Source organism: Sorangium sp. So ce295 (assembly GCF_051527405.1).
GTDB classification, from domain to species: domain Bacteria; phylum Myxococcota_A; class Polyangia; order Polyangiales; family Polyangiaceae; genus Sorangium; species Sorangium cellulosum_B.
Genome location: NZ_CP150324.1, coordinates 6,013,014 through 6,070,684, shown reverse-complemented (window position 1 = coordinate 6,070,684; position 57,671 = coordinate 6,013,014). Strand labels below are relative to the sequence as shown.

Annotated in this window: 46 protein-coding genes (1 of these 46 only partly in view); 24 read left to right on the top strand and 22 right to left on the bottom strand. The window is 69.6% G+C overall.

All coding sequences use genetic code 11. The features are described 5' to 3' along the window. Positions 1-1,044: the 3' portion of a hypothetical protein gene (locus tag WMF11_RS22895; protein ID WP_437978912.1), read on the top strand. The gene continues 957 nt to the left of window position 1, outside the view; the window shows 1,044 of its 2,001 coding nt (coding positions 958-2,001); its start codon lies beyond the left edge, outside the window; the stop codon is at positions 1,042-1,044. A 235-nt stretch (positions 1,045-1,279) separates the two neighbouring features. On the opposite strand, the gene WMF11_RS22890 is transcribed toward WMF11_RS22895, so the two are convergent. Beyond that, the gene (locus tag WMF11_RS22890) at positions 1,280-4,945 is read right to left on the bottom strand and encodes a hydantoinase B/oxoprolinase family protein (RefSeq protein ID WP_437978911.1); all 3,666 of its coding nucleotides are present in this window, start codon (positions 4,943-4,945) and stop codon (positions 1,280-1,282) included. 312 nt (positions 4,946-5,257) lie between these two features. Here WMF11_RS22890 and WMF11_RS22885 point away from each other — a divergent pair, with 312 nt between their 5' ends. Beyond that, the gene (locus WMF11_RS22885; RefSeq protein ID WP_437910576.1) at positions 5,258-6,067 is read left to right on the top strand and encodes a hypothetical protein; all 810 of its coding nucleotides are present in this window, start codon (positions 5,258-5,260) and stop codon (positions 6,065-6,067) included. Positions 6,068-6,243: 176 nt separating this feature from the next. Beyond that, on the top strand, positions 6,244-7,791 hold the full coding sequence (locus tag WMF11_RS22880; RefSeq protein ID WP_437978910.1) for a protein kinase domain-containing protein: 1,548 nt from the start codon (positions 6,244-6,246) through the stop codon (positions 7,789-7,791). Between the two features lie 5 nt (positions 7,792-7,796). Here the strand turns inward: WMF11_RS22880 and WMF11_RS22875 are convergent, their stop codons facing one another. Then, positions 7,797-8,741, bottom strand: a complete 945-nt coding sequence (locus WMF11_RS22875) for a LysR family transcriptional regulator (RefSeq protein WP_437978909.1) — start codon at positions 8,739-8,741, stop codon at positions 7,797-7,799. Between the two features lie 167 nt (positions 8,742-8,908). Here WMF11_RS22875 and WMF11_RS22870 point away from each other — a divergent pair, with 167 nt between their 5' ends. Continuing rightward, positions 8,909-9,763: an SDR family oxidoreductase gene (locus WMF11_RS22870; RefSeq protein ID WP_437910573.1), complete on the top strand. Its 855-nt coding sequence runs from the start codon at positions 8,909-8,911 to the stop codon at positions 9,761-9,763. 65 nt (positions 9,764-9,828) lie between these two features. Here WMF11_RS22870 and WMF11_RS22865 read toward each other — a convergent pair whose 3' ends face one another. Continuing rightward, on the bottom strand, positions 9,829-10,773 hold the full coding sequence (locus tag WMF11_RS22865) for a bifunctional methylenetetrahydrofolate dehydrogenase/methenyltetrahydrofolate cyclohydrolase (RefSeq protein WP_437978908.1): 945 nt from the start codon (positions 10,771-10,773) through the stop codon (positions 9,829-9,831). A gap of 122 nt (positions 10,774-10,895) precedes the next feature. Further along, positions 10,896-11,693 (bottom strand): hypothetical protein, encoded by a 798-nt coding sequence (locus WMF11_RS22860; protein WP_437978907.1) that lies wholly within the window; start codon positions 11,691-11,693, stop codon positions 10,896-10,898. A gap of 423 nt (positions 11,694-12,116) precedes the next feature. Between WMF11_RS22860 and WMF11_RS22855 the strand changes: the two genes are divergently transcribed. Then, on the top strand, positions 12,117-17,057 hold the full coding sequence (locus WMF11_RS22855) for an MG2 domain-containing protein (protein WP_437978906.1): 4,941 nt from the start codon (positions 12,117-12,119) through the stop codon (positions 17,055-17,057). Between the two features lie 65 nt (positions 17,058-17,122). On the opposite strand, the gene WMF11_RS22850 is transcribed toward WMF11_RS22855, so the two are convergent. Further along, on the bottom strand, positions 17,123-18,739 hold the full coding sequence (locus WMF11_RS22850) for an endo alpha-1,4 polygalactosaminidase (protein ID WP_437978905.1): 1,617 nt from the start codon (positions 18,737-18,739) through the stop codon (positions 17,123-17,125). Positions 18,740-19,014: 275 nt separating this feature from the next. On the opposite strand from WMF11_RS22850, the gene WMF11_RS22845 reads away from it, so the two are divergent. Continuing rightward, entirely contained in the window at positions 19,015-20,499 is a 1,485-nt protein-coding gene (locus WMF11_RS22845) for a sigma 54-interacting transcriptional regulator (RefSeq protein WP_437910569.1), read from the top strand. Here the strand turns inward: WMF11_RS22845 and WMF11_RS22840 are convergent. From WMF11_RS22840 to WMF11_RS22790, 11 genes are all read right to left on the bottom strand, one after another. Further along, entirely contained in the window at positions 20,489-20,677 is a 189-nt protein-coding gene (locus tag WMF11_RS22840) for a hypothetical protein (protein WP_437978904.1), read from the bottom strand. The genes WMF11_RS22845 and WMF11_RS22840 overlap by 11 nt on opposite strands. A gap of 777 nt (positions 20,678-21,454) precedes the next feature. Then, on the bottom strand, positions 21,455-22,729 hold the full coding sequence (locus WMF11_RS22835) for an IS91 family transposase (RefSeq protein WP_437974295.1): 1,275 nt from the start codon (positions 22,727-22,729) through the stop codon (positions 21,455-21,457). Positions 22,730-22,735: 6 nt separating this feature from the next. Then, positions 22,736-23,599, bottom strand: a complete 864-nt coding sequence (locus WMF11_RS22830) for a tyrosine-type recombinase/integrase (protein WP_437974294.1) — start codon at positions 23,597-23,599, stop codon at positions 22,736-22,738. A 340-nt stretch (positions 23,600-23,939) separates the two neighbouring features. Continuing rightward, positions 23,940-24,296 carry a hypothetical protein gene (locus WMF11_RS22825; RefSeq protein ID WP_437978903.1) on the bottom strand — a complete coding sequence of 119 codons (357 nt, stop codon included), beginning with the start codon at positions 24,294-24,296 and terminating at the stop codon, positions 23,940-23,942. 23 nt (positions 24,297-24,319) lie between these two features. Continuing rightward, positions 24,320-25,390: a hypothetical protein gene (locus WMF11_RS22820; RefSeq protein ID WP_437978902.1), complete on the bottom strand. Its 1,071-nt coding sequence runs from the start codon at positions 25,388-25,390 to the stop codon at positions 24,320-24,322. Between the two features lie 30 nt (positions 25,391-25,420). Further along, positions 25,421-26,122: a hypothetical protein gene (locus WMF11_RS22815; protein ID WP_437978901.1), complete on the bottom strand. Its 702-nt coding sequence runs from the start codon at positions 26,120-26,122 to the stop codon at positions 25,421-25,423. A 353-nt stretch (positions 26,123-26,475) separates the two neighbouring features. Then, positions 26,476-28,683, bottom strand: a complete 2,208-nt coding sequence (locus WMF11_RS22810) for a hypothetical protein (protein WP_437978900.1) — start codon at positions 28,681-28,683, stop codon at positions 26,476-26,478. Then, complete coding sequence (locus WMF11_RS22805) at positions 28,680-30,140, bottom strand: hypothetical protein (RefSeq protein WP_437978899.1); 1,461 nt, start codon at positions 30,138-30,140, stop codon at positions 28,680-28,682. The genes WMF11_RS22810 and WMF11_RS22805 overlap by 4 nt, the downstream gene beginning before the upstream one ends. A 406-nt stretch (positions 30,141-30,546) precedes the next feature. After that, positions 30,547-32,091: a hypothetical protein gene (locus tag WMF11_RS22800; RefSeq protein ID WP_437978898.1), complete on the bottom strand. Its 1,545-nt coding sequence runs from the start codon at positions 32,089-32,091 to the stop codon at positions 30,547-30,549. 38 nt (positions 32,092-32,129) lie between these two features. Further along, positions 32,130-33,758: a hypothetical protein gene (locus WMF11_RS22795; protein ID WP_437979332.1), complete on the bottom strand. Its 1,629-nt coding sequence runs from the start codon at positions 33,756-33,758 to the stop codon at positions 32,130-32,132. Positions 33,759-33,778: 20 nt separating this feature from the next. Next, positions 33,779-34,699, bottom strand: a complete 921-nt coding sequence (locus WMF11_RS22790; protein ID WP_437978897.1) for a hypothetical protein — start codon at positions 34,697-34,699, stop codon at positions 33,779-33,781. Positions 34,700-35,126: 427 nt separating this feature from the next. On the opposite strand from WMF11_RS22790, the gene WMF11_RS22785 reads away from it, so the two are divergent. The 4 genes from WMF11_RS22785 (at position 35,127) to WMF11_RS22770 (ending at position 38,228) form a co-directional block, all read left to right on the top strand. After that, entirely contained in the window at positions 35,127-36,257 is a 1,131-nt protein-coding gene (locus WMF11_RS22785) for an RNA polymerase sigma factor (RefSeq protein WP_437978896.1), read from the top strand. 120 nt (positions 36,258-36,377) lie between these two features. Then, complete coding sequence (locus WMF11_RS22780; protein ID WP_437978895.1) at positions 36,378-37,274, top strand: helix-turn-helix transcriptional regulator; 897 nt, start codon at positions 36,378-36,380, stop codon at positions 37,272-37,274. A gap of 193 nt (positions 37,275-37,467) precedes the next feature. After that, entirely contained in the window at positions 37,468-38,031 is a 564-nt protein-coding gene (locus WMF11_RS22775; RefSeq protein WP_437978894.1) for a sigma-70 family RNA polymerase sigma factor, read from the top strand. Then, positions 38,028-38,228, top strand: a complete 201-nt coding sequence (locus WMF11_RS22770) for a hypothetical protein (protein ID WP_437978893.1) — start codon at positions 38,028-38,030, stop codon at positions 38,226-38,228. Before WMF11_RS22775 ends, WMF11_RS22770 begins: the two co-directional genes overlap by 4 nt. 185 nt (positions 38,229-38,413) lie before the next feature. Here the strand turns inward: WMF11_RS22770 and WMF11_RS22765 are convergent, their stop codons facing one another. Beyond that, entirely contained in the window at positions 38,414-39,973 is a 1,560-nt protein-coding gene (locus tag WMF11_RS22765; protein ID WP_437978892.1) for a phosphorylase family protein, read from the bottom strand. Positions 39,974-40,197: 224 nt separating this feature from the next. Between WMF11_RS22765 and WMF11_RS22760 the strand changes: the two genes are divergently transcribed. The 11 genes from WMF11_RS22760 (at position 40,198) to WMF11_RS22710 (ending at position 50,478) form a co-directional block, all read left to right on the top strand. Further along, positions 40,198-40,776 carry a 7-cyano-7-deazaguanine synthase gene (locus tag WMF11_RS22760; protein WP_437978891.1) on the top strand — a complete coding sequence of 193 codons (579 nt, stop codon included), beginning with the start codon at positions 40,198-40,200 and terminating at the stop codon, positions 40,774-40,776. Beyond that, positions 40,763-41,875 carry a hypothetical protein gene (locus tag WMF11_RS22755; protein ID WP_437978890.1) on the top strand — a complete coding sequence of 371 codons (1,113 nt, stop codon included), beginning with the start codon at positions 40,763-40,765 and terminating at the stop codon, positions 41,873-41,875. The genes WMF11_RS22760 and WMF11_RS22755 overlap by 14 nt, the downstream gene beginning before the upstream one ends. After that, positions 41,875-42,798: a CBASS oligonucleotide cyclase gene (locus WMF11_RS22750; protein WP_437978889.1), complete on the top strand. Its 924-nt coding sequence runs from the start codon at positions 41,875-41,877 to the stop codon at positions 42,796-42,798. Before WMF11_RS22755 ends, WMF11_RS22750 begins: the two co-directional genes overlap by 1 nt. After that, entirely contained in the window at positions 42,795-43,583 is a 789-nt protein-coding gene (locus WMF11_RS22745) for a hypothetical protein (RefSeq protein WP_437978888.1), read from the top strand. Before WMF11_RS22750 ends, WMF11_RS22745 begins: the two co-directional genes overlap by 4 nt. Before the next feature lie 187 nt (positions 43,584-43,770). Then, positions 43,771-44,082: an IS66 family insertion sequence element accessory protein TnpA gene (gene tnpA, locus WMF11_RS22740; protein ID WP_437976191.1), complete on the top strand. Its 312-nt coding sequence runs from the start codon at positions 43,771-43,773 to the stop codon at positions 44,080-44,082. Beyond that, entirely contained in the window at positions 44,079-44,435 is a 357-nt protein-coding gene (gene tnpB / locus WMF11_RS22735) for an IS66 family insertion sequence element accessory protein TnpB (protein WP_437976190.1), read from the top strand. The genes tnpA (WMF11_RS22740) and tnpB (WMF11_RS22735) overlap by 4 nt, the downstream gene beginning before the upstream one ends. 50 nt (positions 44,436-44,485) lie before the next feature. Then, the gene (tnpC, locus tag WMF11_RS22730) at positions 44,486-46,393 is read left to right on the top strand and encodes an IS66 family transposase (RefSeq protein ID WP_437976189.1); all 1,908 of its coding nucleotides are present in this window, start codon (positions 44,486-44,488) and stop codon (positions 46,391-46,393) included. Positions 46,394-47,189: 796 nt separating this feature from the next. Then, on the top strand, positions 47,190-48,152 hold the full coding sequence (locus WMF11_RS22725; RefSeq protein ID WP_437978887.1) for a CBASS oligonucleotide cyclase: 963 nt from the start codon (positions 47,190-47,192) through the stop codon (positions 48,150-48,152). A 1-nt stretch (position 48,153) separates the two neighbouring features. Further along, positions 48,154-48,660, top strand: a complete 507-nt coding sequence (locus WMF11_RS22720; protein WP_437978886.1) for a hypothetical protein — start codon at positions 48,154-48,156, stop codon at positions 48,658-48,660. After that, positions 48,661-49,554 (top strand): AAA family ATPase, encoded by an 894-nt coding sequence (locus WMF11_RS22715; RefSeq protein ID WP_437978885.1) that lies wholly within the window; start codon positions 48,661-48,663, stop codon positions 49,552-49,554. 15 nt (positions 49,555-49,569) lie between these two features. Continuing rightward, positions 49,570-50,478: a hypothetical protein gene (locus tag WMF11_RS22710; RefSeq protein ID WP_437978884.1), complete on the top strand. Its 909-nt coding sequence runs from the start codon at positions 49,570-49,572 to the stop codon at positions 50,476-50,478. A 61-nt stretch (positions 50,479-50,539) separates the two neighbouring features. Here the strand turns inward: WMF11_RS22710 and tnpC (WMF11_RS22705) are convergent, their stop codons facing one another. Genes tnpC (WMF11_RS22705) through tnpA (WMF11_RS22695) form a run of 3 tightly spaced genes read right to left on the bottom strand, consistent with a single transcriptional unit; the run spans position 50,540 to position 53,162 of the window. Next, positions 50,540-52,447 (bottom strand): IS66 family transposase, encoded by a 1,908-nt coding sequence (tnpC, locus tag WMF11_RS22705; RefSeq protein WP_437976189.1) that lies wholly within the window; start codon positions 52,445-52,447, stop codon positions 50,540-50,542. Positions 52,448-52,497: 50 nt separating this feature from the next. Next, positions 52,498-52,854, bottom strand: a complete 357-nt coding sequence (gene tnpB / locus WMF11_RS22700; protein WP_437976190.1) for an IS66 family insertion sequence element accessory protein TnpB — start codon at positions 52,852-52,854, stop codon at positions 52,498-52,500. Further along, a complete protein-coding gene (gene tnpA / locus WMF11_RS22695) occupies positions 52,851-53,162 on the bottom strand; it encodes an IS66 family insertion sequence element accessory protein TnpA (RefSeq protein WP_437976191.1) in 312 nt (103 codons plus the stop codon). The genes tnpB (WMF11_RS22700) and tnpA (WMF11_RS22695) overlap by 4 nt, the downstream gene beginning before the upstream one ends. Before the next feature lie 321 nt (positions 53,163-53,483). Here tnpA (WMF11_RS22695) and istA point away from each other — a divergent pair, with 321 nt between their 5' ends. From istA to WMF11_RS22680, 3 genes are all read left to right on the top strand, one after another. Continuing rightward, positions 53,484-55,070: an IS21 family transposase gene (istA, locus tag WMF11_RS22690; protein WP_437974280.1), complete on the top strand. Its 1,587-nt coding sequence runs from the start codon at positions 53,484-53,486 to the stop codon at positions 55,068-55,070. Continuing rightward, positions 55,070-55,891, top strand: coding sequence for an ATP-binding protein (locus tag WMF11_RS22685; RefSeq protein WP_437743789.1), 822 nt, complete (start codon positions 55,070-55,072; stop codon positions 55,889-55,891). Before istA ends, WMF11_RS22685 begins: the two co-directional genes overlap by 1 nt. A 321-nt stretch (positions 55,892-56,212) precedes the next feature. Then, positions 56,213-56,494: a hypothetical protein gene (locus WMF11_RS22680; RefSeq protein WP_437978883.1), complete on the top strand. Its 282-nt coding sequence runs from the start codon at positions 56,213-56,215 to the stop codon at positions 56,492-56,494. A 69-nt stretch (positions 56,495-56,563) separates the two neighbouring features. Here WMF11_RS22680 and WMF11_RS22675 read toward each other — a convergent pair whose 3' ends face one another. After that, the gene (locus tag WMF11_RS22675) at positions 56,564-57,160 is read right to left on the bottom strand and encodes a 3'-5' exoribonuclease domain-containing protein (protein WP_437978882.1); all 597 of its coding nucleotides are present in this window, start codon (positions 57,158-57,160) and stop codon (positions 56,564-56,566) included. A 237-nt stretch (positions 57,161-57,397) separates the two neighbouring features. After that, positions 57,398-57,589, bottom strand: coding sequence for a hypothetical protein (locus tag WMF11_RS22670; protein WP_437978881.1), 192 nt, complete (start codon positions 57,587-57,589; stop codon positions 57,398-57,400). Between the last annotated feature and the right edge of the window lie 82 nt (positions 57,590-57,671).

The window sequence follows — 57,671 nt, the reverse complement described above, 5'->3', positions numbered from 1 at the left end:
TTTATGCACAGGCTGGAAGCGTTTCTCCTGAGCTATGAAGGGCGCTGGAAGGAGGCGACGCACAAGCTCCAGGATAGCCTCCGTCAGATCGCGCAAGCGGGGCCCCGCGCCTGGATCCACTCTTTCGCTGCGACACTCTCCGAGCTCCTCATCAGCCAAGGGGAGCTCGGGGCCGCCGTCGACGTCATGGCCTCCATCAAGTCCGAGCAAGCCGACCAGTTTCGCCTGAATGTCCGCCGTTCGCAGGGGGAGCTCGCCGCCTTTCGCGGCATCGAGGATCTCGCCGACGTGACCGCGGCCGACGGCGATCTCTCTGGTGCGCTCACCCGCGCCAGCGCCAGCGCCGGGTGGGTCCGGCTCGCCGTGCGCGCCGGGCTCCTCGAAGAAGAGAGCCTCGAACGCATGGACGCCGCCATCAAGGCGCTCGTTTCGCGGGTCGTCGCGGTTGCGCCTGCGACCCCTCCGTGGTCGCGGATCGAGGCGGAGCTGCTCGCAGCGGACAACCTCCTCGCGCGCGCCGGATCGGAACACGCGGCCACGGAGCCGGCCGAGCGTGCGCTAGCGCTCGCGCGTGTGGGTGCGCCCGAGCTCATCGCGGCGTGCGTGCGCCGCGTCGCCGTCGCGGCGCTCCGGTCCGGCTCGGTGGAGCGGCTCGATGTGCTGCTGGACGACGCCGCCCGTGCGGCGGAAGCTCACCACCTCCCCGGCGAGGCAGCGCGGATCGCCGGCCTCCGGCTCTGGTACGCGGTCCAGCGCGGCGCCGCCGTCGGCGACGCGGAGGAGGCCCTCGAGGCGGCCTTCGCTCGCTCGGGGCACGTCCTCGTGCAGGCCGCGGTGCTCCTGCGCGTCGGGCGCGGCGCCGGGAGGCGCGACCTCGTCAGTCGCGCCCGCCGCATCTACCACGCGCTGCCCTGGCCCGAGCGCGAAGGCGCGTGCCTCGAGGCGCTGGGCATGCCGCAGGCGGCGCGCGACCGGTACGAGGCGTTCGGACTGCGGCTCGCGGCGCTGGCCGTCGATCGGAGCCCCGTGCCCGTCGACGCGTGAGCGGCGGCTAGTCGGAAGAGCGATCGCCCGCCGCCGACGCCGGGCGCGTCGCCCCAGGCCTAGAACACTGATCACGTTGAAACCCGGAGAATTTTCACAGGGAGGCGGGGAGGCGGGGAGGAAGAAACAATGAATTTCTTTCTCTTGCCGTCTCTCGCTCCCCGCCTCCCCGTCTCCCTGTGAAATTCCTGCTTTTTCTCGTGGTTTCAACCCGTTTGTCGCCCTAGGCGCTCCCTTAGCCGCCCTCCGGCGCTCCGTACCCGCCGCCCCCCGGCGTCTCGATCACGAACACATCGCCGCTCCCCATCTCGACCGATCCGATGTGCCCCAGCACCTCGACCGAGCCGTCCGCGCGCACCACCAGGTTGCGCCCGGGCGCGCCCGCCTGCCCGCCCGCCAGGCCGAACGCGGCCGTCGAGCGCCCGTTCGACAGGATCGACGCCGTCATCGGCTCCAGGAAGCGCACGGCGCGCGTGCCGCCGTTCCCGCCAGGAAAGCGCCCGGCCCCGCCCGAGCCCTCGCGGATCTCGTAGCGATCCAGCCGCACCGGGAAGCGGTGCTCCAGCACCTCCGGATCCGTCAGGCGCGAGTTCGTCATGTGCGTCTGCACGACGCTCGTCCCCGCGAAGCCGCGGTCGGCGCGCGCGCTGCCGCCGCCGCTTCCGCCGATCTCGATGCCTGCCCCCGAGCCGCCCGAGATCGTCTCGTAGTACTGGAGCCGCTCGTTGCCGAACGTGAAGTTGTTCATCGTCGGCTGGCTGCTCGCGAGCACGCCGAGGGCCCCGTACAGCGCGTTCGTGACGCAGGTCGACACCTCGACGTTGCCCGCCACCACCGCGGCCGGCGGGCGCGGGCTCAGCATCGAGCCCTCGGGGATGACGACCTCGATCGGCTTCAGGCAGCCCGCGTTGAGCGGGATGTCGTCGTCCACGAGCGTGCGGAAGACGTAGAGCACCGCGGCCATCGTCACAGCGCGGGGCGCGTTGAAGTTGTTCTCCATCTGCCCGGACGTGCCGGTGAAGTCCACGACCGCCGCGCGGCGCTCCCGGTCGATCCGGAGGGCCACCTCGATCGTCGCGCCGTTGTCGAGCGGCAGCGAGAAGCGCCCGTCGTGGAGGAGCGCCGGGTCGAGCCGCGCGATCGCGAGGCGCACGCTCTCCTCGGCGTTGTCCTGCACGTGCTTCATGTAGGCCTGCACCGTCGGGAGGCCGAACTGCGCCACCATCGCGGCGAGCTCCTGCGCGCCCTTCTCGTTCGCCGCGATCTGCGCGCGCAGGTCGGCCAGGTTCTGCTGCGGGTTGCGCGCCGGGTACGGCCCTGCGCCGAGCAGCGCCAGGATCTCCGCCTCGCGGAGCCGGCCGGCCTCGACCAGCTTCACGTTGTCGAGGAGCACGCCCTCCTCCTCGATCGTCCTGGAGAACGGCGGCATCGAGCCCGGCGTGATGCCGCCGATGTCCGCGTGATGGCCGCGCGACGCCACGTAGAACAGCACGTGAGCGCCCGCCTCGTCCCACACCGGCGTGACCACGGTCACGTCCGGCAGGTGGGTGCCGCCGCGGTACGGATCGTTGAGCGCGTAGACGTCCCCCGGCTTCATCCCCGGGTTCCGCGCGATCACGGTCTTGATCGACTCGCCCATCGAGCCGAGGTGCACCGGCATGTGCGGCGCGTTCGCGATCAGGCTGCCCTCCGCGTCGAACAGCGCGCACGAGAAGTCGAGCCGCTCCTTGATGTTGACCGAGTGGGCGGTGTTCTGGAGCCGCAGGCCCATCTGCTCGGCGATGTTCATGAACAGGTTGTTGAACACCTCCAGCATCACCGGGTCGACCTCGGTGCCCACCGCGCGCCGCTCCGGGCGCGGCGCCACCCGGGTGAGCACCATGTGGCCGAGCGCGGTGATCTCGGCCCGCCAGCCCGGCTCGACGACGGTCGTCGCGTTGGCCTCGGCCACGATGGCCGGCCCGTCGATCACCGCGCCGCGCCCGAGCCGCTCGCGCCGGTACAGCGCCGCGTCGTGGAGCGCCCCCTCGGCGTACATCCTCACCCGGGCGTCGGCCTCGGGGCGGTGCGGGCGCGCCTCCGCGGGCCGCTCCTCGGCGGCCTCGCCCGGGCCGATCGCCTCCACGGAGACGCTCTCCAGGACGAGCGCCTTGTCCGGCATCAGGAAGGCGAACCGCCTGCGGTAGGCCGCGTCGAAGGCGGCGCGGATCGCCTCTGCGCTGCCGTCGGGCACGACGAGGGCGGTGTCGGTGCCCTCGTAGTGCACGTGGACGCGCCGGACGAGCCGCACCCGCTCCGGCGAGGACCCTTGCCCCACGAGCTCGGCCTCCGCGTCGCGGCCGATGCGCGCGAGCGCCTCGCGCGCCGCGCAGAGCCCCGCCTCGTCGAGGCGCCGCTCCACGGCCGCCTCGCGGATCGCGCTCTGGTCCGAGAGGCCCATGCCGTAGGCGGACAGGACCCCCGCGAGCGGGTGGACGAAGACGCGGCGCATGCCGAGCGCGTCGGCCACGGCGCACGCGTGCTGGCCGCCGGCGCCGCCGAAGCATTGCAGGGTGTACTGGGTGACGTCGTGCCCGCGCGCCACCGAGATCTTCTTCACCGCGTTGGCCATGTTCGCGACGGCGATCTGCAGGAAGCCCTCGGCCAGCTGCTCGGGCGTGATCGGGCGCGACGTGTCGCGCTGCACGTCGGCCGCCATGGCCCGGAAGCGCTGCTCGACGACCTCGCGGTCGAGCGGCGCGTCGGCGTCCGGGCCGAACACGTGCGGGAAGAACTCCGGCTGGATCTTGCCGAGCATCACGTTCGCGTCGGTGACGGCCAGCCGCCCGCCGCGGCGGTAGCACGCCGGCCCCGGGTTCGCGCCGGCCGACTCCGGCCCCACGCGCAGCCGCGCGCCGTCGAAGCCGAGGAGCGAGCCGCCCCCCGCGGCCACGGTGTGGATGCTCATCATCGGCGCGCGCATCCGGACGCCGGCCACCTGCGTCTCGAAGGCGCGCTCGAGCTCGCCGGCGTAGTGCGACACGTCGGTCGAGGTGCCGCCCATGTCGAAGCCGATCACCTTCTCGTGCCCGCCCGCGAGCGCGGTGCGCACCATGCCGACGATGCCGCCCGCCGGGCCGCTCAGGATCGCGTCCTTGCCCTGGAAGCGGCCGGCCAGCGTCAGCCCGCCGCTCGACTGCATGAAGTAGAGCGGCACGCCGGGCATCTGGCTGGCCACCTGCTCGACGTAGCGGCGCAGGATGGGCGACAGGTACGCGTCGACCACCGTGGTGTCGCCGCGCGAGACGAGCTTCATCAGCGGGCTCACCTCGTGCGACGCGGAGACCTGGGTGAAGCCGACCTCGCGCGCGATCTCGGCCGCCCGCCGCTCGTGCGCGGCGAACCGGTAGCCGTGCATGAAGACGATCGCGCAGGCGCGGATGCCGGCCTCGAACGCCTCCGAGAGCGGGCCGCGCAGCGCCTCGCCGTCGAGCGGCTCGGCCACCTCGCCGCGCGCGCCGACGCGCTCGCGGGCCTCGATCACGCGCTCGTAGAGCAGGTCGTGCAGCGCGATGTGGCGATCGAACAGGCGAGGGCGGTTCTGGTAGCCGATGCGCAGCGCGTCGCGGAAGCCGCGCGTGGTGACCAGCATGGTGCGGTCCCCCTTGCGCTCGAGCAGCGCGTTCGTGGCCACCGTGGTGCCCATCTTCACGCACTCGACCTCGGCGGCAGAGATGACCTGACCGGGCGCGAGGCCGAGCAGGCGGCGGATCCCCTCGACCGCCGCGTCGGCGTACTGCTCCGGGTTCTCCGACAGGAGCTTGGCGGTGGTGAGCGAGCCGTCGGGCCGCCGGGCCACGACGTCCGTGAACGTGCCTCCGCGATCGATCCAGAACTGCCACTTGTGCGAGGTCGAGGTCATGGAACCCGCTCCTTGCCGGCCGCCTCCTCCGCCGCGCTCCGCCCCGTCCTGCCAGCCGAAGGGCGGCAAGACTAAGTTTTCATTGAACAATCTTCAACCGTCGGGAGGGTGGCCCCGCCCATGCCGATGGAAGCTCGCAGCACCCCGCCGCGCGCAAGGGGGGCGCCGCGCCGTCGCCCCGCGCGGCCTGCCGCCTCGCCACGACCTCATGGCCGCGTACGCCCGCCCGGGAACCGGCGTTCAGCGCTGTACAACCGTTCGTGCGGCGTGATAAGCGCTCCATCAGCCCTCGAAACGAGAGGATCTGCTCGAATGTCCAGCAAGCAACCTCCTCCGCACGTCACCGCCGCCCACGCGGCGGGGCTGGCCGCGCTGCTCGGCGCGACGGACGCTGCCGCGGAGAACGAGCGCGCGGGGAGCGCGGAGCGGCACTTCGAGCGGTCACGAGGGGTGCGGTCAGCGCGATCTGGGCCGCGCGCGAAGCCCGCCGCTGGCCCCCACCCGCCGGGTGGCCCCTCGAACGCGGGCGGCGCGCGGGAGTACGTGTGCGCCGCGCCGACGCGCTCGCCGGTGCTGAACGCGTTCCTGAGCGAGCTCGGCACGGAGGGCGAAGCGCTCGTGCCGGCGCACGTCCACGTCTTCGACGAGCACACCCTCGCGCCGAGGCTCGTCGAGCTCGCGCGCCAGCGGGTGGTCTCCATGCTGCTCGCCGTGGGCAGGACCGAGGTCGCCCTGACCCTGGCGCAGATGCCGTCGATCACCAACGAGCGCGCCGCGCGGCTCTTCATGCGGCAGGCGGTCCACGTCGGCGGCGATCTCGGGGCGATCACGGGCGACTACGCGCGGCACTACCGGCGCTCGGGGGCGCCGGAGCGCGACGACCAGCGCGCGGGCTGCATCATGGCCGCGTTCGCGGGACGCCTGAGCGCCATGGCGGAGAAGCTCCTCGGCCCGCACGTGCGCGCCGAGCTGCGCGCCGCCTTGGAGGCGCTGACGGCGCAGGGCAGCCCTCCCGCGCGGCGGGCGCGCGCGAGCGATCTCCGCGCGCCGCAGGGCGCCGGGCGAGGCGCCCCCGCGGCGCGCGACGCCGCGAGCTCGGCGACACGGCCGAGGCGCAAGTAGGCGGCGCGCGGCGCCGCGAGCGCGGCGATCCGGTCGAGCCGCAAGCAAGCGGCGCGCGGTCCGGGTCGGATCCCTGTTGCCGTGGGGTCGTTCGTTTGCTTCGTTGGGCGCGAGGCGCCCCGGCTGCTCGACTCTGAGCCCCTGGGGCGCGCGTTCCCAGCGAGAGGCCGAGGCTCATGAATTCGCTCGCAGAAGGCAGCGTCGTCGCCGGAAGATACCGCCTCGAGCGGATGCTCGCGCGGGGCGGGATGGGGGCGATCTGGGTGGCCCGGCACCTCCAGCTCGACGCCACGGTCGCGGTCAAGCTCATGGCGCCCGAGTACGCCGCCTCGTCCGCCGCGCGGGCGCGCTTCGAGCGGGAGGCGAGGGCCGCGGCGCAGCTCAAGATACCGAACGTCGTGCACGTGCACGATTACGGTCTCGAGGGCGACACGCCTTTCCTCGTGATGGAGCTCCTCGACGGCGAGGATCTCGAGACGCGGCTCTCGCGGGAGGGGCGCCTCTCCACCGCGGCCACGCTCGGCATCGTCACGCAGGTGTGCAAGGCCCTGCGTCGCGCGCACGAGGCGGGGATCGTCCACCGCGACCTCAAGCCCGCGAACCTCTTCCTCTCGCGGCAGGACGAGGACGAGCTCGTGAAGGTCCTCGACTTCGGGATCGCCAAGGCCCAGGGCACGCTGCTGGCCGGCAACGAGACGAAGACAGGCACGCTCGTCGGCTCGCCTTACTACATGAGCCCCGAGCAGGTGCGCCGCAGCAAGACCCTCGACTGGCGCAGCGATCTCTGGTCCGTCGGCGTGATCGCCTATCGCTGCCTCACCGGCCGTCTCCCGTTCCCGGGTGAAGAGATCGGCGAGGTGTTCGTGGCGATCTGCACGGAGGATGTCCCCCCCGCGTCCAGCGTCGTGCCGGAGCTCGGGCCCTCAGTGGATGGGTTCTTCTCGCGCGCGCTCGCGCGCGACCCGGCGCATCGGTTCCAGGGCGCGAGCGAGCTCGCCGAGGCGCTCGGCGCGGCGGCCTCCGCGGCGGGGTCGGAGACCCGACCTCTCCAGCCGTCGGTTCCCGCGGAGGGCCCGCCTCCGCTGCTCGCCGTCCGCGGCGGCACGATGGCCGCGAGCCCAGATGCGATCGGGGCGCGTCCAGACGCGTCAGGGACGGGTCCAGATGCAGCGAGAATGATGGGACCGAGCCCCGGCACGATGGGCGCCGCCTCCAGCGCGTCAATGCCCACGCTGCGGAACCAAGCAGGGTCCCCCTTCCACGGCTCTCCTAGCGGTGGCGCCTCGGAAAGCGCCACGCCGGCGTTCCAGGGGTCCATCAGCACATTGACGTCGGCAGGAAACACCCTCGCCCCGCGGAAAGCCGACAGCCGCCGCGCCTGGATCTCGCTGGCCCTGGGCGCGAGCGCGCTCGCCCTGGGGCTCGTCACGTACGCGGTCCTTCGCGCCCCCGCGCCGGACGGCGAACCGGCGTCGCGGCCCGACCCGGCGGCCTCGCCTGCCTCCACGCCCGCGCTGCCCGCAGCCGCGCCGTCGACAGCGTCACCGGAGCCTCCGCCGCCCTCCCACAGCGCGATGGCCGCGCCGGGCGCGACAGCAGCCTCCGAGGCGCCGACCAGCGCGCCCGTGCGCACGCCGCCGGCGGTGTCATCGTCCGCCAGAAAACGGGCGCCGCTGCCGCCGAGGCCCCGGATCCCTCGGGACGATCCTACCGAGCACATGTGACCTCCTCATGCGCTGCTCCGAGCAGCGCCCGCTCCGTCCTCCTGCCGGTTGCGCAGCGCAGGGCTCATGCGCTCACGCACGAGGTCGAGGAACACCTTCACCTTCGGCGACAGGTGTCGCGTGCCTGGATAAACGGCGTGGAGCGGCACGTCGGCCGGGCTCCACCCGTCGAGCACGCGCGAGAGGCGCCCCTCGCGCACGTCCAGCTCGCAGCGCATGGCCGGCAGCATCCCGATGCCCACGCCCGCGAGCACGATCCGGTGGAGCACCTCGAGGTTGTTCGCCGTCGCCCGCGGCGTCACGCGCACCTCCGCGCGCCGCGCGCCGCGGTGGAGCACCCACCGCGCGCCGGGCGCCTCCCCCGCGCGCGCCCCCGCGGACACGAGGACGTCGTGGCCCGCGAGGTCCTCCGGCGCGCGCGGGGCGCCGCGGCGCGCGATGTACCCGGGGGCCGCCACGAGGCAGCGCGGGAGCGCCCCGAGGCGGCGCGCGACGAGCGAGGTGTCGCTGGGCGCGCCGATCCGCAGCGCCGCGTCGAACCCCTCCGCGACCAGGTCGACGATGCGATCCGTACAGACCACCTCCACGCTCGCGTCGGGGTGATCGCGCAGGTACTCCGCGACCACGCCGCCGATCCACCCGAAATGCAGCGGCGCCGTGATCCGCAGGAGCCCGCGCGCCCCGTCCTGCATCTGCGTCACGGCCCGGTCCGCGTCGTCGACGTCGGCCACGATGCGCGCGCAGCGCTCATAGTACACGGCGCCGACGTCCGTGAGGCTGAGCTTGCGCGTGGTCCGCCGGAGCAGCTGCGCGCCGAGCCGCGCCTCGAGCTCGGACACCTTCCGGCTCACCGTCGACTTCGGCATCCCGAGCTCGCGCGCAGCCCGCGTGAAGCTGCCCGCCTGGACGACCCTGGTGAAGACCGCGATCTCGTTGAGGTCAGGCAACATCGAATTGTTCCAGCTATCGAACTGTTCTTCCTGCAGGTCAACACTAATCAAGGCCGTGGAACAGTCGTAGGTTCTCTCCCGGACGGGCGGCTCGGCGCGATGGAGACGCGACGGCTCACGCGCGGCGCGCAGGTTGATCCGAGGTGTCCACATGGAAGGAGACACGCATGTACTTGGTCACGGGTGCTACCGGGAACGTCGGGAAGGAAGTCGTCGATCAGCTCCTCTCCGCCGGAGAGAAGGTCCGAGTCTTCACGCGCGATGAGCGCAAGGTGGCCCACTGGGGAGCCAGGGTCGAGAAGGCCGTGGGAGACCTCGGCCGACAGGACACGATCGCGCCGGCGCTCGAGGGCGTGACGGCGGCGTTCCTGCTGCCGGTCGCGGACGCCGATGGCATCGATCACGTTCGAGGCTTCCTCGCAGCAGCGCAGGCGAGCGGCGCGCCCCGCATCGTCCTCCTGTCGAGCATCAGCGCCGGCGCGCCGACGGTGCAGCTAGCTCACCGACATGCCGAGCGGGAACACCTCGTCAAGGCGTCGGGGCTCCGCTGGACGTTCGTCCGCCCTGGCACGTTCATGTCGAACACCTTCCAGTGGGCCCGGTCCATACGCGCCGAGCGCACGGTCTACAACCCGCATGGGGACGGCAAGACCGCGCCCGTCGCGCCGCGCGACATCGCCGCGGTCGCCGCGCGCGCGATGCTCACCGGAGAGCTCCTGGGACAGGCGCTGGAGGTGACGGGCCCCGAGCTCCTCAGCACGCCGGATCAGGTGGAGATCCTCGCGCGCGTCCTCGGCACGCCGCTGCGGCGCGTGGACGTCTCGGTCGACGCCGCCAGGCGGAGGATGATCGAGGCCGGGGCCCCCCCGTCGCTCGCCGCGGCCGTCGGCGAGCTCATCGAGCGCATCCGCGCGGGCAACGGCGCCGTGCGGACCGACACCGTCGAACGCGTGACGGGGCGGACACCGACGACCTTCGAGGCCTGGGCGCGCGAGCACGCGCGGGCGTGGACCGGAGGCTGACGCTGGCGAGGACAGGCGATGTCGGCCCCGAGCGCCCGAGCGCGTCCATGCCCCGCGCGCGGGGTTCACCCGCCCGGGTGGGTGTTCTTGTACAGCCGCAGGCTGTTCCGGATCGCCATCGTCACCGTCATGGGGCCGACGCGGGGCACGAACACGCTCGCCTTGCTCTGGATATCGTCGCTGAAGTTCTTGAAGGTGGAGAAGTTGATGCAGAGGGCGCCCTCGCGGATCTCGGCGCCCTGCACGACCGGGAAGCTCCGCGACGGCACGCCGGTCACCACGATGTCCGCTTGCCGCAGCGCGCTCGCCCGGTCCACCGTCGTCTCGCGCACCTCGTGCATGTCGCCCGAGGAGCTGGGCACGAAGAGCAACGGACCATCGATGTCGAACGACGTCACGTGAGCTCCGTCGTGCGCCATCATGCTCGCGAGCGGCCTCCCGACGACCTCGCTCCGGTTGAAGATGCACACGCGCCGGCCCTCGAGCGGCCGCTCCGCCTCGCCGAAGAAGCCGGCCGCCTCGACCAGCTTGAGGATGGCCAGCGGCGTACACGGCAGGATCGCCTTCCTGGTCTTCGCCTCGTCCAGGAAGCGCTGGTTCTGGTACAGGCAACGTGCCCAGAACGTGTGGAGCCCCTCGATGTCCTTCGCGGGATCGACGCTGTCCCGCAAGTACACGTCCTGCTCCGTGCCGAAGATCGGGTAATACACCATCATCCCGTGCACGCGCGCGTCCTCGTTCGCCGCGCGGATGGCGTCCTCGGCGTCGAGCCGCGTCGCGTGGCGGATCTCGAAGCGGATCCCCACGTCCTCGCACGCCTTGCGCGTGTACTCCGCGTACGTGTACGACGGCCCGTGATCCGCCGCGAGCACACCGACCAGGACGAGCGGCTCGGGCAGCGCCGCGAGCTCCTCCCGGATCCCACGGCGGAACGTCTCCGCCACCGCGGTCGGATCGAGGACGCTGGCCGTGCGCGTGCCAGGGCTCGGCGGAATGTGGTGAGGGTCCATCCTGGGGCGGAGACGAGCACGCGCGAGCATCGGTGTCAAGTTTCCGGCGGGGCGACTCTATCTCAACTCCACCTCTCGGAGACTCCATCCTTTCGGAGAGCCGCCGTGCCTGGCTCACGAGCTCATCGCGAGGAGGACCGCCGCTCCTGGCCCGCGTCCACCACGGGCGCCGCCACGCGGTTGCTCTCGGCCTCGGCGGGGCTGCCGGCGCCGGGCACGCGGAGGAGCATACCGCCCTTGCCGCGCAGCTCATCGACGAAGTTCGCTCCGAACACCTCTTCGGGCGTGTCGCCGTCGCGTCCGCCCATGCCCGAGAGCCCCTCGAGGCTCGCGACCTTTCCGTCCCGGCGTCTGGGCGCCGGACGAGAGCGCAAGATATCGTCCCGGGTCACCTTCAGCGCCACCACGTCCTCGCGCATCACGTCGATCCAGGATGCGGGGAAGTCGGCCTCGGCGCCCGCGGGGCCGCGCACGCGGAGCCGCGAGATGTCGTTGCCAGGATCGTTCGCGCCGATGCCAACGAGCTGCGCCTCGGCCTCGTCGGCGGTCATCACCCGCGTGTCGGGGCCGAGCTCGACCGTATCGTCCGTGACCCCGAGCGCCTCCTCCAGCTCCTGCCTCCGCTCGGGCGGCTGCGGCACGAGCGAGGTATCGACGCGCCCCGGCGGCTGCGCCGTCGTCCGCCCCTCGTAGTACCGAGGCAGCGCCAGGAGCTCGTCCCGGCCGGGCCGTAAGCGGAGGTGCCCGTCCGCCGTGCCCTGCACGAGATCCATCGAGATCAGCAGCTCCTCGCTGGCCAGCGGAGAACGGAGCACCACGTGGGTCAGCACCCCCCGCTCCCGGTCGACCAGGACGCGGTCGAGCACGCCCGCATCGAGGCCGCCGTCGGCCATCACGGGCATCTCGAAGTCGATCTGCATCGTCCCCTCCTCTGCGGCGAAACGCCTTGCGCCCGGGCGAGAACCTGAGACGGTCGGATCCCGATGTCCAGGGGAGCACGGCGCGGACCCTCGTGACCGGTCGACCCCATCCCATGGGCCGGGCACGCCGCGCGGCCTCACCATCGCGGGGGCTCGGCGGTCCTCGGCTCGTCGAGCCATCGAGTTGTCGAGTCATCGAGTCATCGAGGCGTCGCTATTCCCCCATGGGAACGGACATCCGCACGCGGTGGAGGCGCGGGTGGGCTAGAACCTTGGCACAAGGTGGCGCACATCCTGCGCGCGGTCCGCGTCTATTCCCGCGGATTCGCTGCTCGATGGCGGTGGTTCGTCTTGGTACGGTGGATGCAACCTACGCGCCGGCCGCTGGGGATGTGCCAGCGCCGATCGGGAGGATTTGGACTTATGCGTGTACGCTTCGATGCTCTCCGCCGACGCTGGAGCTCTCCCCACCTGCTCGCCGCGCTGGCGCTGGCGAGCGCGTTCGCGGCGGGGTGCTCCTCCGATGAGGCCCCGCCAACGTCGCTTGGTCGCCCGGATCAGCCGCGGAACGGCACGCTCGAGGTCGACGAAGCGAGGCTGCTGGGCGTGATCGACGGGAGCGATCTGCGCCTCCAGATCCCGGTGCGCAACCTGACCGCCGGCGCGACGAGCGGCCACCTGCGCGTCACGCTCGTCGATCTCGGCGCGGACAGGGAACAAGGCACGACCGAGGTCGACCTGGAGATCGCGGGCGGGACGGCGACCACCGCGGAGGCGCGCCTTCCGGCGCCGGCCGTGAGCGCGCAGCCGGGCCTCGCGCGGTACCTCGTCCGCGTCGACGACGGGTCGGACGAGGGGCTGCTCGTCACGCGGAGCCTCCTGCGCGTCATCCCGCCCTATGACGTGCAGCTCGAGGGGCCGGCGCGCGTGGTGCGCGGGCGCACCGCGAGCTACCGCGTGCGCGCGACCGACGCTTTCTCCCATCAGCCGGTGCCCAACGTGGAGGTCGAGCTCGCGGTGGGCGAGGGGGCGCGGCCGCTCCGCGGGACGACCGACGCGCTCGGCGCCGCGGTGTTCGAGGTGGAGCCCGGCGCGCTCGGCGCGCACCCCGTCTCCGCGCAGGCGCTCGGCTTCGGCGTCAACGCGGCCCTCACCGCGAACATCACCGTCGAGGGCCCCGGCCCGAAGCTGCTCCTCACCACCGACAAGCCGCTCTACAAGCCCGGCCAGACGATCCACCTGCGCGCGCTCGCGCTCGAGCGGGGGAACAACGCGCCGCTCGTCCGCGAGGCGATCACGTTCGAGGTGGAGGACGGCAAGGGCAACAAGATCTTCAAGAAGCCCATCGAGACCGACGCCTACGGCGTCGCCGCGACGACGTTCCGGATTGGCTCCATCGTGAACACCGGCGAGTTCAAGGTGCGCCTCGTGAGCGGGGAGACGACGACGGAGAAGGTCGTGACCGTGGGGCAGTACGCGCTGCCCAAGTTCGAGGTCGCCGTGAGGACCGACAGGCCCTGGTACACCGCGGGCGACACGCTGACCGGCACCATCGACGCGCGCTATTTCTTCGGCAAGAACGTCGCCGGCGGCAGCGTGACCATCGAGGCGGCGTCGCTGGACGTCGGTCAGACGACGTTCCAGCGCATCGTGGGCGAGCTCGACGCCGAGGGCCATTACGGCTTCAGCCTGACGCTTCCGCCGAGCCTCGCGGGCCTGCCGCTGGAGCAGGGCGACGCGGCCGTGACGCTGACCGTCACCGTCGCGGACACGGCGGGGCAGGAGGTCACGAAGGCGATCCCGGTCAAGGTCGCCGCCGACGCGGCCACGATCGTGCTCGTGCCCGAGGCGCGCGAGCTCGTCCCGGGGATCCCCAACACCCTCCTTCTCTTCGTCACCGACCCGCTCGGGGCGCCGCTCGCCGACACGGCGGCGGTCATCACCGCGCCGGACCGCACGCAGCTCACCGCGCGCACCGACGCCTTCGGCCAGGCCGCGGTGAGCTTCACCCCGCCGGTCGCCACGGCGGAGGGCGCGTTCGAGGTGCGGGCGACGGTAGGAGAGCGGGCGGTCACGCGGAAGTTCTCGTTCGGCACGCAGACGGGCGGCGAGCACCTGCTCGTGCGCACCGATCGGGCCGTGTACGAGACCGGCGAGACGGTCGAGGTGACCATCGAGTCGAGCGAGGAGTCCGGCAGCGTCTATGTCGACTGGCTGAACGACGGTCAGGCCGTGGACATGCGCTCTCTCGAGCTCGAGGCCGGGCGCGCCCGTTTCACCATGCCCGTCGACGCCGGCCTGCTCGGCAGCAACCGGGTCGAGGCGTACCTTGTCGACGACGATGGCAATCTGGTCCGCTCCGGCCGCACCGTGTTCGCGCGGGGCGACTCCGCGCTGAGCGTCGAGGTCGAGGCCGACAAGCCCCTGTATGCGCCGGGGGAGACCGCGACGCTGCGGCTGTCGGTCAAGGACGACGCGGGGAACCCGAAGGTCGCCGCGCTCGGCGTCCAGGTGGTCGATCAGGCCGTCTTCGCGCTGGTCGACGCCCAGCCCGGGCTGCTCCGCACCTACTTCGAGCTGGAGGACGAGTTCGCGAAGCCGAGCTACGAGATCCACGGCCCCGCCGCGAACCTCCAGGACCTGCTGTTCAACGCGACCGCGAGCGAGGATCCCGAGCAGGCCGAGGCCGCGCAGGTGAAGACCCAGGCCTCGCTCGCCGCGCTCGCGGGCACGTCGCTCACCGGCCTCCAGGCGCGCACGTGGCCCGCCGTGCTGGCGAAGGTGCCGGAGGAGCTCGCTCCGTTCAACGAGCGCCAGAAGGGCGTGATGAAGCCCTGGCTCGCGGAGGCCACCGCGGCCGCCGCGCAGGAGCTGAAGGCGCTCGGCTGCGACAGCACCCAGTTCAGCTGCAACGGGCAGGGCGTGTACGTCGAGCTGCTCGGGAGCCGGGTCGCCGAGCGCCTGCGCGCCTTCGACGTGTGGGGCAACGCGTACCGGGTGGCCTCCAGCTGGAGCGGGTTCACGCTGCAATCGTCGGGGCCCGACGAGGTGGAGCAGAGCCCGGACGACGCGACGTTCGCGTTCACGTTCGGCGATCTCGGGGTCCCGGTGCCCCCGCAAGAGTGGAATGAAGGGGGCATCCCCGGCGACGCGGACGGCGGCTGGGCCAACGGCGCCGCGTCCGCATCGAGCGGCGGGACCGGAGCGGGCGGCGGCTCGGCAGGGGATCCCACCGCGGAGCCGGGCGGCGACGGCGGGCCGCGCGTCCGGCGCGAGTTCCCGGAGACCCTCTATGTCAACCCGAGCGTGATCACGAGCCCGGACGGCACGGCCACGTTGAGCATCCCGCTCGCGGACAGCATCACCGAGTGGCGGCTCTCGGCGCTGGCGAACTCCACGGACGGCAAGCTCGGCGGCATCCAGAGCGGGTTCAAGGTGTTCCAGGACTTCTTCGTCGACGTGAGCTTCCCGGCGACGCTCACGCGCGGCGATGAGGTCGAGTTCCCGATCGCCGTCTACAACTACCTGGAGACGCCGCAGACGGTCGATCTCAGCCTCGAGCCGGGGAGCTGGTACACGCCGCTCGGCTCGACGTCGACGACGGTGTCCCTCGCGGCGGGCGAGGTGCGCGGCGTCCGGTTCCCGGTGAAGGTGAACACGGTGGGCGTCAACTCGCTCACGGTCACCGCGCGGGGCAGCGCGGGCGCCGACGCCGTGGCCCGCACCGTGCGCGTGGTCCCGGACGGGAAGCCCTTCGCGGAGAGCGCGTCTGGCATGCTCGCGCCGGGCAGCGCCGATCACGCGCTGTCGTTCCCCGCGGACGCGGTCCCGGGCTCGAACCAGCTCTATCTCGAGATCTACCCCGCGTTCCTGTCGCAGGTCGTGAGCGGCATGGACAGCATGCTCCAGGTCCCGAATGGCTGCTTCGAGCAGACCACCTCGACGACCTGGCCCAACGTGCTCGTCACGCAGTACATGAAGCAGACAGGCCAGATCACCCCGGAGATCCAGATGAAGGCCGAGTCGCTGATCTCGGCCGGGTACCAGCGATTGCTCACGTTCGAGCACTCGGGCGGCGGCTTCTCGTGGTTCGGCGAGCAGGACGGGCATCCGTACCTGTCGGTCACCGCGTTCGGCGTCATGGAGTTCGCCGACATGATCAAGGTCCACACCGTGGACGAGGCGATGCTCGCCCGGACCGTCAACTGGCTCGCCGGGCAGCAGAAGGCGGACGGCACGTGGGAAGGCGACCAGACCGAGTTCTTCAGCTTCCACACGGGCACGCTGCGCAACAGCGCCTTCGTGCTCTGGGCGCTCGCGAGCGCGGGGTACACGGGGCCCGAGATCGGGACGGGGCTCGCCTACCTGGGCCGCTCGCTGAAGCCGGCGACCGACGATCTGTACACGCTGGCGATCGCGGCCAACGCGCTCGCCGTGGCCGACCCCTCCGGCGCGCTGACCGACAGCGTGCTCGACGCGCTGGACCAGCGCAAGACCGCGGAAGGAGACGCATTTTACTGGGATGACGGCGGCACGCAGACCTCGTTCTACGAGTCCGGGAACGACGCCAGGGTCACGACCACCGCGCTCGCGGCCCACGCGCTGCTCTCCGCGGGGGCCCACCGGCCGAGCGCCGACGGCGGCGTGAAGTTCCTGACCCAGTCGAAGGATCCGAACGGCAACTTCGGCTCCACCCAGGCGACGATCTGGAGCCTGCGCACGCTGCTCCTCGCCGCGAGCAAGGGGACGGAGGGCGCCACCGGGACGGTGACCGTCGCGGTCGACGGCGCGGCGGCGGGCACGGTCTCGCTGCGCGCGGACCAGGCCGACGTCATGACGACGGTCGACCTCACGCACCTCGCGACTGCGGGCGCGCACGATGTCACGCTCTCGTTCGCGGGGGAGGGGAAGCTCAGCTACAACCTGGTGAGCCGCCACAACCTGCCGTGGAGCGCGGTCCCGAGCGACGCGGGAGGCCCGCTCGCGGTCAGCGTGACGTACGACAAGACCCAGCTGTACGTGGACGACATCGTGACGGCGTCGCTGAGCGTCCAGAACAAGACGGACTCGGTGCAGAGCATGGCCCTCGTGACCGTGGGGCTGCCGCCCGGCTTCCAGCTCCTGACCGAGGATCTCCAGGAGTACATCGCGGCGGGCCAGCTCTCGAAGTTCGAGATCACGGGCAAGCAGCTGATCCTCTACGTGAAGGAGATCGCCGCGGAGCGCGCGGCCACCTTCGTTTACCGGCTGCAAGCGACCATGCCTGTCAGGGCGGAGGACGGCGGCGCCGAGGTGCACCCGTACTACCAGCCGGAGCAGCAGAGCTTCTCCGGAGCGCAGACCTTCGAGGTGGCGGGGGAGTGAGGGGCTGAGCGGGCGAGGGGCGCGCCCGCGGGGGCGCGGCCGGCGCCCCTGCGCCGGCGCGTGGATCAGGGGCAGGCGACGCGCCATGCGTCGAGGTCGAGCTTCTTGATCAAGGTGGAGAGCCCGAGCGGCTTCGTGGCGGCGCAGACGGCGTTTGCCTGCGAGGCGTCGACGTACTCCGCGTGGAACACCGCCTTGCCGGCGCGGATGAACGGGGTGAGCATCTCGCACTCGTCGTATTCGTGGCACTCCTCGTTCAGGGCCCAGTCGAAGCTCCCCACCAGGTCTTTCACCTGATCGAGATCGTTCTTCAGCCCGATCGACAGCCCGCGCGCGTGCGCCTCGGCGGCGAGGAAGCGGTTGTAGTCGAGCTGCGTCGCCGCCGTCAGCGGGAAGCCGGGGCTGTTGGTGTAGCCGTCGACGTTGTCGGGCTCCACGCCGTCGCAGCGCCGCTGCACCGCCAGGTCCAGCCGGGCCTTCATGACGTCGCGCACGCCGGCGTTGCGGGTGTCGAGCCACCGCTCGCCCGGCCAGCCGTCGAGCGGGTTGCCGAGCGCCGCGGCGGGGAACTTCGACGCGTCGTCGCGCCAGTCCTCGCTGCTCCCCGCGCTGAAGTAGCAGATCACCTTCTTCCCGGCCGCGCGCAGCGTGTCGATCTTCGCCTGCGGGGCGTCGAAGAGATCGATGTCGTACATGGCGACATCGAGGCTTGTGTCGATGGTGCCCGTGAGCTGCCATTGCCACGTCGTGCCCGGCGCGGGGACCCAGATGCCGCCGGTGGAGCCGCCGGTGCCTGTGGAGCCGCCGGAGCCGCCGCTACCGCCGGAGCCGCCCGAGCCGCCAGCGCCACCGCTGCCGCCGGCGCCGCCGCTGCCACCCGCCCCGCCGGCGCCGCCGCTGCCACCCGCCCCGCCGGCGCCACCGCTGCCACCCGCCCCGCCGGCGCCACCGCTGCCGCCGGCGCCACCGCTGCCGCCGGTACCACCGCTGCCGCCGGTACCACCGCTGCCGCCGGTACCACCGCTGCCGCCGGTACCACCGCTGCCGCCGGCGCCGCCACTCGTCGTGCCTGTGAGGACGAGCTTGTCGAGCATCGAGCTGTCGGCGGAGCTGCTCGTCGCGTACCGGATCTTGAGGGTACCGCCCGCCACGAACCGCCCGAGCGACCCCGGCAGGCCAAGGCTCGCGTTCGTCCAGGACCAGTCGCGCGCGAACGCGTTGTCGCCGACCGCGACCCACGCGCGGGCGGCCGCGTCCCACGCCTCGAAGGTCCAGCGCATCTCCGATCTCGCCGGGCCGCGGTAATTCACGCTCAGCGCGAGGGACGCGAGCTGCGCCGCCGAGGTGCCCGAGGGGAGCGTGTACTCGCACGTCGCGCTCGTGTTGGGCCCGAACTCGACGTACTTGCTCCACACGTCCTGCTGGCCCGTGAGTTCCCCCGTCGCGAGCGCGGCGGCCGTCTGCCCGGCGCCGATGCTGCCCCGGCTCACCGTCAGCCTGGAGCAGGTCATCGTGAGGGCGCCGGTGACAGCATCGCCGCTCGCCGCCGAGGCGATCTCCGCGTCGGAGCTCGCATCTGCGCCGCACCCCGCGGCGGCGAGCGTCGCGGCCAGGCTCACGAGGGCATGGCGCAGGGCGCCGCCGATCGCGAGAGAGGACGCCGGTCGGATGGGATAAGTCATGCTCGTCTCCTGTCGTGTTGGTCGTTGGTGAAGCCAGGCGCACGTCGGCGCGATGCGTCTCCAGACGCTCCGGTCCCCGCGATGGCTCCGGGCGATGGTGGTTCCCGCAGGTTCCCGCAGCGTCTGCGCGCGCCGTAGAGGCGCTGGTCCGTGCGCGCCGCAGAGGCATTGCAAGGCGGGGACCAGCGCGCGATCCGCGTCTTCCGCGCGGCGGCGCGCGCCGCCGTTGCCGAGGGTTGTGCAAGCGTCGTACACTTGCGCAACCTTCGAACGGCATGGCGGAGCGAGACCCTCGTCGACAGGAAGCTTCTCCGCCGAGCGCGGAGCCGCCGCGTGCCGCGGTCGAGGTCGCGACGGAGCTCGACGCCGCGGAGAGCGCGCCCGGCGAGGGGACGCCGCAGGGTCAAGCCTCCCTGATCGTTCGCGCAGGTGATGGCGCGGCGCGGGTGATCGATCTCACCGACGGCGATGTGGTCGCGGTCGGCCGCGCGCCGGAGTCCACGGTCTGCGTCGACGACGCCCGCGTCTCGCGCAACCACGCGCGCGTCGCGCGGCGGGGCCAGACCGTCGCGCTCGTCGACCTCGGGAGCCGCAATGGCACGTCGGTGAACGGCGCCGTCGTGCGCGGGGCGGAGCGGGCCCTCGCCGGCGGCGACGTGATCCGCATCGGCCCGGCCGAGATCGTCGTCGCGATCGCGGCGCCGGCGCCCGTCGAGGCGGCGCCGCCGGGGGCCGCGCCGGAGGCGCTGGAGGGCCCGCCCTCCGGCGCCGGCGCCGGGTTCGTCGTCGCGGACGAGGCCATGGTGAAGGTCTTCCAGGTGGTGCAGCGCCTCGCGCGCGCGCAGACGACGGTGCTCGTGCTCGGCGAGACGGGCTCGGGGAAAGAGGTCGTCTCCGAGCAGCTCCACCGCGCCAGCCCGCGCGCCGGGGGTCCGTTTGTGAGGCTCAGCTGCGCGGCGCTGCCCGAGGCGCTGCTAGAGAGCGAGCTCTTCGGGCACGAGAAGGCCGCCTTCACCGGGGCGGATCGCCGAAAAATCGGCTACTTCGAGGCGGCGCAGGGCGGCACGCTGCTGCTCGACGAGATCGGCGAGCTGCCCCTCGCCATGCAGGCCAAGCTGCTGCGCGTGCTCGAGAGCCGGCGCGTGGCCCGGATCGGCGGCACGCAGGAGATCGAGCTCGACGTGCGCGTCGTGTGCGCGACGCACCGGGACCTCCAGGCCGAGGTGGCGGCCGGGAGGTTCCGGCAGGATCTCTACTATCGCATCAGCACGTTCGTCCTCCGCGTCCCGCCGCTGCGCGAGCGGCGCGCCGAGATCGCGCTGCTCGCGCACCGCTTCGCGCAGCAGGTCGCCGGGCGCATGGGGGAGCGGGCGCCGCGCTTCGCGCCCGCGGCGATGCAGGCGCTCGAGGCCCACGCGTGGCCCGGCAACCTGCGCGAGCTGCGCAACGCGGTGGAGCACGCCGTCGTGCTGGCCGAGGGCGGCGTCATCGAGGTCGAGCACCTTCCGGCCTCGGTGGTGGAGGGCGCCGAGGGCGCCGCGCCCCCCTCGAGCGCGGGCGCGCCCCCGGCGAGCACGGGGGCGCCGCCGCCGTCCGCCGACGGCGGGACGATGCCGGCGCGCCTCGCCGAGCTGGAGAAGAAGAGCATCGAGGACGCGCTCGCCGCCGAGGGGAACAACCAGACGCGCGCGGCGAAGCGGCTCGGCATTTCGCGGCGCGCGCTGCTCTACAAGCTGGACAAGTACGACATCAGGCGGTGAGCCCCGGGGAGCGCGCATGGGCGCCGCGCCCGGGAGCCGGCGCGCTTCGGCGAGGGGGGATGCTGGTGGAGTCGCCGGTGGCGAGCCGGCGCGCGAGCTCGGCCAGGTCTCGCTCGAACGCCTCGGCGTGCTCCTTCCCGACACGCCGGGTGATGGCGACGTGGATCGCCAGGCTCATGCGCGGGTTGCCTGGTTCCGCGTGTCAGAAATCCCGCCAGGATTTCTGAGACGACGCGGCGGAGGCGGACGAAATGTTAACAATTTCAACATATTCTGTCTGACTCGCGGGCGGGTCCCTCGCTGGCGTGGCCCAACGCGGGCCCAAATGAATAGGCGTTTGCGGGACTGCGCCGGGACCTCGCCGCCGCTGCTGCTCAGGCGCAGTCCCGCAAACGCCTATTCATTCTGCGCTCCCGGTAGTTCGCCGCGAACTACCGGTGTACGCACCCGGAAAGAACATCAAGCGATGTCGCGGGGTTAGGTGTTTTTGGAAGCGCTGCTGAGGGGCCGAAAAACGGGGAAAACGAAGGGCGCGATTTGGTAGTTCTGCGCGCCCCCTCAGCGACGCGCGCGGAGGTGACGCGAGGGGGGCCCCGATGTAGGCACACTGAATAGGCGTTTGCGGGACTGCGCCTGAGCAGCAGCGGCGGCGAGGTCCCGGCGCAGTCCTGCAAACGTCGGGTTGGACCGGGCCGGTTCGCGGCCGGGCGAGGCGGTCGCGGGGTCTATGGGGATCCTGCCCGAGAAGGCAGCAGAGGGCGGGTGCGGCGGGGCTTGCACGCGTGGTGCATCCCGCCGCCACGACGTCGGGCGCAGACGTGCCGAGACAGAGCGCGATGCCGATGGAGGCCCAGCAGCACGCACGCTGCCGACATGGACGGCGCAGAAGGCGGATCGATGCCTGACCGCCACGCGACGGAGGTGGTGTTGTTGCTCCTGCCCAGGCCAGCGATGCTCATGACGTGTCCGGAGGAGCAGCGGAAGAGGCGACGACGCACGACGGCAGCGGGCGGCGAGCCATCGCAGCCTGGCCGCAGCGAGGGCAGATGGACAGGTCGATCCCCGTGAGCGCGGTGAGCAGCGTGCACCAGTCGACCTTGACGACGTGGCGCGCAGAGGGCTCGTGCTCGTGAGAGCTGCCTTCCCGGTGCTCATCTCCCCGGACAGCGCGCTGCCCTGCGTCTCGCGCCGCCAGGATCCTCGTGCGTGCCACCTCGAGCGTGGTGGTGGCGTGACACGCAGCCATCAGGCCGAAGTGTCGGATCTTCACGAAGCGATGAGGCAGCACGTGCAGCAGGAAGCGACGCAGAAACTCCTCTGCGGAGAGCGTCACGGTCTTGTCTCCGCGGGTCCGGAAGCACACGCCGCGCTCATCCATCCACCGCAGCCGGTGATTGGACAGCCCGACACGGTGGGTATAGCGACCGAGGTAAGCAAAGACCTGCTCGGGCCCAGCGAAGGGCGGCTTGGCGTACACCACCCAGGGCTTGCGGTAGAGCGCGCCGAGCAGCGCAGCGAAGGCAGCGGGGTTGGCCAGCGCGGCGGCCCCGCCGGTCAGGTCGAGCTCTCCTTGGTCATAGGCCTGCCGAAGCGCAGCGAGCAACTTGCCACGGAAGAGCTTGCCGAGGACCTGCACAGGGAAGAGGTAGCCGCGCCGCCCCTCGATCCAGCGCGAGCCGTCGAGCGAGAGCCCACCGCCGGTGACGATACAGTGCAGGTGTGGATGGAAGCTGAGGTTGCGGCTCCAGGTGTGCAGCACGGCGGTGACACCGAGGTCGGCGCCGAGCCGTTTGGGATCGCGGCCGAGCGTGAGCAGCGTCTGCGAGCCGCACTGGAAGAGCAGATCGAAGACCGTCTGCGGGTTGACGAGCGCCAGCGGGCGCAGCTCGGCCGGGAGCGTGAAGACGACGTGGAAGTAGTGCGTCGGCAGGATGCGCTGCTGCCGCTCGGCGATCCACCTGGCCTGGCTGAGGCTCTGGCACTTGGGACAGTGGCGGTTGCGGCAGGAGTTGTACGAGGGCTGCTCGTGGCCGCAGCTCGTGCACACGTCGACATGGCCGCCCAGCACCGCGGTCCTGCACGCCGCGATGTCGCGCAGGACCTTGCGCTGGGCGGCGGAGACGGCGTGGGCGCGCAGGTAGGCCTCGCCGTGGGCGCGGACGATATCCGCGACCTCGAGACGAGGCCTACCCGTCGCCGCGGGCCGCGGCGCCAGGCGATGCGTGAGCACGCGACCTCAGCCGAGCTTCTTCTTGGCCTCCTGGGTGCCGAGCACTTCGGCCGGGCTGCGGGTGCGACCGACGTGAGCCTGGCTGACGCGGACGTAGCGGACGGTGGTGCGGATGGAGCGGTGGCCGAGCAGGGCCTGGATGACGCGGATGTCGGTGCCGAGCTCGAGCAGGTGGGTGGCAAAGCTGTGCCGCAGCACGTGCGGGGTGACGCGCTTGTGCAGCTTGCAGCGCCTCGCCGCCTCGCGCAGCGCGTTGCGCACCGCCTCGTGCGAGATGACCGAGCCCTGCTTGCGACCCGGGAACAGCTCCGGTCCAGCCGGTCTCTCCGCCCGCCAGTAGATGCGCAGCGCGGTCAGCACGGGGGCGCTGAGCATCACGTACCGATCACGCCCGAGCTTGCCATTGCGGACGTGGATGAGGTTGCGCTTGCTGTCGACGTCCTCGACCCGCAGCGAGCAGACCTCATCGATCCGCAGACCGGCACCGTACGCCGTCAGTACGATCGTGCGCTGCTTGACCGAGCCGATCGCGTTGAGCAGCGCCTCGACCTCGGTGCCGCTGAGGACCGGCGGCAGCTTCTGGGGCACCTTCGGCCAGGGGATCGCGACGGCGACCTCCGGACGCCCGAGCGTGGTGGCGTAGAGGAACTTGATCGCCGCCACGTACTGGTGCTGCGTCGCCTCCGCGATCTTTCGCTGCTCGGCGAGGTAGAGCAAAAACGCGCGCACCTCGTCGAGACCCATCTGCTGCGGCGGCTTGCGGTGGTAGGCTACGAAGGCCCGTGCGCAGCGGAGGTAATTGTCGCATGTCGACGGCTTGTATCGCCGCAGCTTCAGGTCTTCGGCCATTCGATCGCGGAGCTGTCCCATCGCTGCCCTCCTGGTGGACGCGGCGCCCGGGCAGGGGCGTCGCGAACGGCAGGGTGGGCAGGGAATGCGGTGGCGGGCGGCCAGACCTGCGCTGCGCCGGGCGTTTTTTTTCGCAATGAACACCGGCAAAATCCACGCTGCGGCAGCAATGAGTGCCGTCACAACCGCAGCGAAGACAAGGAGCCGAGCCGCAGCAGGAAATCGCGGCTCGGTATCCGCAATGCTTAACGGAGCAGGGCCCGCAGCATCTTCTTGAGCCTCACGCCGAGCTCCTGCACCTCGTCAGCATCGAGCTCGCTCGCGGCCCCGAGCGCCGCCGCTCCCAGGGTCTCGTGGAGGCCTACGCGGGGCGCGAGGGCGGCGTTTTCATCGCGGTCGCGGTCGTCGTCGCGATCGACCTCAGCAGGGACAGGAGCTGCCGCGAAGCGGCTTGGTCCAACGCGCAGAACGCGACCCACGCGCACCGCGCGAGAGAGTTCGGCCGGTCCGCCGTCGCCTCCGAAGCCCCACCCCGGTAGACGTAGCCGACCCGCACCGTCACCGGCTGCGCTCCTTCGAGGGGGCGCCCGGAGGCGTCCTTGCCGTCCCACGAGAACGTCGTCTCGCTGTTCGGCTCGCAGGGGCAGGCGAATCGCTCCTCGAAGCGCCGGCCGGCGATCTCGACGACCAGGTCGATGCGCTCGAGCGAGGCCGGCACGCCGCGGCGGCTGGGCGGGATTGTTAGGGCATCAGGCCGAGCGCGAAGAGGGCATCCGACCAGAGCGGCCAGAGCGTGCGGTAGGGGTGGGTCGCGAGCACCACGCCGCCGCTCGGGAGGCGCCGGACGTGGAACCGGGCGTGGTCGACAAGGAAATCGAAGTGGTCGAGGGTGATCTCGACCTCCGACAGGGCCGAGCCGCTGCCTGTCTCCGCGCCCCCTCCATCGCTCTCCCTGCGCTGCTGCGTCCGCTCGTAGATCTCGCGCGCGCGCGGCTCCGCGGCGCGCCACGCGCCGTCTGGGGTCTCCGCCGCGGCTTCGAGCGCTTCGAGCAGGGCGGAGGGTGGTGTTGCCATCGCCTTGAGGACGGTTTCGCGGGAGAGCGAGCTCGAATGCGCACCCGCATGTCGTAGCGCGACGCACGCGCCGGGCGGCGCGGCTTCCACCCGCGCGCGGAGCGCATCCAGCGACAGCCCCGCGGTGCGCGACACCCTGTCCTTGTCGTGAAGGCAGATCCACGAGAGGGCGAGGTCGCGCGCGAGGTCACGAGCGTCCGCGTTGTACGTCGCGCACAGGGCGACCGGCGCGAGCCAGGTGCGCGCCGTCGTGCAGCCACCGGTCGGGACGCGCCCGCTCGCGTCCGGCGCGCAGAGGCGGAGCAGGACGTCCTCGATGTCTTCCAGCGCCATGTGCCACGCGAGCACGGCCTCGGCCTGCACGGAGCGCGGGCCGCGGTCCAAAGCGAGGTCCATCCGCGTGAGGGGAAAGTCCTCGATGTGGCGGGGGTGCACGTGGATGGGACCCTTCGGCTTGAGACGCTCGCTCTTGTCGGTGAAGCAGCGAAGGATGCAATGGACGAAGTGCTCCTGGCTCAACGATGCGACGAAGTAGGTCTCCGCGTCGGTGCGTCCGAAGTGGGCTCGGAGCATCGCGACCACTTCATCCACGGAGATCGTATTGCATTCCGTGTCGTGGTCCATGATCGCGCGCATGCTGTACTGTGGCTCCTTGATGAGGGCCGACAGCGCCGCGCCGAACGCATCGACCCTCTGTGCCTCGTCACACCAGGCGAAGAAAAACGGACCTTCTCTCATCGATCGATCATCCTCGTGAGGCAGCCTGCGTCAGGACATGAGGCCGAGCACGAAGAGTGCGTCGGCCCAGAGCGGCCAGAGCGTGCGGTAGGGGTGGGTGGCCAGCACCACGCCGCCGCTCGGGAGGCGGCGGACGTGGAAGGGGGCGTGCTCTTCGAGGAAGCGGGTGTGCTCGCGGGTCGTGATGTCTACCCAGAACGCAGGTGGGACCTCCCCGGCGGCTTCATCGTCGAGCTGGCGGCTCAGCTCCAGGAGCTCGCGCGCCTTGGGCTCGGCCGCGCGCCACGCGTCGTCGGGCACCGCCGCGGCCTCTAGCGCTTCGAGCAGCGTGGCCGGCGGCGTCGCGAGCGCCTTGAGCACGGTCTCGCGCGAGAGCGAGCCCGTGAGCTCGCTCGTGCTGTTCATGGGCACGCGCGCGCCGCGCGGCGCGGCTTCCACCCGCGCGCGGAGCGCCTCCAGCGGCGTGCCGGAGATGCGGGAGACACTCTCCTTGTCGTGGAGGCTCACCCACGAGAGGGCGAGGTCACGCGCGAGCTCCGCGGCGTTCGCGTTGTAGGTCGCGCACATCTCGACCGGGGCGATCCAGTCCTCCTCGCCCGTACAGGCGCCGGTCGGGACGCGCCCGCTCGCGTCCGGCGCGCAGAGGCGCAGCAGGAGGTCCTCGATGTCGCCCTGGACCCGATGGCAGGCGACCGCGGCCTCGGCTTCCACGGAGCGGGGCCCTCTGCTCACGGCGATCTCGTAGGGGTAGAAATCCCGCTTGCGTTCGCCCGCAGTCAAGCACAGCGGGCCCCAAGGATGGAGTCGTTCGCTTTCGTCGGTGTAGCATTTGAGGCCGAACAGCATGGCGCACTCGGAACCGTTCGGCGTCACGCCAGAGCCTAGGTGAGCGTTGTTCGTTTCTCCGAAGTGAGCGCGGATCATCGCGAGCACTTCGTCCACGGAGCGCGTCTCGCACCCTTGCTGGTGGCTCATCATCAGGCTGATCAGAGCACCCGGGTTGACGAGGGCCGACAGTGCCGCGGCGAACGCGTCGAGCCGTTCTGCCTCGTCACACCATGCATAGAAGCAAGGCTCTGATTCGCTCATAGCCGGATCACCATAATGAATTCGTTGGAGTCTATCAAGGTCACGCTCTTACCCGTCTTCCAGTTGAACAGGTAGCCGTCCCGAACCGTAATGTTCGGGTCATCAAACTTCGCCCCCTGCTCCATGATGAGCTCATACCGGGCCACATCTCCATCCAGCCGTTTCTTCTTCAGCGCCTCCATCGCGTTCGTGAGCTGGTCGCGCACCTTCCTAACCTCGATCTTTCCGCCGCCCTTTGCCTCGCTCACGATCAGCTTGTGCCCGCTGGATATCGACACGAAGTCGGGCGCCGCCCCCTCGCTGCCACCAGGGCTTGAGTGCTTTGGAATGCCGACCACCTCGCGCACGCCGTCATCGCCGACCCCGACGAGCGATCGACCGTCGTCCACCAGGAACTTCGCCGCCTTCTTCTCGAAGATGTCCACATCGAACTTGGTGATCGCCCCGCGGAGGTTCTTGTACCCCCGGACGCGTTTCATTTTCACGATCTTGGCGAACACCTCCTCGATCTCGGCGATCTCCCCGGCCACCCGGATCGCCGCCGGCCGCAGCCCGCTGCTGATCTTGACCGCGCGCCACATCGGCCCGACCGCGCCGAGTCCGAACCCCATCCCTGAGAAGATCCGCTCCTCGTCGCTGAGCTCCTCGCCCGACGGCAGGCACCACGCCTTCCCCGTCACCGCCTCGCACAGGTCGAGCGTCGGCCCCACCACCGGCACGAAGCCCACCCCGATGCGCGTCGTCGCGTGCACCAGCGTCTGCATCACCTCCGCGTACGCCTCGAAGCCTTCCGCGACCGTCGACATCGCGCCCGCAAACGCGCTGATCGTCTGGTAGAGCTGCGTCTGCTCCAGATCGAACCCCTCTCCCGTCCACAGGTTGAGGTTGTCCTTCATCTGGTCCGCGAGCGCATCGAACCGTGGCTTCAGCACCGTGTCCACCTGCGCCCGCAGGTCGGCAGGCACGGGCGAGTCCTCGAACCAGTCCGATGCATCCATGAACTGCCGCACGAACCCGGTGATCCGGTTCTGCGCCTTCAGGAACGCGTTGGTCTCCGCGAGCGACACGCCCATTCGGTCGCGCAGCGCGATCTCCAGCGCTCCGCGGTTGGCCCTCCACGCCCGAACGTTCGCCACGAAGTCCGCCCGAAACACCACCACCCGGCCGCTGACGTCTGCCTCCAGCGCCGCGAGCACCGCGTCCGCGTACGCCGCATAGGGATCCCGCCCCTCGTCGAACGCGCCGTCCACCTCCGCGATGTCCGGCACCTCGACCCACGGCACCTCGCTCTCCCCGAGCGCGTACGCCTGCGGGTCGTCCGGATCCCACCCCTCGGCGCGCGCGTCTTCCGTCGCCAGGTCCGCCACCTCGTCGGCCTGCGCGCCGAACTCGTCCATCAGCCGCGCGAGCTCGTCCTCGAGATCGCTGACGCTCTGCTTCAGGTCGTCGACGAGCTGCTCCATCGCCGCGCGCGTCTCCGGCGCGACCGCGTCCTTGTACCGGTCCAGGATCGCCTCGAGGTCGGTCCGCGAGATCTCGTCCAGCGGCCGGCCGACAAGGTCCTTGAGCTCGGTGTCGAGCTGCTGGAGCAGGTCCAGCTTCTCCGCCAGCAGGCCCACCGCCCGTGCGTTCGCCACGAGCGCCGCGCGCTCCTTGGCGATCTCGGCCAGCAGGATCTCGATGTCGCGCGCCAGCGCCGGGTTGACCTCCGCGAGGCTCAGGTCGAGGGTCGTGGCGCCGGAGAACGCCGTCCCGCTGCGCCGCACATGGAAGAGCGGCTTGTTCAGGCCGAGCGGCTCCGAGACGAGGCTCACAAGCTCGTGCGCGTCGGTGCACCAGTCGTCACCGCCAGCGTTCCGCACACCGAAGTGGAAGTCGTTCGCTCCGAACCGGAGCAGCACCGAGTCGAACTCCGCCTCCGCCTGGTGGCTTTGCGAGCCGTCATCGTGGGTCACCAGCGTGTCCGGAACCTCGTAGGTGGGGAGCGGCGTGTCGTTCACATGGAAGTACGTCCCTCCGTTGTGAGCGAGGAAAGGGGCCTCGCACGACGCGCTGGATTCCGTGCTAACCCAGTCCAGCCTGTACGGCGTGCCGGCCCACGCGAACGAGGGCGCCACCACCGCCAGCACCGTGACCAGCGCGACGAGCCTCTGGAACACCGCGGCGCTCCGGCCGCGCAGCGCAACGTCCTTGCAGCCTCTCATGTCCCCTCCGCGCCGCGCACGGCGGCGTCATACGCGATCGCGGCGCCCTTCACGTCCCCAGCGTCGAGCCTCGCCTGAGCCGCGTCGAGCTCCGCCGCGGCCATGCCCTTCTCCCGCAGCGCCGCGAGACCCGCCGCGATCTTCTGCGGCACCCCCGTCCTGAGCTCGGCCTCCGCGGCGTCGAACCGCCCTCGAAGCTCCGCGCACCCGGCCTCGCGCCAGGACGACCCCGCCGCCTCGCAGAGCGGTCGCAGCTGCGCCAGCGCCAGGAGCTCGCCGCACCGCTCGGCCAAGAGCGGCAGCCCGAGCTTCTCGCTCACCGGCGGCGCCGCCGACAGCGCCGCGACCTGCGCGCGCGCACGCTGCTCGAAGGCGTCCGACGCCTTACGCGTCCGCTCCCCTGCGATCGCCTCGCGCGCCCCCTCGTCCATCTGCAGCACGCGGAGCGCCTGCCGGCGCAGCGCGATGCCGCCGAGCAGCGCCGCCGCGGTCGCGTCGCTCCGGGCGACGCGACCCTTCACATAACCCAGCATCGCGTTCAGCGAGCGCAGCGCACCCGACGTCATGTCCGGCAGCACCGCGCCGTGCGTCGCGAGCAGCTCCCTGTGCGGCGCCATCACCTCATCGAAGGAGGCCGCGAAGACCTGGAGCGTCGCAGACCAACCCAGGATGTCCGCGGTGAGCTCGCCGGGCGCGCGGCTCGCCTCGCGCGCCGCCGCGAGTACGGCCTGCTCCACGCCGTCGAGGCCGTCGATATCCGACCGCGACGCCTGCGCCGAGAGCGCCGCGTACGCCGCCGTCTCCGCCGCCTCGGTCGCGCGATACGCGGCGAAGCGCGCCGCGACGCCCGCGTACTTCGATCGCAGCGGCGCGACGTCGCTCCGGGCCTGGTCGAAGACCGCCTGCACGGCCGCCATCGCCTGCCGGTCGGCCGCGAGCGTGGCGGCGAGCGGTTCCCTCTCGGCGCTGGCCTTGTCGAGCATCGCCGCCTTGAAGTTGCCGGCCGCGTCGACCGGCGCCTCCGCGAGCAGCACCCTCTGGCGGTCCCTCGCCTCGTCGAGCAACTGCGCGAGCTTGCCCGCGAGCGTCGCCCGCAGGGACTCGGCGTTCCTCGCGTCGTCGCGCACGTACGCAATCGCCTCGTCGATGTGGCCGAACCAGACGCCGAGCGAGGTTTCGCTCGCGACGATCTCCTCCGGCGTCTTGTTGTTCGGCCAGGTGGCCCACACCTCGATGGGCAGAGCGCCGTCCTTCTCGGCCTGGGCCCACGCGGCGCCAGGCCCCTGATTCTCGCCCACGCAGTGCTCCTCGCCGCCCACCGCGGCCGCGCAGAAGCTCCCGAACGTGTCGTCCCCGAACTTCCACAAGCACCCGGCCGCCGTCGCACCGAACGTCAGCGCGCCGATGGCCGCCGCAAGGAACGCCCTCCGTCGCGCCGGTCTGGATCTCTCGATCATGCTCATTGCCTCCACCCCGCGAAATTTCTCGCCCGCGCACGCTCGCCCGTCGATTTTCCAAAAGCAAGCGTCCCCACCAGAGCGCTAGGACATTGCTCGGCCGTGGATCGCGCCCCGAGCGCCAGGTTGTCCGTCCTCAATGCGCGGACAGTCGCCGAACCGGAGAGGTGTGCTTGGGGGTGCGTGGCGCCACCGCCTGTGGACCGACCGCGGGGTCGAGGCGGACGCCGCTGAGCTCGTGACCCTCGCCGGCGAGCTCCGCGAGCGAGGTCTCGGCGTCGTGCTCCTGGGGCGCCGCGCGGCTGTCCACGTCGCCACCAGCAGGCCCGCGGGCGCCCTCGTGGAGCTCCGGGCGTACCACCGTCGGCGCCCTGTCACACCAGGGTTCGCCTGAAGTGTCGTGATCCTATTCAGGGAAACGCAGCGTCTCGACCCGGGTGCCGTCCTCCCCCCGGATCTCTTCGCCAGACCAATCCCAGCTCACGCCGCCCTTCCCCGGCGGTCCGAGAGTATAGGTGACCCCCTCGAGCGTGAGCCGAGCTTCGTCGAGGTAGGCGATGCCGATCGAGTCGCCGCCGCGCCCGGGGCCGCCGTAGCCGCCATCGCCCCCTAGGCCGCCGTCGCCACCCTTGCAGGACCAGGTGCCGTCTCCCACGGCGCCGCCCAGTTCGCCTCGACCGCCTTTGCCCCCTTGCTCGGGTGGCCCGCCGTCGCCACCCGGTCCCCCGGCGAGCGTCTCGATCACGGTGTCGCGTACCGTCAGGTTGGCGTGGAGCGCGACGATCCCGATCGTCGGGTGGCCGTTCTCACCCCCTCGACCGCCTCGCCCACCGCAGCCACCAGCGCCTCCGGAGCCGCCGCCGGCGCCTCCCTTCGAGGCCACGCCGCACACGGCGAGGCCGCCTCGACGGCCACCGCCCCCGCCGCCGCCTTGACCCGGCATGCCCCTATCGCCGTCGCCTGCCCAATCGGCCTCCCATCCTGTCTCGGTGATACGCCCGATGCCCTGACCCGCGGCGCCGACGGTACCCCACATGCCGTTTTTCCCGGTGAAGCCGCCGCTGCAACCACCGTCTGCCCGGTTGCCAAGTCCTCCCTGCCCATCGTGGCCGGGGTCCGGCTCGGGTACGGGCTCGCCGGCCTCCCCATCTCCAGCGCCGTCGGCGCGCCCGTCGCCTCCCTTGCCACCGGCGCTCGGGATTCCGCCATCGCACGGATTCATCACCGCCGGGCCGCCGGGGACCGTGTCTGCCGAGCACGCATCGCCGCCATACACGCCATCCGGTCCGCGCGGTGCCTGGTTTAGCCCGCCCCATTTCTCGCCATCGTGGCCTGCCCATCCGTAGGAGGTGCGGAGCTCGCTCCGGATGAGCTCCACGGCCGTGTTGGAGCGAACAAGCATCGTGATCGGGGCCCACCCATCCAAGATCATGTCGACGATTGTCGATACCCCGTCCGCGGCGCCGCTGTCGCCGTCGCTCGCCGGCACAACGGTCAGGACGATGTCCGGCCTGTCCGAAATCTGAAGCACAGAGCGCGTGTCGGCCTGGCGCTTCCAGCTCACGCAGCCGAACCCCCCGATGAGATCCACGCCGGAAGGCAGCGTCAGGGGCCCGAAGAACCCGTCGGCGCACGCGAAGACGCGCCCTCGGCCGGTACGCGCGAGCTCCACGCCGCGCTGCAGCGTGCGCACCGGCTTGTCTTTGGTCGTGCCGGGGTTCGCGTCGTCGCCGCTGCCCCAGACGCCCCCCACGAACACGCCGCATCCATCTTCCCACACGTCGGCGGCGAGACGCTCGAGACAGACCGACTCCGGCGGCGGCTCGCCTTGACACGACGAGGTGCCGTCGCACGCCGGTCCGCCAGGCTCGTTGGGGCCCGGCGCGGTGCCGCAGCCGGCCAGGGCGAGCAGCAGCGCGGGGGACAGATGGATCGCTCTTGTGGTTCGCATCGTTCTTCCTCGATGTCGTGTCGTAGCGAGGGGGACAATCAGCGGGGCGGGGCGGGATTGGGCACGTCGAATTGACGGTAAGGCATGGAGTCGCCATCCTCGCCCATCCCCACCTCGTCATCTGGTCCTGCATTACCTGCGCTGCCGCCCTGGCCAGGGTTTCCAAGCTGTACAGGGGAGTCCGGCCCGATGCCCACGTAGGCGCTGTGAGCAGCGACGCCGTAGGACGACCCCCCGAGGCCGCCGCCGGCGTCGCCCCCGCGACCGCCGTGGCCACCCGCGCCGCCGGAGCACGCGGGCCACATCTCACTGACACCGGGAGGAGGCTTTCCACCATAGCCGCCGACGGAACCCCCGCCCCCCGGTTGGCCCGTGCCGCCGACCCCGCCGTTGCCGCCGTTGCCCGTAGTCACCCGAGTCGCCTCGAGCGTCACCGAGCTCCCGTGCAGGGCAACGACGCCGATGCTCGACCCGCCATAACCACCGCCTTTGCCCCCGAGGCCACCGCAGCCGCCGCTGCCACCTGAGCCGCCACCTGCGCCGGCCTGCGGGCGGCCAGCCGGGCACGCCCCCATCGCTCCCCGCGATTTGCTGCCGCCACCGCCGCCCCCTCCTTGACCGACGCCGCCCCTCTTTCCATCATCACCGCGGATTCCCATCCAGCCGTCTTCGGTGAGGTAGCCTGCGCCAACAGCACCGTCCGCGCGACCGGCGTCAGGGCCGTCCATCCCGTTTTCGCCATCAGCGCAACGCGCGCTAGCCGCGCCAGTGCCTCCAAGGCCGTTGCCTTCTGGATTCTCCGCGGGCCGCGGCTGCCCCGGAGCGCCATCGCCCCCCGACTCGAGCCCACCGTCGCCCCCGTAGCCTCCGGTGGACTCGACGCCATCGTCGCACACGGTCACGACTGCCAGCGCGCCCGTCGGGGAGTCCGTGGTGCAGGCGTTCGCGCCGTCGTTCCCCACCATGCCGGCATTCGCGCGGAAGCTCGGCGCGTCCTTCCCCGGTTCCCCGTCCTTGCCATCCCCCGCGACGACCACGCTTTCCCGCACGATCGCCCTGGCCCCCGCGCTCAAGATCACCGCGATCGACGACTTGCCGTCGGGTGCCGAGGCGCCGGCCGCCTTGACGCTCGCGCCGAAGACCGTTGACGTCTTGCCCTCCTTTTCGCCTGCGATCACCCTCAGCGGGATCCCCCCCGGCGGAGCGATGATCGTCGGGTGCTCCGGCCCGCCGAATGACCCCTCGTACGACCAATCCCCGCCGTCACACAGGCGCCCGCCCCAGAGGTCGACCCCCGAGGGCAGCGTGATCGTCTCCGCGAACTCCCCGCCGCACGCGTACACGCGCCGGGTCGGCTTCTCGTCGTGGCTTCGCCCGTACGCGGCGAGCCCAATCGCGTGTTGCAGGGTCTTCACCGGCGCGTCCTTCGTTCCGGGGCTGTTGTCGTCGCCCTGCTCGCTGACGAACACCCCGCACTCGTCGAGCGCCATTGCCGTCGCTGGGTTGCCGTCACAGAGAGTCGGCTCAGGCGCAGGGGCGCACTCCATCACTTCCCAGCAATCGTCACGGTACGAAGTGCAAGCTAGCAGCGTGCTGCTCGCTCCCCACGCACAGACCACGACAGCAACGGCGGCGGCCAGCGCTCCTCGGCCTTCCCGTGGCCGCATCCCCTCGGTACCCGGCATGGTCACCACACCCCCTCGATGCTCACGCCCGTCTCGTGCCCGGTCACGACGGGCGATATCTGGACCCGATCCTGAGCTCGCGTGCGGCCCAGGAAGGAGAAGTCCGTGAAGAAGGACGCGGCGGTGGCCGCGCCGATCACACCGCCCGTGATGACCAGGGCCATGCCTACCCGGTCGGACAGGTTGCGCGCGTCGCGCAGGCGCCGCAGCTCGCCGCACGGCGAGCGCTCCGGCGCTTGCCAGCACATGGACGAGCTTGATCTGGGGTCGCTCTGGAGCTGGTCACGCCGCGCGCTCATGTCCTGATCGAGCTTGCTGGCGCTGATCATGAGGATCGCGCCTGCCGATACGGTGCCCGTCGCGAGCGAGATTCCCACGACACGCAGCGTGCCCGGCCACGAGGCCCACGGGCTGGGGGCCTGCGCGCGCGGAGCGGGCAAAGCGCGCACCGGAGTCGGCGTCGTGGTCGTGGTCCCCTTGGCGCTGCTCGCCTCCTTGGTGCCGCTCGCCGCCGCACACAGCAACGGCATCGTGAACTCGTGCTCCGCGCCCGCCACGGCGCGCAAGGAATGAAGAGCGTCCTTACAGCCCGGTGCACGGCCCCGCACCATGTGTTGGCCTGGCTCGAAGAACAGCGTGTAGGTCCGCGCGGTCCGGCCGATGCGCTTGCCGTCGACGAGCACCTCGGCGTCGGGCGGATCGACGCCGAGCACGAGCCGCGCGACGTGCGGTGCTGCGTTGCGCTGCCCTGCCTCGAATCGCTGCTGGAGCGCCTCTGGCAACGCTTCGCGCTGTTCTAGGCTCCTGGCCAGGTGCTCGGCCGCGTCGCGGTACTTGTGCAGCGCGAGCTCGCAAAGGCCGAGCTCGCCGGCGAGCTCCGCGCGCTCCACCTCGGTGCTGGTCGCCGCGTCCGCGGCCTCCAAAGCTGCCTTGTATTCAGCGGTTGCCTCGGTCCACAGCCCGGCCTTGCGCGCTTTCTGACCACGGCGAACATGCTCCTTCACCGTCGATCGGTCGCTCGGTCCCGCCTTCGGATGGATATTGTCCGCGCTGGCCGAGTTCGGGATGCCTGTTGCGGCCCCGAGCGCAAGAAAAATCGAGAGCGAATGCGCAATGCAACGCATGCCGCGACGGTACCGACGCCGGCTGCTAGGCGTCAACCGGCAGAAACCGCCACGTCTCGGCGGTCTCGGTGGGAATTGGCGGTCGGATGAGGGAATGCGTTCAACCATCCGTCAGACATGGCCAAGCGTAGTCTAAGAAACCACATGGCGGCACATTATCCGACCGAAGTTGCTCCTCGACTCATTTCTCTGAACCTTTTGGGCCGCCTCGCGTGTGCTGCTTACCGTGGCCAAGCCAGCGACCGTCTCCCCCGGCTTCGAGCTCTTCCGGCGCCTGGCCAGGCGCCACGGTGTACCGGCGCGAAACGCCGAGGATATCGCCCAGGAAGCGCTGCTGCGGGGGCTCGACGCCGACCAACGGATCGAGCCGGGCGGAGATCCGAGGCCCTACCGTGTCACGATCGCTGTCAACCAGGCGCGCAATCACGTCCGGGACGCGCGCTGCCGCGGTGAGGTGCTCACGTCGTTCGATGAGCGCGAGATCCGAGATGAGCTCCCCACGCCGGAAGAGCTGCTCCGCAGACGGCAGCGGGAGAAGCTCACCCGGCAGCTGATCGACCAACTCGAGCCCAAGTACCGGGATCTCGTGATCAAGCACGACCTCGAGGAGGTCCCGCTCGCCGAGATCGCCGCCGAGCAGGGGCTCCCGCTCGACACGGTGAAGACGCGACACCGGCGGGCGCACAAGGAGCTCGAGGTGCAGGGGGGACGGTGGCAGGCGCAGGAGCGCTCTCAGGGAAGGGACGGGAGCATTTGCGTGCCGCTTGCACTGGGCTTCGGCCGTCGTGCGTCGTGGGTGGCCTCGCTGCGCCGGCTGGGCCTGAGGATCGTCGTTCAGGCCGCGCTCGTCCTGCTGACCGGCGCGCTCGTCTCCGCCGTGCCGCCCTTGCCCGACCTGGAATCGTGGCTCAGGGTGGCGGCGGTCCGCGCCCCTGCCACCGCGCCCGCGGAGCAGGACACCGTAACGCCCCCCGCGCGAGATGGCGCCCAGGGCGCCGCGGGGCCCGCCAGCGGAGATGGGGCGCCCGACGCGGCGGCGCCCGCCGCGGCGACCGTGCACGAGATGTCGTCGCGCACGGAACACGGAAGCGCGCACGGCGAGGCGATGGCGACCGGCACGCCCGCTCCGTCGAACGCGAAGACGAGAAGTCACCGGGCCGCGCCTCCGGCGAGCGCCGTTCGACCGGCCGCCGGCGAGGTCGAGAGGAGCCTGGTCGACCAGGCGCGGAGGGCAATCGAGGCCAACGACGTCATGGCCGACGTCGAGGCTCGGCGGCTGCTCGAGGCCCACGCGCGGCAGTTCCCGCGAGGGCGGCTCGCCGCAGAGCGCGAAGCGCTGCTCAGGCAGCTTCGCTGAATCGTCGGCTACCCATCAACAGCTAGGCAGGCGGGGATAGCGGTGCTGCTTTCGCGCAGCGCAACGCCGAGATCCGCCTTGCGTCGGACAACAACGCTCAGGTCCAGGAGGCGAAAGTTCATGGAAGACATGCTGGGTGCGATGTGGCTCGTGTCGCCGCTCGGGCTCGCGATGATCGCGTGCGTCGCGATCGGCTTCGCGGTGACCGCGCGCGAAGCGCTGGGACGCGAGCGCGAGCTTCGCGAGGCGCGCGAGCACGCGCATGATGACGAGGAGGCGGCCCTCACCGATGCGAAGGCGCAGGCCGCGGGGGAACGCGACCGATATCGGCGCCTTCTGGACTGTCACGTCGACGCGGCGCTTGCAGAGCTGACAGACGCCCGAGCGCGCCCCGCTCCCCGGCCGGGGAGGGTCCTGGAGTCGTTCTGTGCGACGACGCCTTCGTGGAGGAGAAAGCTGGGCGAGAGCACGGGGTTGGAACCAAGGGAGGTGGAGCGGTTGCTGAGGAGCGACCTCCCCATGACGCCCGGCCTCGCGCGGCAGCTGGAGTCCTTCACCGGCGCGCCGGCGCGGTACTGGGAGCGCCTCTGGCGGCTACACGACGGCTACCGAACGGACGCAGAGGAGACCGTGGTGATCCAGGTGGGCGAGCCCGTTGCCAAGCGCGAGAGCTCAGCGCGTCCAGCGGAGTCGCCGGCCCCGAGTTCGGCGCCGCCGACTCCGCCGACGGTATCTCCCCGCGCGCTCGACGTTCCTCCGCCCGTGGTGCCGTCTCCCGAGCTGGTGGCCAGGAGCCCGGGGGCGAAGCTCCCGCCGCCTCCACTGCCGCGGCTTCGGTCGCCGCGCCCTGTCCGTGCCGTCGCGGGGGAAGAGCTCGCCCGTCGTGCTGCCACCCTGACGAGCTTCCCGCTACAGCCTGACGAAGGAAGGGCGAGCGCCGCCAACGGGTCCGATTGGGAGGAAGCAGAGCGCTCGCCGCTGAACACCACCCTTCCGGGAGTAGGGAGCAGTGGGTGAGCGCCGCCGCGCCTTGCAGCTACACGCCATCAGGCGCCTGCTGGCGAGCGCGCCACCGCTACGGGAACTGAGCAGCTACGGCTGACGTCTTCCTTTGGTAGCGGACCGGGAAGACCGCGAAACGGTGCCGCAGGAGTGCGGACGCGCGGCATCATCCTCTTACGGGTGATTGCTAGCGCGGGAGGGTAAAGCGATGGGTCGTCTGTCGAATGAAGACGAGCGCGCCGCAGCGCATGCGCGCTTATTTTGCCCGGCGCTGGTTCGTGCCGTGCTGAGCTGGCTGAGGAGACTGGGAATCCCACGGTGCCATCGTACCGACGTCGCAGGCCAAGTCTGGCTCAACGCCTGGCAGAGCTGGCCCAGGTTCGATCCGAAGCGCGGCAGGCCGGAACGCTGGTTGAACGCGATCACCGTACACGTTGCCTCGCACTATCACGAGCGTATGCGGCATCGCAGGGAGGAGCTCGTCCCCTTGATCGATGTGGCCGATCCAGCGCCGGATGCCGCTGCTACGATGGAATCCGACAGCATCAGGGCGGGCGCCATCGAAGCTGTGAAGGAGCTCGACCCGAAGCTGCGCTTTGTTCTCGTGGCACATGATCTCAAGGGAGTCTCGATGGCCCAGATCGCCGAAGACGCAGGGCTACCTCTCTCTGTGATTTACAAGCGACGCGCCAAGGCGATTGTTGCGCTGCGCGACATCATTGGGCTTCGGGAACCCCTGGAGGACTTCACCCGGAGAGTGGGGCCGCAATGACCATCAAAGGCCTGATCGTTCACTTCCGGCGCGACTTGGACGATCACGAGGCCGAGCGAACAATCGACGCTCTCATGATGATCAAAGGGGTTAGCAAGGTGTCACCTGTCGCAGCCGGTTACGAGGACGACCTGAACCGGCATCGGGTCAAGCGAGAGCTCCGCGACAAGCTACTCGCGCTTCTGGACGACGAATAGACGTCGAGCTTGAGGCTGGCGACCCAGCGCCCAAGGCCGCCCGCGGCCGGCGGGGTCACCGAGCTTGCCGGCCCGAGCCTCGGCCGCCAGCGCAAGGCGCCCGTGCGTGACCAGGGGGCAGCGCGGCGGAACAGACCGCCCCCGCCTCGCGCGCCTCGTGCATGGCTCACGGCATCGCAGGGGCTTCACTCGCGCGCTCTGTCCGGGAATGCGAGTCCGTTGCGCAAGAAGTCGGCACAGGCGGCCGCCGCGCCTGCCGACGCGAGGCGGTGACCGTCGTCGGTCTTCTTCGTGTCGCCGAAATCGCTGACCCCGCGCACGATAAGAAAATCGTTGCCTGCGCGACGGCACGCTTCCGCAATGCCCACTGCCTCCATCTCGCCGAGCTCGATGCGGCCGTGCATCTCGCCGCGAAGGCCTGCGAGAACGCCTGGATCCCGCAGAAGCTTCTCCCCACTCGCGATGGTCGCTAGGCGCGGCCGGACCTCAAGCGACGCCGCACCGCTCGCAAACGTTGCCATGCCCATTTCAGTGAGTGCGCACCCGAGCCGCGAGGCAACAGCATCGAGCGGCGCAAGGTACGCGACGACGTCTTGCTCGATGGAATGGGCGAGCCGGTACATGTCCGGCCTCGGCTCACGCCGTGCACCGTCGAGGCGCAGTTTCCGCCGCATCCACCCTGAAATGCCGCCTTCCGCGACTACTGCTGCAGGCTCGTACGCCGTCACGCGTTCCGAGAAAACTACGTCGCCGATGCGGCACTTGCCCCGAATGCCCGCCGCGATTCCCACCATGATGACCAAGCGCGGACGGAGCAGCGTGGTGAGCTCGGTCGTCGTCGCGGCGGCAGATACGTTTCCCGCAGCGCCAATGCACGCGACGGCCACGCGCAGGGCACGCGCCAACGGACGAGATGCAATATCCGCCCTCCACACGTTTGTGCCGCTGGTGGTCTTTCGCGGATCGGATGCGATCCCGAGTGCCTGTTTCACCATCTCGAGTTCGACCGACAGTGCCGTGAGAACCTGCACATCGGGCGGATGCGTCGCGTCGAACTCCGCGCGTGCGCGGGAGAGGACGTCGACCGTCGCCCTCACTGCCGCATCGGCAGCGCTGCCGTGTACGGTGAGAACGGGTAACGCCTCTCGGAGCGTCTGCGGCGCGCTGGGCACAAAGCGATCGGGAGCCAGGAGCGCCTGCTGATAAAGCGCATCGGAGCCCCTCCCGTCTGCGCTCGCGCCGCCTGTTTGAGCGTCCACTGGCACCACGATCGCGCGCTTGCGCATCATCTTGGTTGCGCGGTCAGTGACGCCCCGGCCACCGCCCACCGCAACCATCGCGTAGGCCTCAGCGATCTGCGCGTCGCCGATATTTCCCCCCGTGTGGATGTCGTCGGGGACCATCACGAGGCGAGCGGTGCCCTTGGCGACCAACCGATCGAGGAGTGCTGCGCGCTCTGCGCTCATCCGGCCGCGAACCTTCATCGAGGTCACCGCGATCGCGTGCACAGTGCCGGGTGCCGCCTCGCGCTCGACTTCTTCAAGCACGATCCAGTCAAAGATGAGCACGTGCCCGGAGGTAGAAGTCGGTTCAGGCGCCCCGGTGAACACGACGACACCGCCTCCCTCGCGCAGGATTGCGCCAGCGACCGCGCGAACATAACGCGTCGCGTCGGACAGATCATCCGGCGAGGCTTGTTGGTTGGCGCTGCCGGCGATGAGAACGAAGCACCCTCTCAATCTCATGTAGGGAACGATCGCACAATTCGGTGCGGGCTGCACGGTCGCTGCACGGGGCACGCCGCGCGCACGTGCCGCATTCTTGCTCCCGCCGGGGTGGAGCGGCTAACTTCGGGGGTAACGCGAGCGCGCGGTGGGCGGTTCGCACCCTTGCTTTGGCGGGGGTGGGGCGACTAACGTAGGGGATGTAGAGCGGGCGCGCGGCCCGAAGGGTCCAGCGCACCGCAGGGGTGATCGAGGTCAAGTACATGCGCATAGAGCCGGAAGTCCTCGTCCTTTTGAGCGGCGGCGTCGACTCGGCGGCGACGGTCGCGTTCTACCTGGATTTCGGGCGGCCGCCGGCCGCGTTGTTTATCGACTACGCGCAGCCGGCGCGGTACGAGGAGGCGCAGGCTGCGGCCGCCCTTGCTGCCCACTTCGGGATCTCGCTTTCAGTGGCCACCTGGAGCGGCCCGACGGCGAAGAGGGTCGGCCTCATTCGAGGACGGAACCTCTTTCTGTTGGCGGCCGCCTTGATGGAGCGCCCGTCATCGGTGAGCGTTCTCGCGCTCGGCCTGCATGCCGGCACGGCCTATGCTGATTCATCAGCGCCGTTTGTTCGGGCTGCCGAGGATGCGGTCGGCGAGTCGGGCGAACGGGGAGTGACCGTCGCAGCGCCCTTTCTCGAATGGCCGAAAGGCGATGTCTACGCCTACGCGCGACGTGAGCGCATCCCGCTCTCCCTGACCTACAGCTGCGAAGCGGCGGGCGGCCCGTGCGGACAATGCTTGTCTTGCGCCGATCGGAAGATGTTGGATGCTCGCGCGTAGAGAGTCCTTCGAGCATCCGACGGTTGGCACTATCGAATTGCCGCTGCTTGTGCCGGCGTTCTCGAGCAAAGGCTTCGAGATCCGCCACAAAGGCAAGGGGAAGCACCGCAAGCCATACTCGGAGGTGGCCTACCAGCTCGAAGAGTTTGGTAAGCATCCACACAAGGCTGTTCTTCTGAGCGCCTACGATATCCACTTCGGCCATTTCAAAGCGCCAGAGTTGTCGCCGCAGGCGCCGCTCGTCTATCTCAAGAACGTCAACGTTGCATTCATTGATAGTGGCGGCTACGAGCTCGCCCCTGAATACGATTCCACCGAACCTCGACGCTTTTCGCGCGAGCCCGAGAAATTTACCATTGCCGACTACCACGCCGTACTCGATCGGCTTGACGGCAAGGGCGTCCCGGTCCCGCTCGTCATCGCCAATTACGACCATCGGCGCGAGCGAACGTCACTCGAGCAGCAGGTACGTGAAGCGCGTGCAACCTTCACGCGTTATCGGAACTTTGCAAACGATTTCATCCTTAAGCCATGGCAGGGGCGCTATGTCGATCCGGCCGATATGAGCGACTCGGATATTGCCAACCTTCGCGGCTTCGATATCATCGGGGTGACCGAGAAGGAACTCGGGCGCGATCTCATAGACAAGCTTAAACGCATCGCGCTTCTTCGTCAGAAGCTCGATGCGCAGAATCTAAGAGCACCAATTCATGTGTGGGGTGGCCTCGAGCCGCTCTCGTCGCCGCTATTCTTTTTTGCAGGCGCGCAGATCGTCGACGGAGTTTCGTGGCTCCGATACGCTTATCGAAACGGGCTCGCTATCGTTCGCGACACCTACTGTATCGTAAGCAATATCGGCATTGCGGCGCCGAATCAGATGAACCACTTGTATGCAAGCCTCAACAATCTCGTGACGCTCGAGAATATGACCGTAGCGCTCCAACAGTGGGTCGACCTCGACGGCAAAGACTTCTCGATGTTTCCGACCGACGTCCGAAGGCCGCTTGCAGAGGCTTACCAAGTTATGCGTGCGCGCATCCCTGCATTACGCGTCGAGCGCACTAGCGCGCGGGTGCGACGTCGCACGGAGGGCGACTAATGGCCGGCGGTGGTGGCGGCGGCGGGCGTTATTCGCGGCCTTCGCCTTCGTTAGAAGCGAAGATTGCCGAGGTACGTGCCAGGGAGCGCCAGCGGCTTGACCAGGAGATCGCACAACTGCTCGCCCATTATCTGTTGAAAGTTAATGCGCGTGACCGCGAGCTTACGCGCCAGCGTCTCGACGCGATTGAACAGGCGCTCGGCGAGCGTGTGCAACTCGATCGCATTCTCTTCGGGGGATCGGTGGCGAAACACACCGAGGTGGACGGCATCAGCGACGTAGACGCTCTTGTCATTCTCGATCGCGAGGATTTGCGCGGCGCGAGTGCACAGAAGGTTAAGGAGGCGTTCTTTCGAGCCGTCGAAGAGCACCTCCCGCGTGCCGGTGTGTCCAGTATTCGGCTCGGCCAGATGGCCGTCACTGTCACATACGATGACGGAATGGAGATCCAGCTCGTCCCCGCCATTCGCAAAGGCACCGCCGTCGCTGTTCCCTCCGCATCGAGCGGAGGTTGGACCCAGACCGAGCCTGGGGCGTTTCGAAGACGGCTTACCGATGCCAATGCGCGGCTTGGAGGCAATCTGGTCCCCGCTATCAAGCTGGTAAAGGCTATCCTCAGCCGGTTCCCGGAGCAAAAGCGCCTGTCCGGCTATCACATCGAGGCGCTGGCTGTTGATGCCGCGAATAATTACGCGGGGTCGACGGCACCCAAGGACTTGGTTCTTTACCTGATCGATCGAGCATCCGAACGGGTGTTGCGACCTGTTCGAGACACAACGGGGCAGTCGCGAAATATTGATGCGCACCTAGGGGCTGCCGATAGCGCCGAACGGAGGAATATCGCCCTGGCGCTCGATGGGATGCGGCGGAGACTGAGCACCGCAACAACGGTCGCGGAATGGAAGGCAGTGCTTGAGGAATGATGAGTTTACCCGACAAGTCACCTTCTGAGCAGTTTGCTACCCACGGAAGGGCCCGACGCGCTGCCCTTGACTTCTACGTTGGTGCGAAGGAGTGCGTCGTTCGTGCGGGCTTCGGTTGGGAAATCGATTGGCAAGAGCAGCTTATGCTCGAACGTGTGGACGAATGCCATATTCTGCGCGAGCAAGCATGGGTCGTCTTGTCCAGCGGGATGCGTGCGGCAGTTGTTGCACGCCTGTTTGAACAAATAAGTCATGCGTTTTGCGACTGGGACGCGGTCGCCATCCGAGAGAACCCGACCCGCTGTGTTCAACGTGCTCTCGTTTCGTTCTCTCATCCGGGTAAGATTAATGCAATCGCGGAGAATTGCAGAATGCTAGCGGTAGAGGGGGTCGATGCGTGGAAACGCTCGCTGCGGGCGCACGGTCCGACATGGCTTACACGATTCTCGTATATTGGGCCGGTCACCTGCTGGCACCTGGCGAAGAACGTCGGCATGGACGTCGTTAAGCCCGACCGGCATCTCGTGCGCATGGCACAAGCGAGCGGGGCACGCGATCCGAGTGCGCTCTGTGCACTCTTCGCCAGCTTAACGGGCGATCGGCTCGCGGTCGTTGACCTCGTGTTGTGGCGATATGCCACCTTGCGACCGGACTACGTTTCCGAGATTCGGGCGCTCAAGCTAGATGAACCTTCCCGCTTCTCGGGACTGCTACGGCACGTGCGGCCAGCCGCGAATGCAAGCGGATCTCCCGGAGCAGGGCATGCTGATGCTCAGGCTGATTGATGGCTCCGCGTGCCGGCTACTTGATGGCCGTCACCAGCTTGCGAGGGCGAAGCCGAGGAGCGCGATGGCCATCGCCAACCTGCGGGGAACCTGCCGGGCACGGTGTTTGGAGATGCGCCGTGCGTCGTAAGCGCTGCGCGAAGCGCCGTCTCACCCCGGCCGCGCTGTCCAGTTCATGATGGCGTGCATGACAAGGACGAAGGCGACCGAAGTGATGTGGTCCGAGCGCGTTCGGGCGTGGCGCGAGAGTGGTGAAACGGCGGAGGAGTTCGCTCGGAGCCGCGGATTTGCGGCCTCGACGCTGCACGGCTGGTCGAGCCGGCTGTCGCGGGCCGAGCCCCCGCGCTTTCTGCGCCTGGTGCCGAAGGCGCCCGCCGTGACGAGCAGCGCTGCGGAGCTCGTCGTCGAGGTCGGCGGCGCGCGGGTGCGCGTCGCCGCGGGGTTCGACCCCGCGCTGCTGGCGGAGGTGGTCCGTGCCCTCGGCGGAGCGGCGCGATGATTCCGGCGGGCGTGCAGGTGTTCGTCGCGCTGGAGCCGGTGGACATGCGCTACGGCTTCGAGCGGCTTTCGGGTCTCATCCGTGAGCGTGTGGGGTACGAGGCGCGCTGCGGAGCGCTGTTCGCGTTCGTCGGCAAGCGGCGGACCACGATCAAGATTCTCTTCTTCGATGGCAGTGGAATCTGCCTGTTTTCAAAACGCCTTGATCGCGGAGCGTTCGCACTTCCCGACCCCCCGACCGAGGGCGCCACGCATGTCGAGGTGGACGACGCGACGCTCGAGACGCTGCTCGACGGCATCGAGATCGCGCCCACGCCCAAACCGCGAAGGCGCGCACCGCGCCGCGTCCACTGAGCCGCACGAATTCGCTCGACAAGTACGCGCGGCTTACGTAGAGCGGCGTCGTGCACGACGCCGCCGCCAAGCCGACGCTCTCGGCCGAGCAGCAGCGCATCGCGCAGCTCGAAGCGGAGCTCGCCGCGGCAAAGAGCGAGCTCGTGGGAGCGCGCGATGCGCTCGCGCAGCTTCGGCGCGCCTACACCCGTGCGCTCGAGCAGCTGCAGCTTCTGCAACGTCGACTGTTCGTGGCCAAGGCGGAGCGCGCCGAGGTGAGCGCGGAGCAGCTGGCGTTCAACTCGATGTTCCTCGAGGTCCAGCGTCTCGAGAAGGCACTCGAGGCCGCCGAGCGCAACACGGGCGACGAGCGGCAGCACGACGACCCCAAGGGGCCGAAACGACGGTCCGGCGGCAAGGGCCGTCGCGACCTGTCCGAGTCCGACCTGCCCGTCGTCCGCATCGAGCTCTCCTGCCCCGAGCTCGATGCGACGGCGACCCGCATCGGGGTCGAGGAGACCTCGCGACTCGGCTACGAGCGCGGCGGAATGCGCCGCATCGTGCTCGCACGCGTCGTGTACAAGGCCGAGCGGTCCCTCACGGACGCGAGCAGCTCTGGCGAGGGGGAAGCGGCCCCGGTCCAGGTCGTCGCGAGAGAAGCCCCGACGCCGACGCCCGCTGCGAGCGTCAGCCCGGAGGACACGGCAGCGGCCGGCGAGCCGAGCGCTTCCTCCACAGCGCTCGACGCGCCCTCGCTCGACGCGCCGCCGCCGACGCCGAAGGGCGAGACCTGCACGGTCTTCATCACGACGCCGCTTCCGAAAGAGCTGTTCCGGCGGTCGTTCCTCGCGCCGTCGATGATTGCGCACATCCTCACCAGCAAGTACCTGCTCGGCGTCCCGTTCTATCGACTGGAGCAGCAGCTGGAGCTTCAGGGCGCGTCGCTCGATCGCGGCACGATGTGCCGCTACGCCGAAGACGTCGGTGCGACTCTGGGCGCCATCGTCGAGGCCGCGCGCAAAGAGGCCTTCGAGACCGCCTTCTGCCTGTCCACCGACGCCACCGGGGTCTCCATCCAGCCTGGGCCCATCCAGGAGCGCAAGGACAAGAAGCCCGGGCCGTGCCGCAAGGGACACTTCTTCGTCGTCCTCGCGGACAAGGATCACGTCTTCTTCGAGTACCAGCCCAAGCATACCAGCGCTGCGGTCTGCGATATGTTCCGCGGCTTCTCTCGGTATATTCAAGCTGACGCTCACGCCATCTATGACGCCCTCTTCCGCGGCACACCACCAAGAGGCGCTGCTGCCGACGAGAAGCGCGGTCCGCCCCCGACCGAAGTAGGATGCTGGTCGCATTGCCGTACCAACTTCTGGGAGGCGGCGGTCTGCAAGCACGAGCTCGGTGTCGAGGGGCTGCGTCGCATCAACGCCATCTTCGCTACCGATCGTGCGCTCGCGGATCTTGCGCCCGCGCAGCGCAAGGTGCGCCGAGATGCCGTCGTCCGTCCTCTGGTGGACGCGTTCTTTGCCTGGGCCAGGGCCGAGCACGCGCGTCCTCGCGAGCGCGGCCTGGTCTCCACCGCGCTCGGCTACGCCCTCAACCAAGAGCAGCCGTTGCGGCGCTTCCTCGACGACGGTCGGCTGCGCCTGGAGAACAACGCCAGCGAGCGAGCGCTGCGATCCATTGCGGTTGCGAGAAAGTCCTGGCTCTTCTTCGGCAGCGACGACCACGCCTCCGCCGCGGCCAACCTCTTCTCGCTCGTGGCGAGCTGCAAGCTGCACGGGCTCGACCCGGAGGCCTACCTGGCCGACGTCATTCGCGCGATGCCCTACTGGCCGCGGGACCGTTACCTCGAGCTCGCCCCCAGGTACTGGGCGCGCACCCGCGTCCGGCTCGTTGACGACGAGATGAACGTCGCCCTCGGGCCGATCACCGTCCCGCCTCCGCTTCCCGCGGAAGAGCAGCGCGCCACGAGCTGACCGAGCCGGTTCCATCGCCCCCATCCTGCACCAGCTGACCGAGGTTGGGGCCGACGGCGCTTCATGCAGCGCTTACCGTGCGTCGGAGCGCTGATCGATCGCTTCGCCCAGCACTGCCACGTGCTCGACATCGACGCCGACTCGTGGCGCGACAAGGAGCGGCGGTAGAAGCAAGGCCGTGCGCCCCGACCGCGGCGGTGACGACCCGGAGCCGGGGCGCGATCTCGCCAGCCGGCGGCGAGATCGCGCCCGGAACCCGCGGATCGTAATGGCCGTCTACACTTGGGCGAGTTTGTTGCTGGTTGCTCCGGCTGCCGGCAGCGGCGACGTGTCCTGAGCGACGGGCGCCTCGGTCTTTACCGCGGGCCCGAAACTGCATCGCAGGGCACCATGTCCCGCCCGCCTGCGCTGCGGGCTGACGCCGCGCCGCGTCCAGCCTCGTCGACCCCGGCGAGAGCGGCAAGGGGCCACGCCCATGGCGATGGCCGGGCGGATATGTTATATATATTACTTTCTCGGCGGCATGGCGGGGGCTCTGTTTATTACAGTATAGACGGATTGGTCAGCTCCGTCATCCGGAGCATCCGCGCTTGCTCGATGTTGCCGTGACCGCCTCGACGTTGGCGTCGTTCCCGGGGCGCGGCATCCGTACGGCGCTCTCGCAGATCGCAGTTGCAGGCTCGGAGGACCTCCCAACCGAAAATCCTGGGTCGCAGGTCTTGCGCGTCGAAAGACCCGACCCATGCTTCGGGCCCCTCCCGAGGATGGAGCCAGGAACACGTTAGGTGCCACCCCGATGCAGCTCACCGACCAGCAGCTCAACTTCTACGTCGATAATGTCATCGCCTTCAAAAGCGAGGACAAGAAAGAGTACCAGGATCAGGTCGACCACTTGAAGGCGACGCTGACGAACGCGATCCACAAGAACTCGGCGCTCAAGGTCTCCAAGATCAACCAGGCCGGATCCTGGCGCAAGGGCACGGCCCTCAAGCCGAGGGACGGCGTCGGGATCGACATCGACCTCGTCGTCTATCTCGACATCTCCGAGGCGGAGCGCTCGGACATAGAGACGCTGCACGAGATGGTCGTCAAGCTCCTCTGCGCCGCCTATCCGACGAAGCAACCCTCGGACTTCCGGCCGAGCAGGAAAGCCGTGGGGATCGAGTTCCGCACCTCGGGCCTCAAGGTCGACCTCGTGCCGGTCGTGCCGGTGAAGGAGCCCGCGGAGTATGTGTGGCAGCCCGAGGTCGGCGGAACGGGCTCCTTCCTCAGCTCGCCGCTTGGGCAGCTCGAGTTCATTCAGGCGTTGAAGGCCGGCGATACGCGGTACGCCTCGGTGGTCCGGCTCCTGAAGCGGTGGCGCAACTTCGCCGAGCTCTCGGACGAGCTCTCCTCGTTCACCATCGAACTCATCATCGCGCACGTCGTCGAGAAGCAGGGCCCGCCTCCTCGTCTCGAAGAAGGCTTGCTTCGCGTGTTGGCCTACATCGCCCAGAGTCAGCTCAAACTCCCGATCTCCTTCAGAGGGGCCATCCGCAGCGTCCCCTCGACGTCGAGCCCGGTGCGGATCTTCGATCCGACGAACAACGAGAACAACGTCGCGGGTCGCATGAGCGAGGAGGATCGCAAGGCGGTCGTCGGCCGCGCCGTCGAGGCGCTCGAGGCGCTCAACTACGCGCAGAACATCGCGCGGAAGGGCGACACGCTGGAGCAGTGGAAGGGAGTCTTGGGTCCTTCCTTCAAAGTCGAGGAGGGGTGAGATGACGACGCTGACCTACACGGAGACCTACACGAGGGTCGACGTCGCGAAGGTCTTCGAGAACTTCGCGGCGGACCTCCGTCTCATCGCGCGGATGACGGCACTCTGGACCGACGATTACGCGAGCAGCGTCGCCGAGGACGTCTCCGCCTTCGCCGAAGAAGAGTACCTCTCCGAGATCCACATCGTGCTCGCGGGCACGAGCGGGCGGCCTGTGCAAGTGCACGAGTACAAGGTCTCCAAGAACGCGTCGGGATGGACCGTGCAGCGCCCGGGCGGCAACGTCTGGCCGCAGATCGAGGGCGGATCGCTGCAAGTCATCCTGAAGTACAGTCCCGTTTGGGGCGCACTGAACACGCAGGAGCAGGCGGAGTTCAAGGCGCAGTTGAATGTCCCCTGGTCGCCGTCGAAGGTCGACACGACATACCCAGGGCTCACCGCGACGGGGACGCGTACGTATGCAAGCAACGCCTTTGGTCTCGGCCGCACGACGCGGGAGAAGAAGTAGATGAGCGACGTCTCGCGTTTCGAGCTCGATCTCGAATTGCCCGACCGAAGCATCGCGGAGCGTACCGCACGGCTCATCGGCTTCGAGCCCCGGTTCAACCGCGTGGAGCGCGATCTGCGCATGCTGCTCGCTCCTGACGAGCTCCGACGCTGGAGCAAGAAGAAGCATGGGCGGGAGCTGCCGGTCTGCGACATTCTCGCCGATCGCTACCCGATGGTGATCTTCCACGGGGACGTCGGTACCGGCAAGACGGCGACGGCGGAGGGCATTGCGAACCGCATCGCGAGCGAGATCGAACACAACGCGCGGCTCATGAAGCTCAGCACGCGTGTGCGTGGCCGCGGCCTCCACGGCGAGATGTCGAAGCTGATCGGCGAGGCGTTCGACGCCGTGCGCGCCGCGGCGGGGCACAAGGGGCGGGTGTTCCTGATCATCGACGAGGCCGACGCAATCGCCTCATCCCGTGAGGGCGGTCAGCTCCACCAAGAGGAGCGAGCAGGCACCAACACTCTGATCCAGAAGATCGACGACATCCGTGCCATGAAGGGACGCGTGCTGGTCATCCTCTGCACGAACCGCCTGCACGCGCTCGATCCTGCTATCGTGCGCCGCGCCGCGCGGATCGAGGAGTTCGCGCGGCCGACGGACGAAGAGCGGCGCGAGCTCTTCCTGCGCGACCTGGAAGGCGTCGACATGAGCGAGGCGGACCTCGCGCGCCTCGTCCGTGCTACCGGGCCCGACCCGAAGGCGGGCCGCATCGGCATGACTTTCTCGGACCTCCGGACGAGGTTCCTGCCGACCGCAGTCGCCACGGTGTACCCCAACGAGGCATTGACCTTCGACGTCCTCCTCCGCGCGGCAGCGGAGACGACGCCGAGCCCCGCGATCATGTGAGGAGCCGAGCAAATCATGGGACTCAAGAACCGATTCGTGGGCATCGACGGCAGCGTCCGTGAAGATGCCGATGTGGAGCTGGTTCGGCGCTGCCATCGCGCGGTGCGGGGCCTGACGCGCGGGATCCTGAAGGCAGGCGGCGGTGTCGTCGTCTCCATTGGGGAGGAACCCTGCCTGGTCGCAGGCGACCCGGACACGGCGCGCGTTTTCTTCTGGACCGTGCTCGATGAGGTGCTCCGCTTCGTGAAGGAACGGCTCGACGTCGGCATGACGTTCGAGCATCCAATCGCCAGGATCGTGTGCTCCCAGAAGACGCACGACGAGAAAATCCCGGCGGCTCGTGAGGCGCAGCTGCGGGAACTCAACAACGCGAAGGCGCTTCTGCTCAAGCCGCTCCGGGCCAACTGGAACGCCGGCGCATACATCCGGGAGCATCAGGCGCGCGAGGGCGACGCGCTCGTGATCCTCGGCGGCGGCGAGGGCGTCGAGCACCTGGCCTCTCTCTACATCGAGCGCAACTGCCCGGTCATCCCGCTCGACCCGAAGCTCGGCGGGTACTACAGCGACGGCAACGGAGGGGCCGCCGCGCTGCACAACCTCGCACGTTCGAGCCCGGCGAGGTTCGTCGAGATCGAGCCAGAGCGGCTTCCCAGCGAGCTGGCCCTGCTGTCGCTCCAGCGCGCCAATGCTGATCCAGCCGCGGTGGCGACGCAGCTCGTGAGCCTCCTCGATCGCGTGCTGCGGCCGCGTGTGTTCTTCACCCGGCTCCTGAACCCCGCCGTCACCGAGTACGTCGACGTCGACCGCTTCTTCAGCGATGTCGTCACCCCGTGCGTCGAGGATCTCGGCTACCGAGCCGATCAGATCGGGCTGCGACCCGGGACCGAGGGGCTCCTGAATCGAGAAATCGTAAGCGCTGCATGAAGCGCCGTCGGCCCCAACCTCGGTCAGCTGGTGCAGGATGGGGGCGATGGAACCGGCTCGGTCAGCTCGTGGCGCGCTGCTCTTCCGCGGGAAGCGGAGGCGGGACGGTGATCGGCCCGAGGGCGACGTTCATCTCGTCGTCAACGAGCCGGACGCGGGTGCGCGCCCAGTACCTGGGGGCGAGCTCGAGGTAACGGTCCCGCGGCCAGTAGGGCATCGCGCGAATGACGTCGGCCAGGTAGGCCTCCGGGTCGAGCCCGTGCAGCTTGCAGCTCGCCACGAGCGAGAAGAGGTTGGCCGCGGCGGAGGCGTGGTCGTCGCTGCCGAAGAAGAGCCAGGACTTTCTCGCAACCGCAATGGATCGCAGCGCTCGCTCGCTGGCGTTGTTCTCCAGGCGCAGCCGACCGTCGTCGAGGAAGCGCCGCAACGGCTGCTCTTGGTTGAGGGCGTAGCCGAGCGCGGTGGAGACCAGGCCGCGCTCGCGAGGACGCGCGTGCTCGGCCCTGGCCCAGGCAAAGAACGCGTCCACCAGAGGACGGACGACGGCATCTCGGCGCACCTTGCGCTGCGCGGGCGCAAGATCCGCGAGCGCACGATCGGTAGCGAAGATGGCGTTGATGCGACGCAGCCCCTCGACACCGAGCTCGTGCTTGCAGACCGCCGCCTCCCAGAAGTTGGTACGGCAATGCGACCAGCATCCTACTTCGGTCGGGGGCGGACCGCGCTTCTCGTCGGCAGCAGCGCCTCTTGGTGGTGTGCCGCGGAAGAGGGCGTCATAGATGGCGTGAGCGTCAGCTTGAATATACCGAGAGAAGCCGCGGAACATATCGCAGACCGCAGCGCTGGTATGCTTGGGCTGGTACTCGAAGAAGACGTGATCCTTGTCCGCGAGGACGACGAAGAAGTGTCCCTTGCGGCACGGCCCGGGCTTCTTGTCCTTGCGCTCCTGGATGGGCCCAGGCTGGATGGAGACCCCGGTGGCGTCGGTGGACAGGCAGAAGGCGGTCTCGAAGGCCTCTTTGCGCGCGGCCTCGACGATGGCGCCCAGAGTCGCACCGACGTCTTCGGCGTAGCGGCACATCGTGCCGCGATCGAGCGACGCGCCCTGAAGCTCCAGCTGCTGCTCCAGTCGATAGAACGGGACGCCGAGCAGGTACTTGCTGGTGAGGATGTGCGCAATCATCGACGGCGCGAGGAACGACCGCCGGAACAGCTCTTTCGGAAGCGGCGTCGTGATGAAGACCGTGCAGGTCTCGCCCTTCGGCGTCGGCGGCGGCGCGTCGAGCGAGGGCGCGTCGAGCGCTGTGGAGGAAGCGCTCGGCTCGCCGGCCGCTGCCGTGTCCTCCGGGCTGACGCTCGCAGCGGGCGTCGGCGTCGGGGCTTCTCTCGCGACGACCTGGACCGGGGCCGCTTCCCCCTCGCCAGAGCTGCTCGCGTCCGTGAGGGACCGCTCGGCCTTGTACACGACGCGTGCGAGCACGATGCGGCGCATTCCGCCGCGCTCGTAGCCGAGTCGCGAGGTCTCCTCGACCCCGATGCGGGTCGCCGTCGCATCGAGCTCGGGGCAGGAGAGCTCGATGCGGACGACGGGCAGGTCGGACTCGGACAGGTCGCGACGGCCCTTGCCGCCGGACCGTCGTTTCGGCCCCTTGGGGTCGTCGTGCTGCCGCTCGTCGCCCGTGTTGCGCTCGGCGGCCTCGAGTGCCTTCTCGAGACGCTGGACCTCGAGGAACATCGAGTTGAACGCCAGCTGCTCCGCGCTCACCTCGGCGCGCTCCGCCTTGGCCACGAACAGTCGACGTTGCAGAAGCTGCAGCTGCTCGAGCGCACGGGTGTAGGCGCGCCGAAGCTGCGCGAGCGCATCGCGCGCTCCCACGAGCTCGCTCTTTGCCGCGGCGAGCTCCGCTTCGAGCTGCGCGATGCGCTGCTGCTCGGCCGAGAGCGTCGGCTTGGCGGCGGCGTCGTGCACGACGCCGCTCTACGTAAGCCGCGCGTACTTGTCGAGCGAATTCGTGCGGCTCAGTGGACGCGGCGCGGTGCGCGCCTTCGCGGTTTGGGCGTGGGCGCGATCTCGATGCCGTCGAGCAGCGTCTCGAGCGTCGCGTCGTCCACCTCGACATGCGTGGCGCCCTCGGTCGGGGGGTCGGGAAGTGCGAACGCTCCGCGATCAAGGCGTTTTGAAAACAGGCAGATTCCACTGCCATCGAAGAAGAGAATCTTGATCGTGGTCCGCCGCTTGCCGACGAACGCGAACAGCGCTCCGCAGCGCGCCTCGTACCCCACACGCTCACGGATGAGACCCGAAAGCCGCTCGAAGCCGTAGCGCATGTCCACCGGCTCCAGCGCGACGAACACCTGCACGCCCGCCGGAATCATCGCGCCGCTCCGCCGAGGGCACGGACCACCTCCGCCAGCAGCGCGGGGTCGAACCCCGCGGCGACGCGCACCCGCGCGCCGCCGACCTCGACGACGAGCTCCGCAGCGCTGCTCGTCACGGCGGGCGCCTTCGGCACCAGGCGCAGAAAGCGCGGGGGCTCGGCCCGCGACAGCCGGCTCGACCAGCCGTGCAGCGTCGAGGCCGCAAATCCGCGGCTCCGAGCGAACTCCTCCGCCGTTTCACCACTCTCGCGCCACGCCCGAACGCGCTCGGACCACATCACTTCGGTCGCCTTCGTCCTTGTCATGCACGCCATCATGAACTGGACAGCGCGGCCGGGGTGAGACGGCGCTTCGCGCAGCGCTTACGAGAAATCTTCGAGCGTCTGCACTGCCAGTTCGCAGGGTCATGGGGCCACCTGACGGCGTTTTTCGCAGGGTCATGGGGCCACCCCAATCGCAGGAGGATGGGGCCACCCGCGCGGGGGCGTGACCCAGTTTTTCGCAGGGTCATGGGGCCAGCTTCCGAGGTTTTTCGCAGGGTCATGGGGCCAGCTCGGGACGCCGCGGTCGGGATCTGAGACGGGCTCCTTCCGATGACGGCGCGGGTCGCCGTCGGAAGGAGCCCGATGCCCTACCGAGAGCTGATCATGGTTGACATCAAGGAAATGCTCCGCCGTCGTGCGGCGGGGCAAAGCGCGCGTCAGGTGGCGCGCGAGACGGGGTTCGATCGCAAGACGGTCGGCAGGTACTTCGAGGCCGCAGCGACGCTGCCACTGCCACTCGACCGCGAGCCGACGGACGAGGAGATTCACGCGATCGCCCAGCGCGTGCAGGCGCGCCCGGTGCCCGACGCGAGCGACGAGAGGAAGCAGATCGACGCGCATCGCGTGCGTATCGAGGCCTGGCTCGCTCAATCTCGCCCGCTGAAGCTGCGGAAAATCCACACGCTGCTCCAGCGCGACCACGGCGTCACGGCGAGCTACGACACGCTCTGGCGCTTCGCCAAGGAGGAGCTCGCGTGGCGCAAGAAGACGCCGACGGTTCGTGTCGCTGATACCGAGCCCGGCGAGGTCGCGCAGGTCGATTTCGGCCTCATGGGCAGGCTGTTCGATCCTGCGACGCAGCGAGCTCGCAATCTGTGGGTGCTCGTGGTGACGCTCGTGTACAGCCGCTACCAGTTCGTGTGGCCGTCGTTCGAGCAGACCACCGTGGCGGTGTGCGCGGGCCTGGATGCCGCGTGGCGGTTCTTCGACGCGATGGCGCGCGTGATCATCCCGGACAACATGAAAGCCATCGTGCTGCGCGCCGACGAGCTTGCCCCCGTGCTCGTGCCAGCCTTCCTCGACTACGCGCAGACGCGCGGGCTGTTCGTCGATGCCGCGCGTGTCCGGTCGCCGAGAGACAAGGCGCGTGTCGAGAATCAGGTCGCCTACGTGCGGGAGAGCTGGTTCGACGGCGAATCGTTCACGAGCCTCGACGACGCGCGCGTGTCGGCTGAGCGGTGGTGCCGCGACGTTGCCGGCGCGCGCGTCCACGGCACGACGCGCGAGGTACCGCGCGAGGTGTTCGAGGCGCGCGAGAGGAGCGCCATGAAGCCGGCGCCGGCAGCACCGTTCGACGTGCCGTACTGGACCGACGCGAAGGTGCACCCCGATCATCACGTGCAGGTGCTCCGGTCGCTCTACAGCGTGCCCACCCGCTACGTCGGCAGCACGGTGCGCGTCCGCGCCGACAGCGCGTCGGTGAGAATCTACGCCGGTACGGAGCTCGTGAAAGTGCACGCGCGCGTCGCGCCGGGCAAGCGTTCCACCGATCCGAGCGACTACCCCATGGGCAAGGACGTCGCAGCGGTGCGCGACGTCGCCTCGCTCATCGCGAGCGCGAAGACGTGCGGAGTGCACGTCGGCGTCTACGCTGAGCGACTGCTCGCGGTGCCATTGCCCTGGACGCGCATGCGGCTGGTCTACGCGCTGCTGCGTCTGTGCAAGAAGTTCGGTAATGGGCGTGTCGAGGCGATCTGCCAGAGCGCGCTCGCGTTTGATGTCATCGACGTGCAGCGCGTGGCGCGCATGCTCGAGACGGCGAAGACGCCGGCGTCACCGTCCACGGGGCAGCGCACGGTCGTTGCGCTGCCCGCGCCGCGGTTCGCGCGCAGCACGGAGCACTTCGCGACGCGCATGCCGGCGGCTGCCGCGACCAAGGAGGACTCGTGATGAGCTCGAGCGATGTCGACCCTGCGCTCATCACAGCGCTCAAGCGCCTTCGTCTCGGCCGCATCGCGGCGACGCTGCGCGAGCGTCTCCTGGTCGCCGAGAAGCAGTCGATGGGACACGAGGAGCTGTTGCTCATGCTGCTCACCGACGAGATCGCGCGCCGCGAGGCCAGCGCGACGGAGAGCCGCGTACGCGACGCCGGGCTCGACCCGGCCATGCGCCTGGAGCTCTGGGACAAGACCGCGAAGGTCAGCTTCGACAAGCGTCTGCTCGGCGGGTTCACGAGCCTACGCTTCCTCGAAGAGCACAAGCACATCGTCATCCTCGGCTCTGTCGGCGTGGGCAAGACCTACCTCGCGAACGCGCTCGGACACCTCGCGTGCCAGCACGGCTACAGCGTGCGCTTCTTGCGCGCGGACGCGATGCTGCGCAGGCTGCGCCAGAGCAGACTCGACAACTCACGCGACGCCGAGATGGTCGCGCTCACGACCGTCGACCTGCTCATCCTCGACGACTTCGCGCTCGAGGCGATGAACAAGGAAGAGAGCCGCGACGTGTACCAGCTCTTCCTCGAACGCACAGGCAACGCTTCGATGATCGTCACGAGCAATCGCGACACGGCTGAGTGGCTCGCGATGTTCGACGACGTGCTGCTCGCGCAGAGCGCCGTCGATCGGTTCAAGAACGCGGCGTTCGACTTCATCATCGACGGGGAGTCGTACAGACCGCGGCTCAAGCCGAAGCTCGACGAGAGCACCACGGCCGCGCTGGTGCCCGCGCGCAGCAAGCCGCCCACCCACCCACGCGGCAGGCGGCGATGACCGCTGCGGCCCCGGCGAGGACGTCGAGCCTGGGGCCGCGCCTCTGACCCCTCGCTCCGAGCGGCGTGCCTCGCCCACCCTCGTCGATGGGACCGCTGGTGTTGCTGGGGGCGGGGCGAACCTGCCTGCTCCTGAGCGTCGCGGACCCTGCCGGGATCTACCGGGGGCCTGGGTGGCCCCATGACCCTGCGAAAAGAGAGACGTCGCCGGTCGCTGCGCGCCCGGCTCCGGGGACCTCGACACGCTTCGCGGTCTCGGGCATGGTCGAGACCGATCACGGTGTCTCCCCCTGGCCCCATGACCCTGCGACGGGGTGGCCCCATGACCCTGCGACGTGGCATGCACCGCGCGGCGGTGGTCGTCGCCGACCTGACGGCGCTTCGGCCCAACAACTTCCTGGAGCTAGGGTACGCGCTGGGCAGGCCGCTGAAGACGATCATCACCGCGATGAGTGGCACCTCGCTCCCCTTCGACAGCAGCGCCATGTCGGTTCACTTCTGGTCCAAAGATCAGCCGACCCCGGATCGCCGCCGACTGTTTAGTATGTTCTGGGACCTCAACATTGGCCGCCCGCCGATCGTGCTGCCGCGCGAGCTCAACTGAGCCGTCACCACGAGGTGGTCGAGCTCGACGTCGAGGGCTGCCGGACGATCCTCCGGCAGCCCCCGCGCATTACTGCGAGGCTCCGGAGCCTCGCTCCTCGAGGTATTTGAGCAGAGCCACGAGGACGCCCGCCTGTCTCTTGGCGTCGTCGAGCGCGTGGTGCTGACGCACGTCGGGATCCGTCGATAACCGCTTTCCGATCACCCGTTCGAGCGCCTCAGTGTTGCTGCCGGTGCGCCATGCCCCACCATGAACGCCCCAGATCGCTGATTTGAGATCGAGCGGCGCATGATGAAACGGATTCGCGACGCGAGCAGCGCCGAACGCGTGGAGAACGAACGCCCAGTCGAACGCTGCGTTATAGCCGACGAAGATGCGGCGCCCCGCGGACTGCGCTGTCACCCATTCTGCGAGGTCACGCGCGCCTTCGTCCGCCGAGACGCCGCGCGCGCGGAGCACGCGGAGGTCGAGTTTGTGTATGGCAGTGGCTGCTGGGTCCTCCTCCGTATGCGGCGGAGGGGCCCACTCTCGATAGAAAGTATCTGCGAGCCGCCAGCCTCCCTCGCTGCGTCGAACGACCACCACGCCCACGGAGAGGAGAGCGTGCCTACCAGGGAAAGGCCCGGACGTTTCACAGTCAACGCTGAAGAAGAGATCTTCGTCCATGAGTCCAAGCTGTATCCATTCGGGAGCGGCGGCAACATAGTGCGGAAGTCCCTGCGCTGGGTTCCGTTCGCCAGCAGGCCCACCCCGTCACCTGCAAGGTCGCCTAATCCGCAGGCTGTGGAGTGAATGCGGTCTCTTCGATGCATCGATAAATTGTTGACACGGCGTCACTTTTCCATGAGGAAGGCGGATCGTGTAAGCGACATTTCGTCACCTGAGAGGCCGGGAAGGGGGCGCCTACTGCAAGCGACACCAGCGGTTGAGGCCGTGCGGGAGGTGCTTGCGGCCCAGGCGGAGCCGCGAGAGCGCGGTTTCGGTGGGCATCATCAAGGTTCGGGCTATCTGGCTGACCTGCTCGCCCTCGCCGATTAAGAGCAAGAGGAGGACGATAAGCTCCCGGGGCCTGGCCAGCCGGAACTTGTTCAGCAAATCGGGCGCCTCGATGGGCCGGCGGGGAGCGGCGTTTGTTCCTCGGCTATGCGGTGCGGATCCGCGAAGGCGACCTCCCGGC

Bases quoted from the DNA above. Each gene is read 5' to 3' on its own strand.
- WMF11_RS22765 (WP_437978892.1), bottom strand. From the start codon at position 39,973: ATGAGATTGAGAGGGTGCTTCGTTCTCATCGCCGGCAGCGCCAACCAA.
- WMF11_RS22750 (WP_437978889.1), top strand. From the start codon at position 41,875: ATGGCCGGCGGTGGTGGCGGCGGCGGGCGTTATTCGCGGCCTTCGCCT.
- WMF11_RS22860 (WP_437978907.1), bottom strand. From the start codon at position 11,693: ATGCAGATCGACTTCGAGATGCCCGTGATGGCCGACGGCGGCCTCGAT.
- WMF11_RS22720 (WP_437978886.1), top strand. From the start codon at position 48,154: ATGACGACGCTGACCTACACGGAGACCTACACGAGGGTCGACGTCGCG.
- WMF11_RS22675 (WP_437978882.1), bottom strand. From the start codon at position 57,160: ATGGACGAAGATCTCTTCTTCAGCGTTGACTGTGAAACGTCCGGGCCT.
- WMF11_RS22725 (WP_437978887.1), top strand. From the start codon at position 47,190: ATGCAGCTCACCGACCAGCAGCTCAACTTCTACGTCGATAATGTCATC.
- tnpA (WP_437976191.1), top strand. From the start codon at position 43,771: ATGACAAGGACGAAGGCGACCGAAGTGATGTGGTCCGAGCGCGTTCGG.
- WMF11_RS22775 (WP_437978894.1), top strand. From the start codon at position 37,468: ATGGGTCGTCTGTCGAATGAAGACGAGCGCGCCGCAGCGCATGCGCGC.
- WMF11_RS22685 (WP_437743789.1), top strand. From the start codon at position 55,070: ATGAGCTCGAGCGATGTCGACCCTGCGCTCATCACAGCGCTCAAGCGC.
- WMF11_RS22755 (WP_437978890.1), top strand. From the start codon at position 40,763: ATGCTCGCGCGTAGAGAGTCCTTCGAGCATCCGACGGTTGGCACTATC.
- WMF11_RS22780 (WP_437978895.1), top strand. From the start codon at position 36,378: ATGGAAGACATGCTGGGTGCGATGTGGCTCGTGTCGCCGCTCGGGCTC.
- WMF11_RS22745 (WP_437978888.1), top strand. From the start codon at position 42,795: ATGATGAGTTTACCCGACAAGTCACCTTCTGAGCAGTTTGCTACCCAC.
- WMF11_RS22710 (WP_437978884.1), top strand. From the start codon at position 49,570: ATGGGACTCAAGAACCGATTCGTGGGCATCGACGGCAGCGTCCGTGAA.
- WMF11_RS22880 (WP_437978910.1), top strand. From the start codon at position 6,244: ATGAATTCGCTCGCAGAAGGCAGCGTCGTCGCCGGAAGATACCGCCTC.
- WMF11_RS22800 (WP_437978898.1), bottom strand. From the start codon at position 32,091: ATGCGAACCACAAGAGCGATCCATCTGTCCCCCGCGCTGCTGCTCGCC.
- WMF11_RS22855 (WP_437978906.1), top strand. From the start codon at position 12,117: ATGCGTGTACGCTTCGATGCTCTCCGCCGACGCTGGAGCTCTCCCCAC.
- WMF11_RS22805 (WP_437978899.1), bottom strand. From the start codon at position 30,140: ATGATCGAGAGATCCAGACCGGCGCGACGGAGGGCGTTCCTTGCGGCG.
- WMF11_RS22850 (WP_437978905.1), bottom strand. From the start codon at position 18,739: ATGACTTATCCCATCCGACCGGCGTCCTCTCTCGCGATCGGCGGCGCC.
- tnpA (WP_437976191.1), bottom strand. From the start codon at position 53,162: ATGACAAGGACGAAGGCGACCGAAGTGATGTGGTCCGAGCGCGTTCGG.
- WMF11_RS22870 (WP_437910573.1), top strand. From the start codon at position 8,909: ATGTACTTGGTCACGGGTGCTACCGGGAACGTCGGGAAGGAAGTCGTC.
- istA (WP_437974280.1), top strand. From the start codon at position 53,484: ATGCCCTACCGAGAGCTGATCATGGTTGACATCAAGGAAATGCTCCGC.
- WMF11_RS22770 (WP_437978893.1), top strand. From the start codon at position 38,028: ATGACCATCAAAGGCCTGATCGTTCACTTCCGGCGCGACTTGGACGAT.
- WMF11_RS22820 (WP_437978902.1), bottom strand. From the start codon at position 25,390: ATGAGAGAAGGTCCGTTTTTCTTCGCCTGGTGTGACGAGGCACAGAGG.
- WMF11_RS22885 (WP_437910576.1), top strand. From the start codon at position 5,258: ATGTCCAGCAAGCAACCTCCTCCGCACGTCACCGCCGCCCACGCGGCG.
- WMF11_RS22840 (WP_437978904.1), bottom strand. From the start codon at position 20,677: ATGAGCCTGGCGATCCACGTCGCCATCACCCGGCGTGTCGGGAAGGAG.
- WMF11_RS22715 (WP_437978885.1), top strand. From the start codon at position 48,661: ATGAGCGACGTCTCGCGTTTCGAGCTCGATCTCGAATTGCCCGACCGA.
- WMF11_RS22845 (WP_437910569.1), top strand. From the start codon at position 19,015: ATGGCGGAGCGAGACCCTCGTCGACAGGAAGCTTCTCCGCCGAGCGCG.
- tnpB (WP_437976190.1), bottom strand. From the start codon at position 52,854: ATGATTCCGGCGGGCGTGCAGGTGTTCGTCGCGCTGGAGCCGGTGGAC.
- WMF11_RS22830 (WP_437974294.1), bottom strand. From the start codon at position 23,599: ATGGGACAGCTCCGCGATCGAATGGCCGAAGACCTGAAGCTGCGGCGA.
- tnpB (WP_437976190.1), top strand. From the start codon at position 44,079: ATGATTCCGGCGGGCGTGCAGGTGTTCGTCGCGCTGGAGCCGGTGGAC.
- WMF11_RS22890 (WP_437978911.1), bottom strand. From the start codon at position 4,945: ATGACCTCGACCTCGCACAAGTGGCAGTTCTGGATCGATCGCGGAGGC.
- WMF11_RS22810 (WP_437978900.1), bottom strand. From the start codon at position 28,683: ATGAGAGGCTGCAAGGACGTTGCGCTGCGCGGCCGGAGCGCCGCGGTG.
- WMF11_RS22680 (WP_437978883.1), top strand. From the start codon at position 56,213: ATGACCCTGCGACGTGGCATGCACCGCGCGGCGGTGGTCGTCGCCGAC.
- WMF11_RS22875 (WP_437978909.1), bottom strand. From the start codon at position 8,741: ATGTTGCCTGACCTCAACGAGATCGCGGTCTTCACCAGGGTCGTCCAG.
- WMF11_RS22865 (WP_437978908.1), bottom strand. From the start codon at position 10,773: ATGGACCCTCACCACATTCCGCCGAGCCCTGGCACGCGCACGGCCAGC.
- WMF11_RS22795 (WP_437979332.1), bottom strand. From the start codon at position 33,758: ATGCGGCCACGGGAAGGCCGAGGAGCGCTGGCCGCCGCCGTTGCTGTC.